Source organism: Microbacterium sp. F2E, assembly GCF_020905435.1.
Classification (GTDB): domain Bacteria; phylum Actinomycetota; class Actinomycetes; order Actinomycetales; family Microbacteriaceae; genus Microbacterium; species Microbacterium lacticum.
The window spans coordinates 1-57,124 of record NZ_JAJJIB010000014.1 but is presented as its reverse complement, the minus strand read 5'-3'; the positions used below and the strand labels follow the sequence as shown (position 1 = coordinate 57,124).

Genomic DNA, 57,124 nt, shown 5'->3' with positions numbered 1-57,124 from the left:
GACCTCGCGCAGCTCGAAGCCGCGGCGCGGCCCGCCGGCCTCGCCGTCGTAGTCGGCGACCAGCGCGTCAACGGCCTGGCGCACCGCGGGCACGGGTGAGCCGACCGCCGCAGCGAGCGCGACGAGGCTCTGCGGCTCGTCGACGACGAGCAGGATCGCCTCGATCCGCCGGGCGATGTCGACCGGCTCCTGCGAGCGCGCGGGCGCGTCGTCGGTCACCGCGGAGTCTGCGGTGAGGGAGGGGTCAGTGGTCATAGTCGGCTCCCAACGTGGCGAGGTTCTCTTCGGACCAGCGTTCCGCGGTCCAGCGCAGGGTCAGTTCGCCGAGCGGCTCGAGCTGCTCGAACGAGAGGGCGGCGTGCCGGTAGAGCTCCAGCACCGCGAGGAAGCGCGCGACGACGACGCCGGTCTGCGTCGTGCCGGCGACGAGCTCCCGAAAGCTCAGCGTGCCCGCCGCCCGCAGCAGCGTGACGACCACGGCGGCCTGCTCGCGGATCGACACGAGCGGCGCGTGCAGGTGGTCGAGCCCGACGTGCGGGATCTCCTTCGGGGTGAAGGCCATCAGCGCGATCGCGGCGAAGTCGTCCTTCGAGAGCGTCCAGACGAGCTCGGGCACGGCGTTCCGGTACTTCTCGTCGAGGCGCACCGCCCGCACGTGCCGCCGGTCCTCACGGCGCAGGTTCCGCTCGAACCACGCCGACACCTCCTTGAACGCCCGGTACAGCAGCAGGCGGGCGAAGAGCAGGTCGCGCGCCTCGAGGAGGGCGACCGATTCGGCATCCACGAGCTCCCCCTGCGGCAGCAGCCCCGCGACCTTCATGTCGAGCAGCGTCGCCGCGACGACGAGGAACTCGGATGCCTGTTCGAGCTCCTCCTCGGCATCGAGACCCTTCAGATACGAGATGAACTCGTCGGTGACCTTCGACAGCGAGATCTCGGTGATGTCGAGCTCGTGCTTGCCGAGGAGCGTCAGCAGCAGGTCGAACGGGCCGTCGAACCCGGCGAGCGACACGCGGAAGCCCGGCTCGGGCGAGGATGCCTCGGGCGCGGATGCCTCCGGTGCCCGGTCCCGCGACGGCGAAGCGTCGTCAGGCGACGGCGCCACGGGCGACCAGCTCCCGCGCGAGCCGCAGGTATGCCTGGGCCGCCGCGTGCTCGGGCGCGAACTGGGTGATGGGCACGCCCGACACCGAGGCATCCGGGAACTTCACCGTGCGGCCGATGACGGTTTCGAGCACGTCGTCGCCGAATGCTTCGACGACCCGCTCGAGCACCTCTCGCGAGTGCAGCGTGCGCGGGTCGTACATCGTGGCGAGCACGCCGTCGAGCTCGATCGCGGGGTTCAGGCGGTCGCGCACCTTGTCGATCGTCTCGATGAGCAGCGCGACGCCGCGCAGGGCGAAGAACTCGCACTCGAGCGGGATGAGCACGCCGTGGCTCGCGGTCAGGGCGTTGACGGTGAGGAGGCCCAGCGAGGGCTGGCAGTCGACGAGGATCACGTCGTACTCGCCCGACACCTTGCGGAGCACGCGCGAGAGGATCGTCTCGCGGGCGACCTCGTTGACGAGGTGCACCTCGGCGGCCGACAGGTCGATGTTCGCGGGCAGCACGTCGAGGCCCGGGGTCGAGGTCTGCACGATCACCTCGTGCGGATCGCGCTTAGTGTCGAGCAGCAGGTCGTAGATCGTCGGCACGTCGTGGGTGGTGATGCCGAGGCCGGCCGAGAGCGCGCCCTGGGGGTCGAAGTCAACCGCGAGCACGCGTCGGCCGTACTGGGCGAGCGAGGCGGCGAGGTTGATGGTCGTCGTGGTCTTGCCCACGCCGCCCTTCTGGTTGCAGAGCGAGATGATGCGGGCGGGGCCGTGCGAGCTCAGCGCGGGCGGGGTCGGGAACCCGTGGTAGGGGCGACCGGTCGGCCCCATCGGAACATCCTCCGCCCGGGCCGTCTTCGTCCCCCGCGTCTTCTCCGCCACCGACACTCCTGCTTTCTGCCGTCCTTCCCAGGACCCGCCCTGCGATTCTCGCACAGGCGCCCGTGTCACCGAGCGAGGCGGGGCCGGAAGGGGGCAGGTCAGAGGCTGCCGAGCACGTCGAGGCGCAGCTGCGCGGTGACGGCGATGAGGAGGTAGTCGGCGAGCACGATGAGCGGCAGCCACGACAGGATCGCGGCGCCGACCCGCTGTCGCCTGCTCCCGGCGCGCGAGGTGCCCTGAGCGCTCCCGGCGCCCGAGCCACCCCAGACCCCCGCGCGGAGCGTCCAGCCCAGCACGGTGAACAGCAGCGGGATCGTCACGAGCCAGATGATCATGCACCACGGGCACAGCGACGAGTACTCGAAGACGCTGCGGTAGGCGAAGAAGTGGACGAGGAGGAACGCGCCGGCGACGAACACCGTGTAGGTGCGCCAGTACCAGGCGCGCAGGCCCTCGGTCGCGGCGAGCGCCGACGCGCCGGCGAAGATCGGTCCGGTGAACAGCACCATGCCGATCACCGAGTTGCTGAAGCCCAGCAGGTTGCCGCCGGGCGAGAGCAGGTTCGGCCCGCAGGTGACCACGGGGCTGATGCTGCACGAGATGAGCGGTGTATCGCCGCGCAGCTGCGCGATGTACTCGTGGTACAGCAGGAACGAGACGATGCCCCCGGCGACCCCCGCCACGATCCACCAGATCGCCATCGCGCGGGAGGGTCGGTACAGGGCAGCCGCGGGGCCTTCGCTCATGGCGCTCATCCTGCTCCGCCGTGGGGCCGGCGATGCGGCATCCGCGCCGTGAATAAGCCGCGCTCAGCCGCGCTCAACGGGCGCGGGGGTGCGAGGTGAGGTACACGTCGCGGAGGGCGTCGACGGTGACGTGCGTGTAGATCTGCGTCGTCGCGACCGACGCGTGCCCGAGGAGCTCCTGCACGACGCGCACGTCGGCGCCGCCCTGCAGCAGATGCGTCGCGAACGAGTGCCGGAAGGTGTGCGGCGACACGTGCGCGCTCAGCTGTGCCCGTTCCGCTGCGGCCTGGATGACGAGCCACGCGCCCTGGCGAGAGAGGGGGGCGCCCCGTGCGCCGAGGAAGAGCCGGGCGCTCGCGCGGCCGCGCCGGGAAAGCTCGGGGCGGGCACGGGCGAGGTAGGCGTCGACCGCGGCGCGCGCGTACGAGCCCACGGGCACGATGCGCTCCTTGGCGCCCTTGCCGCGCACGCGCAGCACGTCGCCGTGCGCGAGGTCGTCGACGTCGAGCTGTATCACCTCCGACACGCGCGCCCCGGTCGCGTACAGCAGCTCGAGCAGCGCGCGGTCGCGCAGACGCACGATGTCGGTGTCGACGGCGTCGCCCGGCGCGGGGCCCGCGGCATCGAGGAGCGCCTCGATCTGCTCGATCGAGAGCGCCTTCGGCAGTCGCTGGGGCGCCTTCGGGGGCCGCAGCCGATCGCTGGGGTCGGTCTGCGCGAGCCCTTCGCGCACGAGGAAGCGGTGGAGGCCCCGCACCGACGATTGCAGACGGGCGAGCGAGGTCGCCGCGGGCGGCGGCTCGGCCGAGGCGCGCGCGGCGGCGAACTCGGCGACGAGCGCCGCCGTGACCTCGTCGACGTCGTCGATGCCGCGCTCCTGCAGCCAGGTGCGGTACCCGGCCAAGTCGCGCCGGTAGGCGGCGACGGTGTGCTCGGAGAGGCCGCGCTCGATCGTGATGTGCCGGAGGTAGGCGTCGACGGCGCGGTCAGGTCGCATGAGGGGCGCGACCCGCCGTCAGCTGCGGCGCAGAAGCTCTGCGGCGGCGAGGATTCCGGCGACGAGGATGCCGTTGCGCATACGCCCCGACATGACGGCCTCGACCGCATCGTCGAGCGGCACCCACTCGACGCGGATGTCGGCTTCTTCCGCCTCGCGGGCGAACGTCGCCGAGGCGGGGCGCAGCCCGCGCGCGAGGAAGATGTGCACAACCTCGTCGTTGCCGCCGGGCGTCGTGAACACCGACAAGAGCGGTTCGATGCGTTCCGCGTCGAGGTCGGCCTCTTCGGCGAGCTCGCGCCGCGCCGCGTCGATCGGGGGCTCGCCGGCGATGTCGAGGAGCCCCGCCGGAATCTCCCAGTCGCGGTGGCCGATCGGATGCCGGTACTGCTGGATCAGCAGCACGCGCTCCCGGTCGTCGATCGCGACCACGGCGGCGGCACCCGGGTGGTCGACGTACTGGCGCACGATCTCGTCGTCGCCGTACACGAAGGTGTCGCTGCGAACGTCCCACACCCGGCCCTCGTAGACGAGCTCGCTCGCCGTGACGGTGACCTCGACGGGTTCGTCGCGGAGCGCCGAGGCATCCACGTCAGTCATTCTCGACCTCGTCCTCGAACAGCTCGCTCGCGCGGTGGCGGTCGAGAGCCGCGGCGATGAGGCCGCGGAAGAGCGGGTTCGCCTCGGTCGGGCGGGAGCGGAGCTCGGGGTGGGCCTGCGTCGCGATGTAGTACGGGTGCACATCGCGGGGCAGCTCGACGTACTCGACCAGGCCGTGGTCGGGCGAGAGACCCGAGAACCACAGGCCCGCATCGGCGATCTGGTCGCGGTAGCGGTTATTGACCTCGTAGCGGTGGCGGTGACGCTCGCTCGCGCGGTGCGCGCCGTAGACCTCGGCGGCGAGCGAGCCCTCCGCGAGCTCGGCCTCGTACAGGCCCAGGCGCATCGTGCCGCCCATGTCGCCGTGGTCGATGATGTCGACCTGCTCGGCCATCGTCGCGATCACGGGGTGCGCGGTGTCGGGGTCGAACTCGCTCGAGGAGGCATCCGCGATGCCGGCGACGTTGCGCGCGTACTCGATCACCATGCACTGGAGCCCCAGGCAGATGCCGAGCGTCGGCAGACCCTGTTCGCGCGCGAACCGCAGCGCGCCGAGCTTGCCCTCGATGCCACGGATGCCGAAGCCGCCGGGCACGACGATGCCGTCGAGCGGCGCGAGCGCCTTCTCCGCGCCCTCGGGCGTCTCGCAGAGGTCGGACGCGATCCAGCGCACCGTGACCTTCGTCTCCTGCGCGAAGCCGCCGGCCTTCAGCGCCTCGGTGACCGACAGGTAGGCGTCGGGCAGGTCGATGTACTTGCCGACGAGGCCGATCGTGACCTCGTGCTTCGGGTTGTGCACGGCGCCGAGCACCTTGCTCCAGCGCGTCCAGTCGACGTCGTCGGCCTTCTGGTCGAGGCCGAGCGCGTCGACGATGTACGCGTCGAGGCCCTGCTCGTTGAGCATCGAGGGGATGTCGTAGATCGACGGCACGTCGACGGCGTTGACCACGGCATCCTCGTCGACGTCGCACATCAGCGCGATCTTGCGCTTGTTCGACTCGGTGACGGGGCGGTCGCTGCGGAGCACCAGCGCGTCGGGCTGGATGCCGATCTGACGCAGCGCCTGCACGGAGTGCTGCGTGGGCTTGGTCTTCTGCTCCCCCGACGCGCCCATGAACGGCACGAGCGAGACGTGCACGAAGAAGACGTTCTTCCGGCCCAGCTCGTGACGGATCTGCCGGGCCGACTCGAGGAACGGCTGCGACTCGATGTCGCCGACGGTGCCGCCGATCTCGGTGATGATGACGTCGGGCTTCGGCGATTCGCCCGCCTGCAGGCGCATGCGGCGTTTGATCTCGTCGGTGATGTGCGGGATCACCTGCACGGTGTCGCCGAGGTATTCGCCGCGCCGCTCGCGCGCGATGACCTGCGAGTAGATCTGACCGGTCGTGACGTTGGCGGCCTGGCTGAGCTCGATGTCGAGGAAGCGCTCGTAGTGCCCGATGTCGAGGTCGGTCTCGGCGCCGTCATCGGTGACGAAGACCTCGCCGTGCTGGAACGGGTTCATCGTGCCCGGGTCGACGTTCAGGTAGGGGTCGAGCTTCTGCATCACGACGCGCAGGCCGCGCGCGGTGAGCAGATTGCCGAGCGAAGCGGCCGTCAAGCCCTTCCCCAACGACGAGACGACACCGCCTGTCACGAAGATGTGCTTGGTGGTGCCGTCTGAAGTCGTGCCCGCGTCTGAAGTAGTGTCCGTCACGGGCTTTCATCCTATCAGGCCTCCGCGCCGCCCAGGCTGAGCAGCTCCCGCGCGTGTTCGAGCGCGGCGGGCGAATCGGGCAGGCCCGACAGCAGCCGCGCCATCTCGGCTTCGCGCTCCGCACCCGCGAGCGCCCGGACGCTGGATGCCGTGACGCTGCCGTCGCTCGCCTTGACGACGCTCAGGTGGTTGCCGGCGAATGCCGCGACCTGCGCGAGGTGGGTGACGACGATCACCTGGCTCGCCTGCGCGAGCGATGCCAGGCGCCGCCCGACCTCGATCGCGGCGGCCCCGCCGATGCCGGCGTCGATCTCGTCGAAGACGAAGGTCGGCACGCCGCCGGTGCCGGCGATGACGACCTCGATCGCGAGCATCACGCGGCTGAGCTCTCCGCCCGACGCGCTCTTGGCGACCGGCCGCGGCTCCGCCCCCGGGTGCGGGGCGAGCAGGATCGAGACCTCGTCGCGCCCGGCGACGCCCGGCGTGCCGGGGGCGACGGCCACGACCACGCGCGCGTCGGGCAGGGCGAGGGCGTGGAGCTCGGTGGTCACGGCGTCGGAGAGCCGCTCGGCCGCGGCGGTGCGCGCCGCGGTGAGCGCGGCGGCGCTCTCGTCGAGCGTCGCCTCCGCTGCGGCGACTTCGGCGGCCAGGCGCTCGACGCGGTCGCCGTCGTCGTCGAGCTCGGCGAGGCGCAGGCCGCCCTCGGTGCGGAGCGCCAGCGCGTCGGCGAGGGTGCCGTGCGCACGCACGATCGCGGCGATCGCGGCGCGGCGCTCTTCGACCGCGGCGAGCTCGTGCGGGCCGGTCTCGTCGAGGTCGGCGAGGTAGCCGCTCAAGTCGGTGGCGAGATCGGATGCCCGGTAGCCGAGCTCCTCGAGCGTCGCGGCGTGCGCGGCCAGCGCCGGGTCGCTCGAGGCGAGTCGCTCGAGCGCGCGGCGCGCCTCGGCGAGGAGGGTGACGACGTCGGGGGCGTCGTCCTCACCCGAGAGCGCCTCGTGCGCGGCGGTCGCGGCGAGGCGCAGCTCTTCGGCGTTGGCGAGACGCTCGGCGCGCTGCGCGAGCTCGACGTCCTCGCCCGGCTGCGGGTCGACCTGCTCGAGCTCGGCGAGCGCGGCGCGCAGGTCGTCGGCCTCGCGGGCGCGCTCGTCGCGGTGGGTCGTCAGCTCGTCGAGCTCGGTGCGCAACGCCCGCGCCGCGTCGAAGTCGGCGCGGTAGCGGGCCAGGGCGGGCTCGATGCTCTCCGCGCCGAAGCGGTCGAGCGCGTCGCGCTGGGCGGCGCCCGAGCGCAGCCGCAGCTGGTCGGACTGGCCGTGCACGACGACGAGGTGCTCGGCGAGGTCGGCCAGCACCCCGGCGGGGGCGGTGCGGCCGCCGACGCTCGCGCGGCTGCGGCCCTCGGCGGTCACGGTGCGCGCGAGGTACAGCTCGGCTCGGCCTGCCCCGATCGGCTCGACCTCTCCCCCGGCGTCGGCGACGCGGTCGGCGACGGCGCCGCTCTCCGGCACGATCCACACGCCTTCGACGGCGGCCCGGTCGGCGCCCGATCGAACGGTGCCCGCGTCGGAGCGCGCGCCCATCAGCAGGCCGAGTCCGGTGACGACCATCGTCTTGCCTGCGCCGGTCTCGCCGGTGATCGCGGTGAACCCCGGCCCCATCGGCAGGGTCGCGTCGGCGATGACCCCGAGGTCACGGAGGGTGATCTGCTCGATCATGCAGAGCCGGTTTCGGCGACGGCCGGCGCGGCGGCCTCAGTGCCGGTCGGCGTGGTCGAGGCCGGGCCGCGCCACCCCGCCACGGGCAGCTGGAACTTACGCACGAGCCGGTCGGTGAACGGGGCCGGGTGCAGCCGCGCGAGCCGCACGGGTTTGGGCGAACGCTGCGCGGTGACGCGGGCGCCGGGCGGCAGGTCGTGCGAGCGGCGCCCGTCGCACCAGAGGATGCCGGTGCCGTCTGTGCGCGCGAGCACTTCGATCGCGACGGTCGCCTCGGGCCCGACGACGAGCGGCCGCGCGAAGAGGGCGTGCGCGGACAGCGGCACCACGGCGATCGCCTCGACGGTTGGCCAGATCACCGGGCCGCCGGCGGAGAAGTTGTAGGCGGTCGATCCGGTGGGCGTCGAGATCACGACGCCGTCGCATCCGAAGCTCGACAGCGGTCGGCTGTCGATCTCGAGGATGACCTCCATCATCCGCTCACGCGCCGCCTTCTCGACGGTGGCCTCGTTGAGCGCCCACGTCTCGTAGATGCGGGCGCCACTGGCATCCGTCACGTCGACCGCCAGCGTCATGCGCTCTTCCACGTCATAGTCGCGGTCGATCACGCGGCGCATCGCGTCGTCGATGACGTCGGCCTCGATCTCCGCGAGAAAGCCGACGTGCCCCATGTTGATGCCGAGGATCGGCGCGGTGCCGCTGCGCACGAGCTCCGCGGCGCGCAGGATGGTGCCGTCGCCGCCGAGCACGATCGCGAGCTCGAGGTCGTCGACCGTGACGTCGACCCCGAGCGTCTGCAGGTGACCGACGCCGGCGAGGGCGTCGCGCAGTTCGTCGTCGCCGTCGGGCAGCACCGGACGGGCCCCGGCCGCCTGGAGCGCCGCGATCACCCGGCGAGCGGCGCGCACGGTGTCTTCGCGGCGCGCGTGGGCGACCACGAGGATCTCGCGCGGCCGTTCGGTCGTGCCGGTCATTTCGCTCCCGCCAGTCGGTTCACGGTCTCCAGATATTCTGTCGGATTGCCCGCCGCCTCCGGGCCGGGCACGGGGCGCAGGTGCACGAGATACTCGTGGTTGCCGTGCGTGCCGGCGATCGGCGAGGCGATGACGCCGAACGTGCCGAGCCCCGCGTCCCACGCCGCCCAGAGCACGCCGGCGACCGCGTCGGCGCGCGCGGCGGCGTCGGCGACGAGTCCCTCCCGCACGCCCGTGCGGCCGACCTCGAACTGGGGCTTCACGAGCAGCACGAGATCGGCGCCCTGCGCGGCGACCGCGGCCGCGGCGGGCAGCACGTGGGTGAGGGAGATGAACGAGAGATCCCCCGTGATGAGCTCCGGCGCCGTCGGTGCGTCGGCCGCCGCGGCGAGGCTGTCGGGGGTCATGTACCGCACGTTGAATCCCTCGACGGCCGTGACGCCGGGGTCGCCGGCGATGAGCGGGTCGAGCTGGCCGTGCCCGACGTCGACGGCGTACACCCGCGCCGCGCCGCGTTCGCGGAGCACCTGCGTGAAACCGCCCGTCGAGGCGCCCATATCGAGGCAGACGCGACCCGCCACGGGAACCTCGAACGCATCGAGCGCGGCGAGGAGCTTATGCGCCGCGCGGCTGACGTAATGGTCGGATGCCGCGACGGTGATCTCCTGCGTGTCCGAGACCTTCGTCGAGGGCTTGACGACCGGCGCGCCGTCGACCGAGACGAGACCGGCTTCGATCAGCTGCGCCGCCTGCGTGCGCGATCGGGCGAGGCCGCGCGCCGCGACGGCGGCGTCCAGGCGGGCCGTCACGCGGTTTCCCGCGGACCCGACTCGAGGCGCCGCGCGAGGTCGTCGTGGAGCGAGGCGTACGCGTTCGCGCGCTCGGCGAGCGGCTGCTGCTCGATCACCTCGAGCGCGGACAGCAGATCGTCGCGGCGAGCGTCGGCGTCAGCGGCATCCATCGACATGCCCTCCACGATACGCGCCCACCGCCCGCGTGACCGTGCGACCACACCGGGGATCTCACCGGCCGCCGTGCCGCGCCGTGACGCTTCGCGCAGCGCCGTGCAGCGCCGGTCAGGGCCGGTGGAACGGGTCGGCGTAGAGCTGCTCGGGCACGCGGAAGCCGTAGATCGCGCGGCCGGTGGCCCAGATGGCGGCGGCGCCGGCGCGCACGAGGTCGATGGGGCGATCGCCGGCGCGCACGATATGCACGTCGGGGCCGTCGATCCGCACCGATGCGGTGCCGACCGTCGTCACGTCGCCCTGCACGACCGTCTCGGGGTACGGCTCGTGCAGCTCGCGCAGGTCGCCGAGGATGAACGTCGGCCGCGACGTGGTCGGAGCGGCGAGCACGTGCTTCGGCCGGTCGACACCGGTGAGAACGAGCGCCGAGGGGATGCCGGCGGCCTGAGCCCCGGCGATGTCGGTGTCGAGTCGGTCGCCGATGAACAGCGGATGCCTCGCCCCGAAGCGTGCCACCGCCTCATCGAAGATGGGCCGCTCGGGCTTGCCGGCGACGACGGCGAGACGTCCCACCGCGGTGTGCACGGCGGAGACGAGGGTTCCGTTTCCCGGGGCGATCCCCCGCGCCTGCGGGATCGTCCAGTCGGTGTTCGTGGCGATCCAGGGGATCCCGCCCTCCTCTTCGGGGAGGGCGAGAGCGTAGGAGGCTTCGGCGAGCTGCAGCCAGCCGACGTCCTGCGCGAAGCCCTGCACGACGGCGGCGGGGACGTCGTCAGCGCTCCGCGTGACGCGATATCCCGCCTTCTCGAGCTCATAGACGAGGCCGTCACCGCCGACGACGAGCACCGTGGCACCGGGTTCCACGCGCTCGCGCAGGAGCCGCATCGCGGCCTGCGGGCTCGTGACGACGTCGTCGGGCTGGGTCGCCGTGAGGCCGAGTTCGCGGAGGTGCTCGGCGACGGCACTGTCGCGCCGCGAAGCGTTGTTGGTGATGTACCCGAGTCGGCGAGTGTCGGCCGCCCGGGTGAGGCTTTCCACGGCGTAGGGCAGCGGGCGGGGGCCTGCGTACACCACGCCGTCGAGGTCGGCGAGGACCGCGTCCACCCCGTCGAGGGGCGTCCGTTCGGCGCGACGCGAGAACAGGCTCATCAGCGCGTGGACTCGGCGTCGGGAGCGTCGCCCGCGGCATCGTCGGTGCCGGCCTCGGCGAGGATCTCGTCGACCTCGTCCTGAACGGAGGCGGGCGCGGGTTCCGGTGCGATCTCGGTCGCGAGCTCCGGCGCCGACTCCGCATCCGACTCGGACTCAGCGGCGGCGGGCGCCACAGCATCCTCGCCGTCGGGGTCGAGATCGTCGATCTCGTCGTCGTCGAGCTCGACTTCATCGATCTCCTCGATGAGGAGCGTCTCGCTGTCGGCGTCGCGGGCGCCGATCACGTCCTCGGCGATCTCGGCGCGGCGCTGCCACTGGGCCGCCTCGTCCAGACGTCCGAGCTCTTCGAGCACGGCGGCACGGGCGGCGAACAGGCCCGGGCTCCATGAGAAGGCGCGGTCGGGGTCGAGTTCGGGGATGTCGAGCTCTTGCAGCGCACGCTCGTTCTCGCCGAGGTCGAGCCGCGCGCCCGACATCGCGATCGCAAGCTCGACGCGCACCTCGACGGGGAGCGCCGTCCGGTCGACGGCGCGGCCGACCTCGAGCGCGCGGTCGGGGCGCCCGACGCCACGCTCGCTGTCGACGAGGAGGGCGATCTGGTCGTCGCGCCCCGAGATGCGACGGAAGGTGCGCAGCTCGCGCACGGCGAGGGCGAAGTCGCCGATCGCGTACGCGGTGATCGCGACGGTCTCCCGGACCACGGCGATGCGCCCGGCGCTGCGTGAGGCAGCGAGGGCGTGCTGATGGGCGAGCTGCGGATCGTCGTCGATGAGACGCGCCGCCATCGCGAGATGGCGGGCCACCTGCTCGGCGTTCTCCTTGCTCAGCGTCTTCAGTTCGTTTCGTGCTGCGGATGCCAGGTCTTGCGGGGTGACGTCGGCCGGCAGCACCGGCCCGGGCTCGGTCGAGCGACGGTCCGAACCCTGCGGCGGCCGGGACGTCCGGCGGTCGCCGTCGCGCTTCGGGAACGGCTTCCGCTCCCCGTCGCGCGGGGCATACGGCGCACGCTCCCCATCACGCTTGGGATACGGCTTACGCTCCCCGTCGCGCGGGGCGTACGGCTTCCGCTCACCGTCGCGCGGGGCGTACGGCTTCCGCTCACCATCACGCGAGGCGTACGGCTTCCGCTCACCGTCGCGCGACGTGCGGGGCGTGCGCGAGCCGCCCTGTGCGGGCCGACCTGCCGAGGGTCGACGCGGATCTTCTCGACGCGGTCGCTCTGCATCAGCCATGGCGGCATCCCTTCTCATCGTCTCAACGAAAAGCGTGTCAACGAGAAAAGGCCACCCAACTCTGGGTGGCCTTTTCACGAAAGAAGTCCGGCGGTGTCCTACTCTCCCACAGGGTCGCCCCTGCAGTACCATCGGCGCTGTGAGGCTTAGCTTCCGGGTTCGGAATGTAACCGGGCGTTTCCCTCACGCTATGGCCGCCGAAACACTATTGATGTTTCAGTCTGCATAACAATAGTCATTGTCATGCGGTTCTCGACCGTACATCGAGAACCACTCAGTGGACGCAAGCACCTAAAACGGTGTGTTATCAAGTCATCGGCTTATTAGTACCGGTCAGCTTCACGCGTTACCGCGCTTCCACATCCGGCCTATCAACCCAGTAGTCTGGCTGGGAGCCTCTCGCCCGAAGGCATGGAAATCTCATCTTGAGGCCGGCTTCCCGCTTAGATGCTTTCAGCGGTTATCCATCCCGAACGTAGCTAACCAGCGGTGCTCTTGGCAGAACAACTGGCACACCAGAGGTTCGTCCAACCCGGTCCTCTCGTACTAGGGTCAGATCCTCTCAAATTTCCTACGCGCGCAGCGGATAGGGACCGAACTGTCTCACGACGTTCTAAACCCAGCTCGCGTACCGCTTTAATGGGCGAACAGCCCAACCCTTGGGACCTACTCCAGCCCCAGGATGCGACGAGCCGACATCGAGGTGCCAAACCATGCCGTCGATATGGACTCTTGGGCAAGATCAGCCTGTTATCCCCGAGGTACCTTTTATCCGTTGAGCGACAGCGCTTCCACAAGCCACTGCCGGATCACTAGTCCCGACTTTCGTCCCTGCTCGACCTGTCAGTCTCACAGTCAAGCTCCCTTGTGCACTTACACTCGACACCTGATTGCCAACCAGGTTGAGGGAACCTTTGGGCGCCTCCGTTACTTTTTAGGAGGCAACCGCCCCAGTTAAACTACCCACCAGGCACTGTCCCTGAACCGGATTACGGTTCGAAGTTAGATATCCAGAGTGACCAGAGTGGTATTTCAACAACGACTCCACGGTAACTGGCGTCACCGCTTCAAAGTCTCCCACCTATCCTACACAAGCCACACCGAACACCAATACCAAGCTGTAGTAAAGGTCACGGGGTCTTTCCGTCCTGCTGCGCGTAACGAGCATCTTTACTCGTAGTGCAATTTCGCCGAGTTCGTGGTTGAGACAGTTGGGAAGTCGTTACGCCATTCGTGCAGGTCGGAACTTACCCGACAAGGAATTTCGCTACCTTAGGATGGTTATAGTTACCACCGCCGTTTACTGGGGCTTAAATTCTCAGCTTCGCCTTGCGGCTAACCGGTCCTCTTAACCTTCCAGCACCGGGCAGGCGTCAGTCCGTATACATCGTCTTGCGACTTGGCACGGACCTGTGTTTTTAATAAACAGTCGCTACCCACTAGTCTCTGCGGCCTCCAAACGCTTTCGGAGCAAGTCCTAATACGCCGAAGGCCCCCCTTCTCCCGAAGTTACGGGGGCATTTTGCCGAGTTCCTTAACCACGATTCTCTCGATCTCCTTGGTATTCTCTACCTGACCACCTGAGTCGGTTTGGGGTACGGGCGGCTAGAACCTCGCGTCGATGCTTTTCTTGGCAGCATAGGATCACCCACTTTTTATCCGCATCGTGTCTCAGCCTATGTGAGAGACGGATTTGCCTATCTCTCGGCCTACGCACTTGCCCCGGGACAACCATCGCCCGGGTTGGGCTACCTTCCTGCGTCACACCTGTTAATACGCTAACCGCACCAGAATGGGGTCGTGCGCTAGGCCCAACGCTTCACCCCGAAGGGATCCGTCAGTGGGATTCAGACACTTAGCACTACTGGATTAGCTTGGGCGGTTCTTCGCCGGTACGGGAATATCAACCCGTTGTCCATCGACTACGCCTGTCGGCCTCGCCTTAGGTCCCGACTTACCCAGGGAAGATTAGCTTGACCCTGGAACCCTTGGTCTTTCGGAGGACATGTTTCTCACATGTCTTTCGCTACTCATGCCTGCATTCTCACTCGTGTAGCCTCCACGGCTGGTTCACACCGCCGCTTCGCTGGCCACACGACGCTCTCCTACCCATCAACACGGCTGGACCACGAAGGCCTACCAATAATGTCAATGCCACAACTTCGGTGGCGTGCTTGAGCCCCGTTACATTGTCGGCGCGGAATCACTTGACCAGTGAGCTATTACGCACTCTTTCAAGGGTGGCTGCTTCTAAGCCAACCTCCTGGTTGTCAAGGCAACTCCACATCCTTTCCCACTTAGCACGCGCTTTGGGACCTTAGTTGGTGGTCTGGGTTGTTTCCCTCTCGACTATGAAGCTTATCCCCCACAGTCTCACTGCTGCGCTCTCACTTACCGGCATTCGGAGTTTGGCTGACGTCAGTAACCTTGTAGGGCCCATCGGCCATCCAGTAGCTCTACCTCCGGCAAGAAACACGCAACGCTGCACCTAAATGCATTTCGGAGAGAACCAGCTATCACGAAGTTTGATTGGCCTTTCACCCCTATCCACAGCTCATCCCCTCAGTTTTCAACCTAAGTGGGTTCGGTCCTCCACGACGTCTTACCGTCGCTTCAACCTGGCCATGGATAGATCACTTCGCTTCGGGTCTAGGACACGCGACTGAATCGCCCTATTCAGACTCGCTTTCGCTACGGCTACCCCTCACGGGTTAACCTCGCCACGTATCGCTAACTCGCAGGCTCATTCTTCAAAAGGCACGCTGTCACAGCTGCTAGGGCTGCTCCAACGGTTTGTAAGCAAACGGTTTCAGGTACTATTTCACTCCCCTCCCGGGGTACTTTTCACCTTTCCCTCACGGTACTTGTCCGCTATCGGTCATCTGGGAGTATTTAGGCTTATCAGGTGGTCCTGACAGATTCACACGGGATTTCTCGGGCCCCGTGCTACTTGGGATACTCTTCGCGCCAAGGGAGGCATTTCGACTACGGGGTTGGCACCCTCTATGACCTGGCTTTCAATCCAGTTCGTCTATACCTTCTTGTAACGCCGGCTGCTCGGCAGAGCAGCCTGAAAAGTCCCACAACCCCGAATACGCAACTCCTGCCGGATATCACACGTACTCGGTTTAGCCTGTTCCGGTTTCGCTCGCCACTACTAACGGAATCGCGGTTGCTTTCTCTTCCTGTGGGTACTGAGATGTTTCACTTCCCCACGTTCCCTCTACCCGCCCTATATATTCAGGCGGGAGTCACCGGGTCGGCACGCCGCCCAGCGGGGTTTCCCCATTCGGAGACCCTCGGATCAAAGTGTGCTTATCCACTCCCCGAGGCTTATCGCAGATTGCTACGTCCTTCTTCGGCTCCAGATGCCAAGGCATCCACCGTTTGCTCTTAAAGACTTGAAATCACATGAGTTTGAATCGTCAATTGAAATTGACTAATGATCTTTAAGATCATCTTCACGAGATGATTAATCATCTCGAAGATGCTCGCGTCCACTGTGTAGTTCTCAAAGTACGGGCGGTACCTTCTCCGCAACCGGCGCTGCCGACATTAGAAAAGGTCCTGAGGTTGGTCGCCGCCCGAAGGCGACATCCGGTCCCTCAGGACCCAACAGCGTGCATGTGCCGGCTTGCTCGACTCGAACGTTCCAGACCCGAAGGTCGTACTTGCTCGAGGTTCGCTCCTCGGCACCTCGTCAAATGTTCCACCCATGAGCTCCCTGCAGAGACATTCGCTCTGATCAGGGTTCTGGAAGTCCGAAGACTTCAGATGCTCCTTAGAAAGGAGGTGATCCAGCCGCACCTTCCGGTACGGCTACCTTGTTACGACTTAGTCCTAATTACCGATCCCACCTTCGACGGCTCCCTCCACAAGGGTTGGGCCACCGGCTTCAGGTGTTACCGACTTTCATGACTTGACGGGCGGTGTGTACAAGACCCGGGAACGTATTCACCGCAGCGTTGCTGATCTGCGATTACTAGCGACTCCGACTTCATGAGGTCGAGTTGCAGACCTCAATCCGAACTGGGACCGGCTTTTTGGGATTCGCTCCACCTTGCGGTATTGCAGCCCTTTGTACCGGCCATTGTAGCATGCGTGAAGCCCAAGACATAAGGGGCATGATGATTTGACGTCATCCCCACCTTCCTCCGAGTTGACCCCGGCAGTATCCCATGAGTTCCCACCATTACGTGCTGGCAACATAGAACGAGGGTTGCGCTCGTTGCGGGACTTAACCCAACATCTCACGACACGAGCTGACGACAACCATGCACCACCTGTTTACGAGTGTCCAAAGAGTTGACCATTTCTGGCCCGTTCTCGTATATGTCAAGCCTTGGTAAGGTTCTTCGCGTTGCATCGAATTAATCCGCATGCTCCGCCGCTTGTGCGGGTCCCCGTCAATTCCTTTGAGTTTTAGCCTTGCGGCCGTACTCCCCAGGCGGGGAACTTAATGCGTTAGCTGCGTCACGGAATCCGTGGAATGGACCCCACAACTAGTTCCCAACGTTTACGGGGTGGACTACCAGGGTATCTAAGCCTGTTTGCTCCCCACCCTTTCGCTCCTCAGCGTCAGTTACGGCCCAGAGATCTGCCTTCGCCATCGGTGTTCCTCCTGATATCTGCGCATTCCACCGCTACACCAGGAATTCCAATCTCCTCTACCGCACTCTAGTCTGCCCGTACCCACTGCAGGCCCGAGGTTGAGCCTCGGGGTTTCACAGCAGACGCGACAAACCGCCTACGAGCTCTTTACGCCCAATAATTCCGGATAACGCTTGCGCCCTACGTATTACCGCGGCTGCTGGCACGTAGTTAGCCGGCGCTTTTTCTGCAGGTACCGTCACTTTCGCTTCTTCCCTGCTAAAAGAGGTTTACAACCCGAAGGCCGTCGTCCCTCACGCGGCGTTGCTGCATCAGGCTTTCGCCCATTGTGCAATATTCCCCACTGCTGCCTCCCGTAGGAGTCTGGGCCGTGTCTCAGTCCCAGTGTGGCCGGTCACCCTCTCAGGCCGGCTACCCGTCGACGCCTTGGTGAGCCGTTACCTCACCAACAAGCTGATAGGCCGCGAGCTCATCCCTGACCGAAGTTCTTTCCAGCTGCTGAAGATGCCTTCGCAGCTCGTATCCAGTATTAGACGCCGTTTCCAGCGCTTATCCCAGAGTCAGGGGCAGATTGCTCACGTGTTACTCACCCGTTCGCCACTGATCCAGCAGAGCAAGCTCCGCCTTCACCGTTCGACTTGCATGTGTTAAGCACGCCGCCAGCGTTCATCCTGAGCCAGGATCAAACTCTCCGTAAAGAAATGTTGCTGCGATCAACCGGAAATTGACTGACCGAGCGAGTTTGATCTGACCAAAGGGATGTCATTGCTGACTATCCGTTGCCGGCACCGGAGTGCCGGACTTTGATCCAAAGGAATCTCATTCAACCGAAGTTGAATCGAGGTTATTTGGCATTTGACAAGTGCACGCTGTTGAGTTCTCAAGGATCGGATGCTCCTGCCATTCGGCCTCTCGGCCTCCCCTGCAGGGCAACTTCTCTATCTTACACTTCCTGTTTCGCTTGTCAAGTCGGCGTTTCTGACCGGAGTCAGACGCGATGACGCGCATCACACGAAGCTAGATCGTTTGCTCAGCGTTTCGGCTTCAAGCCAGCCCGCCGTGCAACTTCTCTATCTTATCCCCTCTCGCTCTGCTTGTCAAGTCGGCTGTCTGTGACTGATTTAGCGTCTCCAGCAGCACTCTTCGACAGCTTCGAGGAGTGGGATCCCATCCTAGACCAGAAGGCCTTGTTCTCTCTGCTGAGAGGTTTGGGTTGGGGTGGTTCTCCGCTTGAGGGGGCGACGCCTTCCGGCCTTCTCGCTCTTCCCTGTGGGGCGAACAAGTAATAAGTTACATGGTTTCTGGGGATCGGGCAAGTGCAGGCCGCATCCCGGGCGTGTCGTGCGCACTGAGCGGGGCCGGTCGCGAGAGGTAGTGCCTGGTCGGCGGCCCAATCCTGGTGGTCTGCGGGACGACCCGCACCCGGCCGGCGAGACGACCGCTCCCGGCGCTCACCCCGCGCAGGCGCTCGATCACGGTGCGGGCACCTCCTGGCGGCGGCGATGGATCTACTCGATCGTCGAGAGCGCGACGGCGGATCGTGGCTGGCAGACACGTAGCGCGAACGACGACGGCCCCCGCTCGAGGAGCGGGGGCCGTCGTGGTGTGGGTGTCGGCTGCTTACTGCGCGGCCTTCACGATGTCGAGGAGCGTCGGGTTGTTGGCGTAGGCCTCGGCCGCGTTCTCCTTCGTGACGATCACCGGGGGCAGCAGGTACGCCGGGACGACCTTCACGCCGTTGTCGTACTGCTCACCGGCCATGATCGACTTGACCGACTCGACCTCCGAGTCCTGACCGGTCACGGTGAACGTCGAGATGTCCTTGCCTGCCCAGGTGCTCGGTGATCAGGCGCGCGCCGTGCACCTGGTCTTCGGCGATCTCGGCGATGCCGCGCTCGGACGAATGCAGCCCGAGGTACGGCACGTCGACATCGAGCTCGGCAAGCACATCGAACACCCGCACCTGCGGCGCGTGCACGATGAGGCCCTCGACCGACTGCCGGCGCAGGTGCTCCACCGCGGCGCGGATCGTCTCGGGGCGCGTGTCGCTGATGTAGGCGGAGGTGACCCAGTAGCCGCGCTCGCGGGCGGCGACCTCGAGCGCCGCGAGGCTCGAGGTCGGCCCGTACTCGCCGCGCGAGCCGAGCACCACGCCGAGCGTGCGCGACCAGCTCGTGACGAGCGCCCGCGCCGCCTGGTTCGGACGGTAGCGGAGTTCGGCCATGGCATCCAGGACCCGTTGCTTGGTCGCCGGGCGTATCGACGGATGCCCGTTGAGCACCCGCGAGACGGTCTGATACGAGACGTCGGCGGCCCGCGCGACATCGCGGATGCTCGCGGTGCGCGTGCGCTCCTCGCCTGCCGTCACGGTGCCCTCGCCTTCGATGTGCACGTTCACATTACCGCCGGCGCGGGCGTCACGCGCGGGCGCGCCGACGGCGGCGCATCACGGCGACGACCGCGCACAGCGCGAGGGTCGCGACGCCCCAGACGGCGGACGCGGGCGGCAGCACGCGGTACGCGAGGTGCTGCGCCGTCCACTCCGCGCTCAGCGGGCCGTACGCCGCGAGCCCGAGGGCCCACGCAGCGATGAGCACGACCGGCAGCGACACCCACCACGCACGACGCACCCACGAGGGCAGCACCCGCTCGACGGATGCCTCGCGCCGCCGCGCGAGCCACCACACGCCGTAGCCGGCGAGGATCACGAGCGCGATGACGCTCGATCCGTGCTGCACCCACTTGTAGCCCGGCAGCGGACCCCAGTCATCCGCGAGGGCGGGGATCAGCCGCACGCCCCAGCGGCCCTCGTGCGTGAACGCGTCCCACGCGATGTGCGAAAGCACCCCGAGGACGAGCGAGACGATCATCAGGAGCGCGGCGACGGCGATCGGCGAGCGCGCACGGTCGCCGCCGATCGTCCGCCAGACGGCGGCGCCGGTGGCATCCCACTCCGGCGGCAGGCGGCGCGCCAGCGCGTCCGGCGAGAGCTCGCGCCCCGCGGGGCGCAGGAGCGCGTACCAGAGGGCGAGGAGTCCCGCCGCGAGCACCGTCGACAGCAGCACGTTCGTGTGCGTCGCCTGATAGCTGAGCGGCGTGCCGCGCAGGAACAGCGGCAGGTCGGGGGTCATCGCCCCGACGGCGATGGCGGCAGGCAGCAGCGGCGTGCGCACGAACGGCAGCGCCACGACGGCGTGGCTCGGGGTGAAGGGCACGGGCGCAGGTCAGACGACGAACAGGCCCGCGAGGGTCTTCTTCCCGCGGCGGAGCACCGAGACCCCGCCGGGCAGCGATCCAGTCACGACCGCATCCTCGTCCTCGACCTTCGCCCCGTCGAGCGAGACGCCGCCCTGGGCGATCGCGCGACGCGCCTCGGACAGACTCGCGACGAGACCCGTGTCGACGAGCGCCTGGACGACGGAGCTGCCCGCGGCGACCTCGGCGTTCGGCAGCTCGTCCAGGGCGCTGCGGAGCGTCGCGGCGTCGAGGGCGGACAGGTCTCCCTGACCGAAGAGCGCGTCGGATGCCGCGATGACGGCCTCCGCCGCCTCCGCGCCGTGCACGAACGTCGTCACCTCGCGCGCGAGGCGCTTCTGCGCAGCACGGCGGAACGGCTCGGCCTCGACCAGCGCCTCGTACTCCTCGATCTCGGCGCGGGTGAGGAACGTGAAGATCTTCAGGCGCTCGATCACGTCGGCGTCGGCGGTCGACAGCCAGAACTGGTACATCCGGTACGGGCTGCACATCGTGGCATCCAGCCAGATCGCATTGCCCTCGCTCTTGCCGAACTTCGTGCCGTCGCTGTTGGTGATCAGCGGCGTACCGATCGCGTGCACCGACCGACCCTCGACGCGGTGGATCAGGTCGGTGCCGCTCGTGAGGTTTCCCCACTGGTCGGACCCGCCGGTCTGCAGCACACAGTCGTACTGGCGGTAGAGCTCGAGGTAGTCCATGCCCTGCAGGATCTGGTAGCTGAACTCGGTGTAGCTGATGCCGGCCTCGGAGTTCAGGCGCGCCGCGACGGCGTCCTTCTTCAGCATCGTGCCGACGCGGTAGTGCTTGCCGATCTCGCGCAGGAAGTCGATCGCCGACAGCGGCGCCGTCCAGTCGAGGTTGTTGACCATGCGGGCGGCGTTCTCGCCCTGGAAGCTCAGGAACCGCTCCACCTGGGAGCGGAGGTACCCGACCCACTCGGCGACGGTGTCCTTCGTGTTGAGCGTGCGCTCGGCGGTCGGACGCGGATCGCCGATGAGGCCCGTCGACCCGCCGACGAGTCCGAGCGGGCGGTGTCCGGCCAGCTGCAGTCGGCGCATCGTGAGCAGCTGCACGAGGTTGCCCAGGTGCAGGCTCGGCGCCGTCGGGTCGAAGCCGCAGTAATACGTGATCGGCTCACCGGCGAGGAGCTCGCGGAGCGACTCCTGATCGGTGGACACGTGCACGAGGCCACGCCAGACGATCTCGTCCCAGACGTTGTCGAACGTGGGGTCGTTGGCGGGCGTCAGTGCGCGCACGGGCGCGTTCACGACGGTTTCAGACACGCGCCCAGGCTACCAGCGCCGGTTCGGGCGACCTGACTGTCGCGTGTGCCCTGGGTCGAGTCCCGGGTCGTGCCCCCGCTCGTGTCCCCGGGCCGGTGTCGGGCGGCCGTGCCAGACTGGCCGCGTGGATGCCGCCGCCGCCGACCTGCTCGTCACGACCGTCGTGGCGATCTTCCTCTTCCTGGCGCTGTGCGCCGCCCTCGTGCTCGTCACCGTCTCGGTGCGCCGCCCGCGCGGCGCCGCGCTGCTCGTGGCGAGCGGCATCGTGGTCCTGTGCCTCGTGCTGGTCGCCGTGCTGCCGTGGCACGTGCCGGCACTGTACGGTGCGGTGCTCGCCCTCCTCGCGGTCGCGCTGGCCACGTTCGGGGGAAACCCCGTCGCGCGGTGGGTGCTCGCCGTCGCCGACGGCGGTCGCAGCGCCGAGGGCCCGCGCGGAGGCATCCTCGTCGAGCTCATGGGCGAACCGCCCGCTCCGCCGCGCCAGGAGGAGATCCTGCGCGGCGGCACCACGATCGGCTACCTCGAGCGGCTCGCCGCGGCGCTCGGCATCGTCGCGGGTTTCCCCGCGGTGATCGCGGTGCTCGTCGCGCTGAAGGGCATCGGCCGATTCACCGAGCTCGCGACCCCCGCCGCGCGTGAGCGGTTCATCGTGGGCACGCTCGCGAGCCTGCTGTGGGCGTGCGCGGTCTCGGCGATCGTGCCGTTGGCGCTGCGCTGACCGGTCAGAGCGCCTCCTGCAGTTGCCGCGCGCCCTCGACGAGCGCGCCGACCCCCGCGGCGGCGAGCGCCTGCGACACCGCCGACTGGGTGATGCCCTCGGCGCGCGCGAGCTCTTTCTGCGTCTGCCCAAGCAGGCGCCCGTACGCCAGTCGGCGCGTGCGCTCGCTCATCGCGCTCACCAGTTGGTCGCGGGCGAGCAGGTAGGCGTTGGAGAGCCGAAGGGATGCCTCGTCCTCCCCCTCGGCCGCGACGACCCAGGTGCGTGCGCCGGGGATCGTCCGCGCCTGCAGCGCGTGCACCGTCTCGACCGCCTCGCGGGCCGCCCACCATGCGGGGCCTTCGGCCAGATCACCGGCCCGCGACGGCACGACACCCGAGGCGCCGACGCCGAGTCCGTAACGGCACTCCACGCCGTCGGGCAGCGCGAGGCGCACGAGCAGGAGCGAGAGCATCGCGGCCGCGAGCGTGGGGTAGCTCCCCTGCAGCTCGTCGCCCACGACGGGCAGGAGCGGCCGGATCGCGAGCGGCGCATCGCGCTCGACCCGCTCGATCACGGCGTCGATCGCGCGCTGCGCGGCCGCACGATCGTCGAGCGTGCGCGAGCCGACGATGTCGGCGATGACCGCCACCTCGGTGGCGGGCGCTTCCGTCACTGTCGTGTTCGTCGCTTCTTCTCGCGCCTGCATACAGATAAGACTAGGGCTCATTTTTCGGCAAGAGAAGCTAATAGCTGATATTCGCTGGATATAAGCTCGCGGGCGCCGGGACGCAGCATCGTGGTGTCACCCCGTGGCGCCGCCCCGCGAGGCTCAGAGACCGAGCGCGTGCGCGGCGGTCTGGGCGCGCGCCGTCAGCTCCGCGCGCTGCTCGGTGACGCGGACCCCCGCCGTGCCGCCCGCGCCGGTGCGGCTCGCGACCGATCCCTCGATCGAGAGCACCTCGCGGACGGCGGGCGTCAGCAGCGGCGACACCGACGCCAGCAGCGCGTCGTCGGCATCCTCCAGACCGATCCCCCGCTCCTCGCAGGCCCGCACGAGCGATCCGGACACCTCGTGCGCGTCGCGGAACGGCACGCCCTGCTTCACGAGCCACTCGGCGACGTCGGTCGCGAGGGAGAAGCCGGCCGGCGCGAGCTCCGCCAGCCGCACGGTGTCGAAGCGGAGCGTCGCCACCATGCCCGCGAATGCCGGCAGCACGACCTCGAGGGTCGCGATCGAGTCGAAGACGGGCTCCTTGTCCTCCTGCAGATCGCGGTTGTAGGCGAGCGGCAGCGCCTTCAGCGTCGCGAGCAGACCCGACAGGTTGCCGATGAGCCGGCCGGCCTTGCCGCGCGCGAGCTCGGCGATGTCGGGGTTCTTCTTCTGCGGCATGATGCTCGACCCCGTCGAGTACCCGTCGTCGAGCGTGACGAAGCCGAACTCTCGCGTGTTCCAGATGATGATGTCCTCGGCGAAGCGGGACAGGTCGACCCCGATCATCGCCGCGATGAACGCGAACTCGGCCACGACGTCGCGCGCGCTCGTGCCGTCGAGGGAGTTCTCCGCCGGGCGTGCAAGACCCAGCCGGTCGGCGACGAGCTGCGGGTCGAGGCCCAGCGTGGCGCCGGCGAGAGCCCCGCCGCCGTAGGGCGAGACGGACGCGCGCACCGACCAGTCGCGCAGGCGCTCGAGGTCGCGCACCAGCGGCCACGCGTGCGCCTGCAGGTGGTGGGCGAGCAGGATGGGCTGCGCGTGCTGCAGGTGGGTGCGCCCGGGCATGATGGCCTCCGGGTGCGCCTCGGCCTGTGCGACGATCGCGTCGATCAGGCGAAGGACGTCGCGCGCGATGACGCGCGCGTGGTCGAGCAGGTAGAGGCGCACGAGCGTGGCGATCTGATCGTTGCGGCTGCGCCCGGCGCGGAGCTTTCCGCCGAGCTCGGCGCCGACCTCGGCGATCAGCGCCGCCTCGAGCGCGCCGTGCACGTCTTCATCGGAGTCGGCGGCGACGAGCGACCCGTCGGCGACGGCCGCCGCCAGCGCGTCGAGGCCGGCGTGCATCCGCTCCTCCTCGTCCGCCGTGAGATACCCCGCCGCCCCGAGGGCGGCGGCGTGGGCGTGCGAGCCGGCGAGGTCGTACGGGACGAGCACCCAGTCGAAGTGCGTCGACCGGCTGAGCGCAGCGAGCTCGGGCGAGGGACCGGACGCGAATCGCGCACCCCACAGCGCACCCTCGTTGGTCCCGTGGGATGCGCCGTGCGGCGCGGCGGGCTCGGGTGAAGCGGAGGGTGCGGTCGAGTCGGTCACCCGCACAGCCTACCTAGGCATCCGTGGGTCATCTCGTCCGGCACCGGCCGCCCGAGGCGCCGCGATCCGTCGCCATCGCACCGGGGTGACGACAGGTTCCAGCACCTCGGCGCGCGCGCCGCCGCGCCGTCAGCGGGGTACGAGCAGCCGAGTGAGCGTCGCGACGATCCGCTCGAGCGGGCCGCGACCCCACAGCAGCGCCCACGCCGTGCAGGCGAGGATCGTGCCGAGGGCGAAGGGCCAGAACGGGTCGAGCGCACGGAAGCCGCCGAGGTCGCCCGTGTCGCCGAGCACCGCCGCCGCCCAGAGAGCCCACACGCAGAGCTGCCCGACGTACGCCGTCAACGGCATCGACCCGACCGCGCGCAGCGGCAGCAGCACCGCGGAGATGGGCGTGCGGCACACGAGCACGCACGCGCCGAGGGTCGCCAGCGCTCCCCCGCCCGACCCGATGACCTCCCAGAGTCCGCCCGAGTGCGCGGCATCCGTCAGCACCGTCTGCAGGTAGCCGCCGAGCGGGCCGCCCTCGGGCGCCGCGGCCAGGGCACGGGTGGTGACCGACGCGCCGATCCCGGCGACCACGACGGCGGCGAGGCCGCCGAGGAGCAGACCCAGATCCGTCCGGACCGATCGAAGGTCGCTGCGCCCGGCCGCCATGCCCGCGAGGAGGAACGCGGCCCAGAGCGGGAACGGATAGTGCCAGCCGACGAGTGCGGCGAGATCCGACCCCGACTCGCCCTGCCAGATCGGCAGCGCGTCGAGCACGGGCTGCACCCACGGCATGACGACGGCGAGCGCGGCCGCCGTGATCCAGAGGGTCGGCGTGCGCAGCGTCAGCAGCGTCGCCCCGAACAGGAACAGCAGCGCGTAGGCCGGGAGGATCACGTACACCGGCACGCCCGTCGCGATCAGCGCCGCGCCCAGCAGCCAGATGAGCATCGCGCGCACCAGGAGCCGGCGCCGGGTGAGCGAGAGCGCAGGGCCGGTCTGGGGGCGCGTGCCTCCTGAGCCGGGCTCCGCGCTCAGGAGCGCGATCGATACGCCCGCGAGCGTCGCGAAGAGGATCGACGACCGCCCGTTCGCGATGTCGATCCAGGTCTCCGGGCGGGTCGGGTCGAAGCTCTCGATCGTGAGCAGGTGCGCGGCGAGCATGCCGAGCACCGCGAGCCCGCGCGCGAGGTCGACCCCCTGCACGCGCGCGGGCGCGTTCAGGGCGGCGACCCCGACCGGTCTCACTGCTGGCGCAGCAACCAGACGAGCAACGCCTTCTGCGCGTGCAGCCGGTTCTCGGCCTCGTCCCAGACCACCGACTGCGGACCGTCGATGACCTCGGCATCCACTTCGTATCCGCGATCGGCGGGCAGGCAGTGGATGAAGATGGCGTCGGATGCCGCGTGGCCCATCGTCTCGGTCGTCACCTTGTACGGGCCGAGGTCGCGCAGGCGTGCCGACTTCTCCTCCTCCTTGCCCATCGACACCCACGTGTCGGTGACCATGACGTCGGCGCCGGCGGCGGCCTCGTCGGGATCGGTGTAGAGCGTGACCGAGCCGCCGGTCGTGGCGGCGATGCGCTCGGCGTCGGCGACGACGTCGGCGCGCGGCGCGTAGGCCTCGGGCGACGCGACCCGCACGTGCATGCCGGCGGTGACCCCGGCGAGCACGTACGAGTGGCCCATGTTGGACGTGCCGTCACCGAAGAACGTGAGGGTGAGGCCCTTCAGCTCCCCCTTGTGCTCCCGGATCGTGAGGAGGTCGGCGAGCAGCTGGCACGGGTGGAAGTCGTCGCTCAGCGCGTTGATCACGGGCACGGTCGTGCCGCGCGCCATCTCCTCGAGCCCCGCCTGCGCGTAGGTGCGCCACACGATCGCCGCGACCTGGCGCTCGAGCACCCGCGCCGTGTCGGACGGGGTCTCCTTGCCGCCGAGCTGGCTGTTGGCCGTCGAGATGATGAGCGGCGACCCGCCGAGGTCGGCGATGCCGACGGCGAACGACACCCGGGTGCGGGTCGAGCTCTTGTCGAAGATCACCGCGACGGTCTGCGGGCCTTCGAGGGGCTTCAGCTTCCAGCGGTCCTTCTTCAGCGAGACCGCGAGATCGAGGATCTCGGCCTGCTCGGCCGGGCTCAGGTCGTCGTCGCGGAGCAGGTGGCGGGTCATGCGGAAACCTCCGAGGGGTGGGTGTCATCGAGCAGCAGAGCGTCGCCGACGGTCGCGAGCGCGCGGGCGAACAGGGTGGCGAACTCGTCGACCTCGACATCGCCGATGACGAGCGGCGGCGCGAGGCGGATGGTCAGGTCGTTGGCGGCGTTCACGATCAGTCCGTGCTCCTGCGACGCCGCGACGACCGCGCCGGCGACCGGATGCCGGAGCGCCACACCGATGAGCAGGCCCTGACCGCGCGTGCCCTCGACGAGCGGCGAGTCGATCGCCGCGATCGCCGCGCGGATGCGCTCGCCCTGCGCTGTGGCGTTCTCGAGCAGGTCGGCGCGCTCGATCTCGCCGAGCACCGCGGATGCCACGGCCGTGCCGAGCGCGTTGCCGCCGAACGTCGAGCCGTGGGTGCCCGGGTAGAAGAGCTCCCCCGCCGCGCCGAACGTGATGAGGGCGCCGATCGGGAAGCCGCTGCCGATGCCCTTGGCGACCGTGATCGCGTCGGGGGTGATGCCCGCGTGCTGGAACGCGAACCACGCCCCGGTGCGGCCGGCGCCGGTCTGGATCTCGTCGACGATCAGCAGAGCGCCGTGGCGCGCCGTGATCTCGCGCGCCGCCTCGAGGTAGCCCTCGGGAAGCGGCATGACCCCCGCCTCGCCCTTGATGGGCTCGACGAACAGTGCCGCGACACGGTCATCCATCGCCTCTTCGAGCGCCTCGATCGTCGAGTCGAGGAACTCGACGCCCGGCGTCATCGGCAGGAAGGGCTCCTGCATCGACGGTTTGCCGGTGAGGGCGAGGGTGCCCATCGTGCGCCCGTGGAACGCGTTCTTCAGCGCGAGGATCCGCGGGCGCGGCGCCTGTCCCTCCGACCCGCGACCGTGCAGCCGGGCGAGCTTGAACGCGGCCTCGTTGGCCTCGGCGCCGGAGTTGCCGAAGTACACGCGCCCCTCGGATCCCGTGCCGGCGAGGCGCTTGAGCTGGGCCGCCAGGGCGAGCTGCGGCGGTGTCGCGAAGTAGTTCGACACGTGTGCGAGGGTCGCCGCCTGGCGCGAGACCGCCTCGACGAACACCGGATGCGCGTGCCCGAGCGAGACCACCGCGATGCCCGCGAGGAAGTCGAGGTAGCGCCGTCCGGCGCCGTCCCACAGGTAGGCGCCCTCGCCGCGCACGAAGAGGGCGAGCCGATCGCCGACGTTGCGGGTCAGGTCGCGCGACGCGTCGTCCTGCCACGGCGCCGCCGGATTCTCCTGTGCGCTCTGCGCGTGTGCGCTGGTCACTGCGCCACCACCTCTGTTCCGATTCCCTGTTCTGTGAAGACCTCCACCAGCACCGAGTGCGGCTGGCGTCCGTCGATGATCGCGGCCGTGTCGACGCCGCCGTCCACGGCATCCAGACACGCCTGCATCTTCGGGATCATGCCCGATTCGAGCCGCGGCAGCATCGCGCGAAGCTCCGCCGCCGTCAGGTGCGAGACGAGCGAGTCGCGGTTCGGCCAGTCGGCGTAGAGGCCCGCGACGTCGGTGAGCACGACGAGCTTCGCCGCGCCGAGCGCGACGGCGAGCGCGGACGCCGCGGCGTCGGCGTTGACGTTGAGCGACTGCCCCGGATTGTCGTGGTCGGGGGCGATGGAGGACACCACCGGGATGCGCCCCGCCGCGAGCTGATCGAGGACCGGCTGCGGGTCGACCGCCACCACGTCGCCGACGGCGCCGAGGTCGTGCTCGGTGCCGTCGATGACGACGCCCCGGCGACGCCCACGGAAGAGCCCCGCGTCCTCGCCGGAGAGGCCCGTCGCGAACGGCCCATAGGCGTTGATCCGGGCGACCAGCTGCGGGTTCACCTGCCCGGTCAGCACCATGCGCACGACGCTCATCGCCTCGGTCGAGGTGACGCGGTAGCCGCCCTTGAACTCGCTCGGGATCGACAGCCGGTCGAGCATCTGCGAGATCTGCGGTCCCCCGCCGTGCACGACGACGGGCTTGACCCCGACGAAGCGCAGGTAGGCGATGTCCTGCGCGAAGGCATCCTGCAGCTCCTCGGACACCATCGCGTTGCCGCCGTACTTGATGACGATGATCTGGTCGCGGAATCGCTGCAGCCAGGGCAGCGACTCGATGAGCACGGCTGCCTTCTCGGCGGCCTGCTCGGGCGTCGTGTGCTGGATCTTCTCCGGCGTGGCCTCGCTCGTGTTCTCGCTCATGAGCTGTACGCGCTGTTCTCGTGGACGTAGTCGTGCGTCAGGTCGTTCGTGAGGATCGTCGCGGAGGCCTCCCCCGCCTGGAGGTCGATGAGCACGTCGGTCGCGCGGGGCGTCAGGTCGACCTCCTCGCGGGGACGGTCGGGCGCTCCCGCACTGCACAGGCGCACGCCGTTGAAGCTCACGTCGACCGCGTAGGGGTCGAAGGATGCCTGGGTGGTGCCGATCGCGGCGAGCACGCGCCCCCAGTTGGGGTCGTTGCCGAAGATCGCCGTTTTGAAGAGGTTGTTGCGGGCGACGGAGCGGCCCACCTCGACCGCATCGGCCTCGGAGACGGCGCCGACGACGCGGATCGTGATGTCGTGGCTCGCGCCCTCGGCGTCGCGCTGCAGCTGAGCGGCCAGGTCGAGGCAGACCTCGGTGAGCGCCGCGCCGAAGGCGGCGGGGTCGGGGGTGATCCCGGATGCCCCGCTGACCAGGAGTGTCACCTGGTCGTTCGTCGACATGCAGCCGTCGGAGTCGAGCCGGTCGAAACTCACGCGCGTCGCCGCGCGCAGGTGCGCGTCGGCCTCGGCGGCGTCGAGCACGGCGTCGGTCGTGAGGACGACGAGCATGGTCGCGAGGCTCGGCGCGAGCATGCCGGCGCCCTTCGCCATCGCGCCGATCGTCCAGCCGTCGCCGGTGTGCGTGCTCGTCTTGGGCACGGTGTCGGTCGTCATGATCGCGCGCGCGGCGCTCTCGCCGCCGTCCGCGGAGAGCTGCGAGATCGCGTCTTCGGTGCCCGTGAGCACCTTGGCGCGGAACGTCTCGTCGCCCGTCCCGATGAGCCCGGTGGAGCAGACGAGCACGTCGCCGGGGCTGATGCCCAGCAGCTCCGCGGCCTTCTCGGCGGTCTGGTGCGTCGTCTGGAAGCCGAAGCTGCCCGTAAAGCAGTTCGCGCCGCCGGAGTTCAGCACGATCGCCTCGACCACGCCGTCGGCGATCGCCTGCTGCGACCACAGGATCGGGTTCGCCTTCGCGCGGTTGCTCGTGAAGACGGCGGCCCCGACGGCGAGCGGGCCGCGGTTGACGACGACGGCGACGTCGGGCTTGCCGGTGGACTTGAGGCCCACGGCGACCCCCGCCGCCTCGAACCCTGCGGGCGCGGTCACTCCCTGCGCAGACGTGGCGGTCACGGGGCGACTCCGTTCACGGTCAGGCCCCGGTCCTCGGGGAGGCCGAGGGCGATGTTCATCGACTGGATGGCGGCACCCGCGGTGCCCTTCACGAGGTTGTCGACCGCGGCGACCACGACGACGCGGTTCGCGGAGCGGTCGATCGCGAGGCCGAGAAGGGCCGTGTTCGCGCCGAGCACGTCGGCGGTGCGCGGGAACTGCCCCTCGGGCAGCAGCTGCACGAAGCTCTCGTCGCCGTAGGCCGACTGCCAGCCATCCCGGATCTGCGCGTCGGTCACGCCCGCCGCGATCGGCGCCGACGAGGTGGCGAGGATGCCCCGCGCCATCGGCACGATCACCGGCGTGAACGAGATCCGCACGTCGGGCGTCACCCCCGCCGACGCGCCGGCCGCGGCCAGCGCCTGCTGGATCTCGGGGATATGGCGATGGGTGCCGCCGACGGCATACGGGTTCGCCGAGCCGAGGATCTCGGCGGCGAGGAGGTTCGTCTTGAGGCTCTTGCCGGCCCCCGACGGGCCGACGGCGAGCACGCTCACGATGTCGGACGGGTCGATGACGCCCGCGGCGACGCCGGGCGCGAGGCTCAGCGACACCGTCGAGGCGTTGCAGCCGGGCGCCGCGATCCGGCTGGCCCCGGCGAGCGCGGCGCGGCCGCCGGGGAGCTCGGGGACGCCGTAGACCCACGGGTCGTGGAAGTCGCCGCCGTAGAACTGCGCCCAGGCATCCGCCGACCTCAGCCGGTGATCGGCGCCGGCGTCGATGACGAGCGGCGTGCCGGCGAGCGCGTCGGTGTACTGCCCCGACTGGCCGTGCGGCAGCGCGAGGAAGACGATGTCGTGCCCGGCGAGCACGTCGGGGGTGGTCGGCTGGAGCGTGAGATGCGCGAGCGAGCGCAGATGCGGCTGGTGCACGGCGAGCGGGTCGCCGGCGTTGCTGTGCGCGGTGACGGTGGTGATCTCGATGTCGGGATGGGCGGCGAGCAGGCGCAGGATCTCGCCACCCGCATAGCCGGAGGCGCCGGAGACGGCGACCGAATAGGTCATTTCTCAACCTTATTGTCTGTGGGATCGGGGCCGGAGACGGCGACTCCCACTGCTCGACCCGGCGACGGGGAGCATGCGGGGTCGCCTACAGTCGGCGGCCGCGGAGCTCGAGACGTCGGGGCGCGCGGAACACCGTCGAGACGGTGAGCGGGTCGGCCACGAGCATGCCGCGACCCTACCGCCCGCGCCCGCAGGGCCGCAAATCCGTGTCGGGAGCCTCGGGGTGGGTCGGGACGGTCCGGCCGTCGCGGCGGCGTTCGGGCGGACTTCTGCACTCGGGAGGACCGCGGGCCCCGATTCACCCTCCCGCGTGCAGATCTCCTCCCGAACGCAGGGCCGCGATGAGGGCGAGTTCGTCCTCGCGCGTGATTCCGGCGCTCCGTGCCCGGTCGAGCCCGCGCGCCCGCTCGTCTTCGAGAGTCCGCACGAGCGTCTCCCGCAGTGGACGCAGGGCACCGCCCAGCATCCGGTAGACGGCGTTCGAGCGCGTCGCGAAGCCCGGCATCTCGTCGGGTAGCCACAGCGGGAGGGAGCGCGGTCCCATCCAGTGCTGCACGCCCTGCGCGACGAGCCAGTCGGGGGCGGCCGGGACGACCTCGGCGGTGTGTCCGGATGCCTCGCGTGCGGCCGCGAGCACCGCGGGAAGCGGCGACGGATCCCCGACCGCGTTGACCGTGCCGCTGAAGCCTGCGGCGCCGAGGGCGGCGACGAACGCTGCCAGATCGTCGACGTCGATGACCTGCACGCGCACGACTGGTGCGTCCGGCACGAGCACGGCACCGCCCTCGGCGAGCGCGAAGCGCGACACCCAATACCCGAAGCGATCGGTGGGGTCGCCGGGCCCCCCGATGAGACCCGGCCGGACGATCGCCGCGCGGTGCGGCAAGGCGGCGCGCACGGCCGCCTCGCATGCCGCCTTCGCCCGGGCGTAGTCGCCGTCGTCGCCGAGCGCGGCGGGTTCGACGAGCGATGCCCCCTCGTCGGCGCCCTCCTCGTTGTTCGCGGCGTACACCGAGACGCTCGAGACGTACGTGAGGTGCCGCGTGTCGCCGGCGAGCGCTGCAGCCGCGGCGGCGACGTGGGTGCTCCGTGACGAGACCTCGACGACCTCGTCCCAGTCCCGACCCCGCACGGCGTCGTACGCCTCCGGTTCATCCCGGTCGGCGACGACGAGCCGGGCGCCGTATGGAACCGGCCGGGTGCCGCGCGCGAGGCACGTGACGGATGCCCCGGCATCCATCCACCGCTCGGCGATGCGGCCGCTGAGCCAGCCGGTTCCGCCGAGGATCAGCACGTCGGTCATGATGACCCTCAGCCGACCGGGAACGCCTTGATGCGCTGCAGCAGGTCGGGCGCCGTGCGCTCGAGGGTGCGCCCGCCGATCAGCACGCCCGCGACGGTGACGACGGCGCCGCCGAGAACTCCCACGGCGAGGGCGGCGACGCCGACGGCGGGGTCGCCGCCGACCATGCCCATGATCCCGACGATGAGCGCGGGCGCAGCGAGGAGGCCGCAGGCGCCGAGCACCACGAAGACGAGGAGCCCGCTGACGAAGGTCTGTCCGGGCACCGTCTTGAACGGGCTGTCGCCCGGCGCGGCGACCGGAGTGACGATGAGCGCCGACGAGACCGCCGTCACCCCGTATCCGGCCAGCAGCAGACCGAGGGCTGCGCCGAGGATCGCGGGGAGGGTCGACGCGTGACCGCCGATCATCGCCGTGATCACCGCGATCGCGATCGTGAGCGGAACGCCGACGCAGGCGGCGCCGAGAATGCGGCCCCACCGGTCCTGCCGCCCGCGGATGCCGCTCGAGAGCACCGAGGCGAACGCCGTGCCGTCGTAGGAGATGTCGCTGTACCCGGCGATGCACAGCACGAACGCGACGAAGATCGGCGACGCCGCGAACATGAACCCGTCGACGCCGCCGGTGAAGGCGAAGAGGATCGGGAACAGCGGCGCCACGATCAGCTGCCGCAGGTAGCGCGGGTCGCGCAGCCAGCCGGTCAGCGAGCGCGCCCACGTCGCGCCGACGCCGCCCGTGGGCATGACGCCGAACAGGCCCAGTCGCCCGGGCCGCACCGAGCGCGTCGTCTGCCGCGGCGGCGACACCGTGGCGCGGGTGAGCGCCGCGTGCCACGCCGCCCACAGCACGGCGACGGTCGCGGCGGCGATCACGAACTTCAGCGCCGCCGTGACGTACGACCCCGCGGCGACGTCGCCCGGCACGGCCGACGCGGCGCCGAAGGGCGTCCACCCGAGCACGTCGGACGCGTGGCCGAACTGTGCGCCGACGTCGCCCACGTTGGAGAGTGCGGCGACGGCGCCGGTGGCGAGCGGCCCCGCGAAGATGACCGCCACGAGCACGATCGTGCCGACGAGCTCGCGTCCGCGACGGTTGCCGCCGAGCCCGGTGCTGAGGGCGGATGCCAGGCGGCTCGCGATCACGCAGGTGAGCACCGCGAGGGCGATGCAGGGCACGGCCACCAGCGTGGCGAGCGGCGAGCGCACCCAGAGGAGGAGCGTCGCCAGCGCCGCGATCGACGTCGCGATGCCGGGGATGCCGGTGAGCCCGGTCGCGGTGAGGATCGTCATCACCTGACGGGTCGTCAGCGGGAAGGTCGCGAGTTTCGTGGCATCCACCGTCGTGTCGACGCCTGCGATCAGGAGCGGGCCGACGATCCAGCCGAGGAGGAGGGCCGAGCCGCCGAGGATCGCGACGGCGCGCACCGGGGCGAGATCGTCGAGGCGGGAGAGGCCGATCAGCACCGAGACGACGAGTGCGAGGATGCCGAGGGCCCAGATGATGCCGAAGCAGAACCCGACCAGCTGCCAGGGCCGCCGCGCGAGCGTGTTGCCGAGGATGCGGTAGCGGAGCCTCAGGACTGTCGCAACCACGCGGGCCCCTCGCTCGTGTGCCGTCCGCCGACGAGCTCGACGAAACGGTCCTGCAACGACTGCGCGCCGCGCACCTCGTCGACCGTGCCCGCCGAGAGCACCCGGCCGGCGGCGATCACCGCGACGTGGTCGCACATGCGCTGCACGAGGTCCATCGAGTGGCTCGAGACGATCACGGTGCCGCCCGTCGCGGTGTACGAGCGCAGCACGTCTTCGATGTTCGCCGCCGAGACGGGGTCGACCGACTCGAACGGCTCGTCGAGCACGAGCAGGCGCGGCGCGTGCACGAGCGCGCACGCGAGGGCGACCTTCTTCGTCATGCCGGCCGAATAGTCGGCGACGATGACACCCGCCGCCTCGCGGAGGTCCATCAGGTCGAGCAGGTCGGCCACGCGCGGCGCGATCTGCTCGCGCGGCACCGAGAACATCATCGCCGTGTAAGTGATGAGCTGCTCGCCGGTGAGACGGTCGAACAGCCGCACCCCGTCGGCGAGGTTGCCGATCATCGCCTTCGCCGCGACCGGGTCGGCCCAGACGTCGACGCCGTGCACCCACGCCGTGCCCGCGTCGGGACGCAGCAGCCCCGTCGCCATCGACAGCGTCGTGGTCTTTCCGGCGCCGTTCGGCCCGACGAGGCCGTAGAACGAGGTGGGTGGCACCACCAGGTCGATGCCGGCGACGGCGAGCTTGTCGTCGAAGCGCTTGACGAGGCCCGACAGCTGCAGGGCGGGGACGGCGGATGTCTCGATCATCCCCACCGAGCCTAGTCAGCGCACCCCGGGAACGGCAGTGGGGCGGAACCCCCGCCCCACTGCCGACCGGCGAGCCCGCTACTCGCGCACGGTCGCGCCGAACCGCGCGGCGGCCACGGCGACGCCGGCGAGCTTCGCCTCGGTCGCCTCGGCGGCGGTCAGCGTGCGGTCGTCGGCCCGGAAGCGCAACGCGAACGTGAGGCTCTTCTGCCCCGCCTCGAGGCCCTGCCCGCGATAGTCGTCGACGAGCCGCACCGATTCGAGCAGCTCTCCGGCACCCTCGACGAGCGCAGCGCGCACGTCACCGGCCACGACGTCGTCGCCCACGACGAGCGACACGTCCTGCGTGGCGGCGGGGAATCCCGACAGCGACGCCTCGACCTCCGGCGTCCCGGCGAGCGACAGGACGCCGTCGAGATCGAGCTCGACCACGTACACCCGGCCCGGCAGGTCCGCCGCCGCCGACACGGCGGGCAGCAGCTCGCCGACGTAGCCGACCTCGACGCCCGCCGCCGACAGCACGCCCGTGCGGCCGGGGTGGAGCGCCGCGCGCTCCCCCTGCGCCACCTCGATGCGCACGCCCGCCGCCGCGCCGATCGCCTCGACGGCCGACAGCGCGTCGGCGAGGTCGGCGGCGACGGGCGCGTGTCCGGGGCGCTTGGGCGCGGCGTTCCCCGTCAGCAGCACCGCGACGTGACGCGGCTGCGGCGGGATCGCGGAGGTCAGGGCCGCCAGGGTCTCGTCGTTCGGGCGTTCGCCGAGCGGCGGCACCTCGTCGGTGCCGTAGGCCACCCCCGGCTCGGGGGTGAAGACGAGCCCGGTCTCGAACAGGGCGAGGTCGGTGAACCCGCGGGAGTGGTTGCGGTGCGCGACCTGCAGGAGCCCCGGCACGAGCGAGCGGCGCAGGTACGGCGCCTGACCGTCGAGTGGGTTGGCGAGCTTCACCTGCTCGACGTGCTCGCCCGACGCCGACCCGTGCAGGTCGTTCGCCTCCGAGGTCGTGAACGGGAACGACGGCGTCTCGACGAACCCGGCGGCGGCGAGCGCGTTCGCGACACGGCGACGCCCCTTCTGCAGCGGCGTGAGGCCGCGCCCGGCGCTGACGCCGTGCGGGGTCGGCAGCACCGACGGGATGCGGTCGAGCCCGTGGATGCGCGCCACCTCTTCGGCGAGCGTCCACCGGTCGGTGAGGTCGGGGCGCCATGACGGCGGGATGACTTCCCAGCCCGCGTCCGCGTCCGGAAGCGCCGTGACCTCGCAGCCGATCGTCTCGAGCGCGCCGGTGATCTCGGCATCCGTGTAGTCGACGCCGATCAGGGCCGGCACGAACGCGCGCGGCAGCTCGATCGACGGCACGAACACCTCGCCGTACAGCGCTCCGCCGAGCTCCGCGTCGAGCGTGCCGCCGGCGAGCTCGACCATCAGGTCGGCCACTCGGCGGGCCGCGACGAACGGGATCAGCGGGTCGACGCCGCGCTCGAACCGGCGCGACGCCTCCGAGGGCAGCTTGTGACGCCGCGCGGTGCGCGCGATCGACACGGTGTCGAAGATCGCCGCTTCGATGAGCACGTTCCGCGTGGCATCCGTCATCTCCGTCGTGCCGCCGCCCATCACACCGGCGAGACCGATCGGGCCCGACTGGTCGGTGATGAGCAGGTCTTCGGTCGAGAGCGCGCGCTCCTTGCCGTCGAGGGTCGTGAGCTTCTCGCCCGCGCCGGCGCGGCGCACCGTGATGCCGCCCTGGAGGCGGTCGAGGTCGTAGCCGTGGATCGGGTTGCCGAGCTCGAGCATCACGTAGTTGGTGATGTCGATGAGGATGCCGAGGGAGCGGATGCCCGCAAGCGTGAGCCGTGCGACCATCCACGGCGGGGTCGGACGCGCCGGGTCGACGCCGCGGACGACGCGCACGACGAACTCGCTCGCGCCGACGCGGCCGCGGATCGGGCTCTGGTCGTCGACGGCGAGCGGGAAGCCGCTGCCGGGCTGCACGTCATCCCACTCGTGCGCGGCCGGGTCGCGGAACTCCGCTCCCGTCGCGTGCGCGTATTCGCGGGCGATGCCACGGATCGACAGTGCATAGCCGCGGTCGGGCGTGACGTTCACGTCGACCGCGACGTCGTCGAGGCCGAGCAGGGCGATCGCGTCCGTCCCCGGCGCGGGGTCGAGACCGAGTTCGCCGAGGCGCAGGATGCCGGAGTGCTCGTCGCCGAGTCCGAGCTCGCGCGCCGAGGCGATCATGCCGTCCGAGACATGTCCGTAGGTCTTCCGGGCCGAGATCGGGAACGGGCCGGGCAGCACGGCGCCGGGGAGCGAGACGACGACCTTGTCGCCGACGAAGAAGTTCGAGGCGCCGCACACGATGCCGCGCGGCTCCGCCTCGCCGACGTCCACCTGGCACCAGCGGATCGTCTTGCCGTTCTTCTGCGGCTCCTCGTCGAACGAGAGCACCTGGCCGACGACGACGGGGCCGGTCACCTCGAAGGAGAGCGCCTCCTCCTCTTCGAAACCCATCGAGACGAGCGCCGCGAAGATGTCGTCCGTCGTGGCATCCGCCGGGACGTCGACGTACTCACGCAGCCAGGAGAGAGGGACGCGCATCAGACCACCATTCCGAACTGCTCACTGAAGCGCACATCGCCCTCGGCCATGTCGCGCATGTCCTGCACGTCGGAGCGGAACATCAGCGCCCGCTCGACTCCCATCCCGAACGCGAAGCCCGAGTAGACCTCGGGGTCGATCCCGGCCGCGCGCAGCACGTTGGGGTTCACCATGCCGCAGCCGCCCCACTCGATCCAGCGGGCGCCGCCCTTGAACGTCGGATGCCACAGGTCGAGCTCGGCCGACGGCTCGGTGAACGGGAAGTAGTTGGTGCGGAAGCGGGTCTTCGCCTCGGGTCCGAACAGCTGGCGCGCGACGTGGTCGAGCGTGCCCTTGAGGTTCGCCATCGAGATGCCCTTGTCGACGACGAGTCCCTCGAACTGCACGAAGGCGGGCAGGTGCGTCGCGTCGAACTCGTCGGTGCGGTAGACCCGTCCCGGGCACAGCACGTAGATCGGCACCTCGCGCTCGAGCATCGACCGCACCTGCACGGGGCTCGTGTGGGTGCGCAGCACCAGGTGACGCTCGACCGGGTCGACGAAGAACGTGTCCTGCATCTGACGTGCCGGGTGGTCGACGTCGAAGTTCAGGGCGTCGAAGTTGAACCACTCGTGCTCGAGCTCGGGACCTTCGGCGATCTCCCAGCCCATGCCGACGAACAGGTCGGCGATCTCCTCCTGCAGCAGCGAGACGGGATGCCGCGCACCCACCCGCGCCCGCGGCGCGACGGCCGTGATGTCGATCCGCTCTGCCTCGAGCTGGGCGGCGGCCTCGGCCTCGGCGAGCGCCTCCTCGCGCGCGGCCAGCGCCTGTCCGACGCGTCCGCGCGCCTGCCCCACGAGCTTGCCGAGGGCGGCCTTCTGATCGTTCGGCACGTTGCGCAGCTGCGCGTTCAGCCGGGCGAGGGCGGATGCCTCGCCGGTGTGCGCCGCGCGGGCGGCTTTCAGCTCTGCGGTGCTCGTCGCTGCGGCGATCGCCGCGAGGGCGTCGTCGGCGGCAGCATCCACCGATTCCTGGGTGATCGTGGGCTCGTCAGACACAAGAGCCGAGTCTACCGGCGGGCCCGGTGCCGCACGCTCGCCGACCGGCGGCGGCTCGGCTCCCGCTCGGCGCTGCTCAGTGCGGCCGGCGCCCGAATCCGCCGCCCTCGGCGCCGGATCCCCCGTCGGGCACGTTCTGCAGTCCGATGAGCTGCGTGTCGGTGACGTCGCCGACCGGGTGGTGCATCGGGTCGACGGGTGTCAGCGCGCTGTCCTGCCGCTTCAGGCGCCTCTCGAGCAGGCGGGCGATGTACGACAGCGCGAGGCACAGGGCGACGTAGATCGAGCCGCCGACGATCGCCGCGGGGATGAGGGGCGAGCCGTACACGGCGTTCGAGCCGAGCAGCTTCACGAGGTAGAGCAGCTCGTGGTAAGTGATGATGAAGCCGAGCGCGGTGTCCTTCAGCGTCACGACGAGCTGCGCGACGATGACCGGCATCATCGCCCGGATCGCCTGCGGCAGCAGGACGAACGCCATGACGCCCGACTTGCGGAGCCCGATCGCGTATCCCGCCTCGCTCTGACCGCGCGGCAGCGACTCGACGCCGGCGCGGATCACCTCGGCGAGCACCGAGCCGTTGTAGGCGATGAGGGCGATGACGACCGCCCAGTACGGCTCCATCTTGATGCCGACGACGGGCAGCCCGTAGTAGAGCAGCATCATGAAGATCAGCACCGGGATGGCGCGGAGGATCTCGATGATCCAGCCGACCGGCACCCGGACCCAGGCGTGGTCGGAGAGTCGTCCGAGCGCGAGCAGGAAGCCGAGCACGAGGGCGCCCACCGCGGCCGCGGCGAACGCGGCGAGCGTGTTCAGGGTGGCCTCGCCGAAGAGGGCCCAGATCGAGGAGTAGGTGAACAGCTCCCACTTCTTGGCGGTGAACTGCCCCGTCACCGCGAATCGCCAGATCACCCAGGCGATGCCGGCGAGCACCAGGAGCGCCGTGATCACGGCGAGGATGCGGTTGCGCGCGATCGCCTTCGGCCCGGGCACGTCGTACAGCACGGAACTCATCGCGCGACCCTCCATTTGTTCTCGAAGACCCGTTGCAGCCACGCCAGCAGCAGCACCAGCACGATGAAGATGAGCATCACCCACAGGAGCACGACCAGCTGGTTCTCGCCCTGCTCACTGAGCCACGATCGGATCGACCCGAGGTTCAGCACGGAGAACCCGGCGGCGACGGTCGTGTTCTTCAGCAGCGCGATGAACACGCTCATCATCGGCGGGATCACCGAACGCGTGGCCTGGGGCAGCACGACGAGCGTCATGACCTGGGTGAACGTGAGACCGAGCGCCCGCGCCGCCTCGGCCTGCCCGACGGGAACGGTGTTGATGCCCGAACGGAGCGTCTCGGCGACGTAGGTCGCGGTGTAGACGCCGAGCGCGATCGTCGGCAGCACGATGGGGTCGATGCGTTCGCGCAGCAGGATCGGCACGCAGAACGCGAAGAAGAACATCACCAGCGTCAGCGGGGTGTTGCGGATCCAGTTGACGTAGACGGTGCCCACGGCGCGCGCCACGGGCACCGGCGACACGCGCATCGCCCCGACGATGAGGCCGAGCACGAGGGCGATGAGCCCCCCGCCGAAGAACAGGATGAGCGTCCCCTGGAGTGCCTGGCCCCAGAGATCCAGGTGATCGGTGATGACTCCCATGCCCTGTTCTTCCTGCGTCGTCGTGCGCGCGTGTCGCGTTGGATGTGAGACCGGATGCCGGGGGCGCGGCTCCTCGATCGCGCCCCCGGCACGAGATCAGCCGACCGGGTCGACCTTCGGCTGCGTGGCCTTGACGCCCGAGGCGCCGAGGTTCTTGTCGAAGATCGCCTGCCAGATGTCGCCGCCGTCGGTGAACATCGTGTTGATGAACTCCTGCAGAGCGGTATCGCCCTTGGCGATGCCGACGCCGTAGCGCTCCTCGCTGAACACGTCGCCGACGACCTTCAGCTCATCGGGGGCCTGCGCGGCGTAGCCGATGAGGATCGCCTCGTCAGTCGTGACCGCGTCGACCTGGCCGTTCTTCAGGTCTTCGACACAGATGGAGTAGGTGTCGTACTCCTTGGTCTGCGCGGGGGTCTCGTCCTTGATCCGCTGGATCGAGGTCGAGCCGGTCGCCGAGCAGACGATGTCCTCAGCGGTGAGCGAGTCCTTGCCGGTGATCTTGTCGTTGCCGGCGGCGACCAGCAGGCCCTGACCGGTGACGAAGTACGGGCCGGCGAAGGAGATCTGCTCCTTGCGCTTGTCGGTGATCGAGTAGGTGCCGACGTAGTAGTCGATGTCGCCGTTCACGATGGCCTGCTCGCGGTTGGCCGACGGGATCGCGGTGAACTCGATCTTGTCCTCGTCGTAGCCGAGCGACGCGGCGATCCAGCGGGCGACGTCCACGTCGAAGCCGGTGCGCTCTCGCGTGGTCGGGTCGAGGTAGCCGAGGCCGGGCTGGTCCTCCTTGACCCCGACCTTCACGACGCCGGCGCTCTTGATGCGGTCGAACGTCGGGCTGCCGTCGATCGTGACGTCGGTCGCGACCGTCCACGGGTTGCCGGCCGCCGAGCTCTCGCCGGCGTCGCCGGTCGAGGTCTCCTCGGCGCCCGGCGTGCCGCTGTTGCAGGCCGTCAGGGCGAGGGCGGCGATGGCGATGCCGGCGAAGGCGCCGACGATTCTGGTGGTGCGCATGTGATCCTCCTGGTTGCGTGTCGTCATTTCGGGGGGCCGCGCCGGTGCAGGGCGCGGGGTCAGTGGGTGATGAGCTTCGAGAGGAAGTCCTTCGCCCGGTCGCTCTTCGGGTTCGTGAAGAACTCGTCGGGGGCGGACTCTTCGACGATCTGTCCGTCGGCCATGAACACGACGCGATCGGCGGCCTTGCGGGCGAAGCCCATCTCGTGAGTGACGACGATCATCGTCATCCCGTCCTGCGCGAGACCGACCATGACGTCGAGCACCTCGTTGATCATCTCGGGGTCGAGGGCGCTCGTCGGCTCGTCGAACAGCATGACCTTGGGCTTCATGGCGAGGGCACGGGCGATCGCGACGCGCTGCTGCTGCCCGCCGGAGAGCTGCGCGGGCAGTTTGGATGCCTGCTGCGCCACCCCGACACGCTCGAGGAGCACCTTGGCCTCCGCCTCGGCATCCGCTTTCTTGAGCTTTTTGACCTTCATCGGTCCGAGGGTCACGTTCTCGAGGATCGTGAGGTGCGAAAAGAGGTTGAACGACTGGAAGACCATGCCGACGTCGGCACGCAGAGCCGCGAGGGCCTTGCCCTCCTCCGGCAGCTCCTTGCCGTCGATCGTGATCGATCCGCTCGTGATCGTCTCGAGCCGGTTGATCGTGCGACACAGCGTCGACTTGCCGGACCCCGAGGGACCGATCACCACGACGACCTCGCCGCGGTTGACCGTGAGGTTGATGTCTTTCAGCGCATGGAAGTCGCCGTAATGCTTCTCGACGTCAGTCACGACGACGAGCGGGTCGCCGCGTCGCACGGTGATGTTCGAGGTCGCGGGAGCGGGATCCGGGGTCGCCATGGGGTCAGCCTAGGCAGAGGTCCCCCGCAGAACCCAAGTTATGCAGAGGATCTTGACCGAGTCGTGACCCGGCCGAAACACACGGCGTCAGTCGGAGGCGCGCTGCGCGAAGGCCGTCTCGTACAGGCATACGCTCGCCGCCGTCGCCAGATTGAGCGATTCGGCGCGCCCGTAGATGGGCAGCCGCAGGGCGAAGTCGGCCTGGGCGAGGGCCTCGTCCTCGAGTCCGCGCGCTTCATTCCCGAACAGCCATGCAGTGGGCTCGGCCAACATCGACCGCCGCGCGAGGAAGTCGTCGCCGCCTACATCGGCGGCGATCACGCGCATACCCGCGCTGTGCGCGCGCTCGACCACCGGGGCGAGTTCGACGCCGACGACGACCGGCACGTGGAACAGCGATCCGGTCGTGGCGCGCACGACCTTCGGGTTGTACGGGTCGACCGTGCGACCGGTGAGCACGACCGCGTCGGCGCCGGCGGCATCGGCGGCGCGGATGATCGTGCCGAGGTTGCCGGGGTCGCGCACCTCCTCGCAGATCGCGATCAGGCGCGGCTCCGCGGCGAAGACGTCCTTCAGCGACGACGGCGATTGGCGCGCGACGGCGACGATGCCCTGCGGCGTGACGGTGTCGGCCATGGCATCCAGCGCCGCCTCGGTCGTGTACTCGACCTCGAGCCCCGCCTCGCGCACCGCGTCGCGCACGTCGGGGTGCCGCTCCATCGCGGTCGGCGTCGCGTACACCTCGACGACCGTGTCGGGCCGGTAGGCGAGCGCCTCGCGCGCCGCCTGCGGGCCCTCGAGTAGGAACAGCCCGGTCTCCTGACGGGCGCTGCGCTTCGTCAGTTTCGCGACCGCGCGCACGCGGGGAGAACGGGGGTTATCGAGCACGGTCTCATCCTAGAGAACGCGAAAGGGTGCCCTCCCGAAGGAGGACACCCTTTTCTGCGGGTTGCGCGGGACGCTCAGGCCTTGGGGGCGTTCACGTCGGCGGGCAGCGCGCTCTTGGCGGTCGCGACGAGCGACGCGAACGTCTTCGGCTCGTTCACCGCGAGCTCGGCGAGCATGCGACGGTCGACCTGCACACCGGCGAGGCCGAGACCCTGGATGAAGCGGTTGTACGTGATGCCGTTCTGGCGGGCAGCGGCGTTGATGCGCTGGATCCACAGGCGACGGAAGTCGCCCTTGCGCTTGCGACGGTCGCGGTACGCGTAGACGAGCGAGTGGGTGACCTGCTCCTTCGCCTTGCGGTACAGGCGCGAACGCTGTCCGCGGTAACCGGAGGCGCGCTCGAGGATGACGCGACGCTTCTTGTGGGCGTTGACGGCCCGCTTGACTCTAGCCATTTCTTGTTCTTCCTAACGTGCGACGCGGCTCAGAGGCCGAGGAGCTTCTTGGCGACCTTGGCGTCACCGGGGGCCAGGACCTGCTCCTGGTCGAGGCGACGGGTGCGACGGGTCGACTTGCCCTCCAGGTTGTGGCGGAGGTTCGCCTGCTGCTTCATGATCTTTCCGCTCCCGGTGACCTTGAAGCGCTTCTTGGCACCCGAGTGGGTCTTCTGCTTCGGCATATCTCTATCCTTCGTTGTGGTTCCCGGCGAGCGGGAGTCTGTGGGCCGCGTTACTCCGCGGCGGCGGACGGTGCGGGGTCGGCGGCGGGCGCCGCTGCGTCGTCGGAGACCGGAGAGCCGGAGCGCGCCTGGCGTGCCGCCTCCTTCTTGGCATCGCGCTGCGCGTTCTGCTCGGTCTTGACCTCGGACTTGTTCTTGTGGGGTGCGACCACCATGACCATGTTGCGGCCGTCGATCGTGGGGTTGGACTCCACGGTGCCGTACTCGGCGACGTCTTCGGCGAACTTGCGCAGCAGACGCACGCCCTGCTCGGGACGCGACTGCTCGCGACCGCGGAAGAGGATCATCGCCTTGACCTTGTCGCCGGCCTGCAGGAAGCCTTCGGCGCGCTTGAGCTTGGTCGTGTAGTCGTGCGCTTCGATCTTCAGGCGGAAGCGGACCTCTTTGAGCACGGTGTTCGCCTGGTTGCGACGGGCCTCTTTGGCCTTCTGCGCCGTCTCGTACTTGAACTTGCCGTAGTCCATGATCTTCACCACGGGGGGCTTCGAGTTCGGGGCGACCTCGACCAGGTCGAGATCTGCTTCCTGCGCGAGGCGGAGGGCCACCTCGATGCGGACGACGCCGACCTGCTCACCCGCGGGGCCGACGAGGCGGACCTCGGGGACGCGGATGCGGTCATTCGTGCGGGGATCGCTGATGCGGAACTCCTCTGTCGTACGGGTGGATGCCACCGCGTGACGGAAGTCTCGCGGGCGGAAGAGTCTCACGCCCACCCGGCGCGACGCGAACGACGGCGGGAAGTTCTGCACCCTGGCCCGGTGAGGGGCTCCACTCGCGTGGCTACCCGGTGCCGATGTCGCTGGCGGGCCGGGCGGAGTGCGGGACCCGGTAGCCTGGAGCGGCAAGCGCGGGTGGGATGTGATCCACTTTCGATCCGGAGCAGAACACTCCGGTGCGCGCTCAGTTTAGCAGAAAGCGAACCGTGACGACCAACGCCCCCTCCCCCGACCATTCCCACGACGCGGACAGCGAGCGGCTCGCCCGCTGGGAGGAGCAGGAGCGGGCCGCCGCGGCGGCCTCGCGCGACATCGCCGATGTCCCCGCCGTCGAGGTCATCACGACCGCCGCCGTGCACCTGATGAGCGCCGCCGCGGTCAAGACCGGCCTCGCCGATGACCCCGAGACGCAGACCGACCTCGACGAGGCGCGCAAGCTCATCAACGCCCTCGCCGGGCTCATCACCGCCGGCGCCCCCGAGATCAGCGACATGCACGCACGGTCGCTGCGTGACGGCCTGCGCTCGGTGCAGCTCGCGTTCCGCGAGGCATCCGTCATCCCCGACCCGATCGGCAAGGGCCCGGGCGAGAAGTGGACCGGCCCGGTCACCTGACCCCAGCCGCGGAGACTCAGCCGGGAAGGCTCAGCCGCGGAGGAGCTTGACCGTCAGCGAGTCGACGAGCACGGCGACGCGGTCGTCGGTCGCCCAGCGCGCGGCGAGCCGCTGCAGGATCGCATCGAGCGCGGGCTTCTCGAGACCGTCGACCAGGTGCAGCCCGACGATCAGCTCGGGGCCGCGCAGGCGCCCGGTGGGATCGCCGTCGGCGACCGTGAGATCGATGACGCCCATCTCGCTCGCGACGCTCTGCTGCAAGCCCGCGTAGACCTCGGGCGAGCGGAACGCCGGCTCCCAGGGCTGACCCTGGCCGATCGCCCACACAGCGGGGCGGCGGAGGACGAACTCGGTGTCCGAGCCCGGGTCGATCACGATGAGGTCGCTGTCGTCGGCCGCTGCCGACAGCGCGGTGCGCACACCCTCCACGGGCACGGGGCGCGCCTTCGCATCCCACCGCGCAAGAGAGGCGACCGAGGTGAACACCGGCAGCACGCGGCGGCCGTCGGGGGCGGCGACCGTGACGATCGACAGCTCCTGCGTCTTGTCGACGGTGTGCCCCGACGGCGCGATGCCGACGTCGCCGGCCTCGGCGACGAGCGGGATCAGCAGGCGCGCGTCGCGGTAGGCGTCGACGATCGCAACGGCGTCGCCCGATCCCGCGTGGAACGCTTCGAGGGCGGCGAGCAGCGCGGCATCCGCCGACCCGTCGTCACCCGCGTGCGGATTGGACTCGAAGCTGCGCCCCTCCCACGGGACGCCGGCGCTGTCAGCCTGCGACATCCAGCGCCTCGGCCAGCGTGAACGCCCCCGCGTAGAGGGCCTTGCCCACGATGGCGCCCTCGACCCCGAGCGGCACGAGTTCGCGCAGCGCCGCGATGTCGTCGAGGGTCGAGATGCCACCGGAGGCGACGACGGGGCGCGTGGTGCGCGCCGTGACGGCGCGCAGGAGATCGAGGTTCGGGCCCTGCAGGGTGCCGTCCTTCGTGACGTCGGTGACGACGTAGCGGCTGCAGCCGGCGTCCTCGAGGCGCTCGAGCACGTCCCACAGGTCGCCGCCCTCGCGCGTCCAGCCGCGCGCGGCGAGCGTCGTGCCGCGAACGTCGAGTCCGACCGCGATCGCCTCGCCGTACCGCCCGATCACGTCGGCGGCCCACTCGGGGTTCTCGAGCGCGGCGGTGCCGAGGTTGATGCGCGTCGCGCCGGATTCGAGCGCGGCCTCGAGGGTGGCGTCGTCGCGGATGCCTCCGGACAGCTCCACCTGCACGCCGCGCAGCTGCTTGATGACACGGCGGATGACGGCGGTGTTGTGGCCTCGGCCGAACGCGGCGTCGAGGTCGACGAGGTGGATCCACTGCGCGCCGTCGCGTGCCCAGGCGGCGGCCGCGTCGACGGGGTCGCCGTAGCTCGTCTCGGAGCCGGCCTCGCCCTGCGTGAGGCGGACGGCCTTGCCGCCGGCGACATCCACGGCCGGCAGCAGGATCAGTTCGGGGGTCGACGCGAAATCGTTCATGGCTCCAGATGCGTGGGACAGGCGCCGGGACTGCTCGCGGGGCGAGGCGGGGCGCACAGAGAGACTACCCGGCTTGCGGGAGCGATGAGATCCAGTTGCGGAGCAGGCGGATGCCGGCGGCGCCGCTCTTCTCCGGGTGGAACTGGGTCGCCGAGAGCGGTCCGTTCTCCACGGCGGCGAGGAACGGGGTGCCGTAGTCGCACCAGGTGAGCACCGGCTCACGGAAGGGCCGCATCGGCTCCATCGACCAGTGCTGGGCGCCGTAGGAGTGCACCAAATAGAACCGCTCCTCCTCGATGCCCTCGAAAAGCACCGAGTCCGCGCCCGCCCGGACGGTGTTCCATCCCATGTGGGGCAGCACCGGGGCATCCAGCTCGGTCACCGCGCCCGGCCACTCGCCGAGGCCCTCGGCGTCGACGCCGCGCTCGACGCCGTGCTCGAACAGCACCTGCATGCCCACGCAGATGCCGAGCACCGGGAGGCCGCCCGCCAGGCGGCGGCCGATCAGCTCGTCGCCGCGGATCGCGCGGAGGGCCTCGATGACGGCGCTGAAGGCTCCCACGCCCGGCACGACGAGCCCCGCCGCATCGCGGATCAAACCGCGATCGGCCGTGAGGCGCGCGTCGGCGCCGGCGGCGGCGAGGGCCTTGACAGCGGAGTGGATGTTGCCGGAGCCGTAGTCGAGAACCGCGACGACGGGCGCCGTCACAGAGCCCCCTTGGTGCTCGGCACGCCGACGACGAGCGGATCGAGCGCCTTGGCCTGGCGGAACGCGCGCGCGAACGCCTTGTACTCGGCCTCGGCGATGTGGTGCGGGTCGCGGCCGCCGAGGACCGTCACATGCACGGTCAGCCCGGCGTTGAAGGCGAGCGCCTCGAACGTGTGCCGCACGAGCGAGCCGGTGAAGTGACCGCCGATCAGGTGGTACTCGAAGCCCGCCGGCTCGCCGGAGTGCACGAGGTACGGCCGGCCGCTGATGTCGACGACGGCCTGGGCGAGCGCCTCGTCGAGCGGCACCAGGGCGTCGCCGTAGCGCGAGATGCCGGCCTTGTCGCCGAGCGCCTCGCGGATGGCCTGCCCCACCACGATCGAGACGTCCTCGACGGTGTGGTGCGCGTCGATGTCGGTGTCGCCGGAGGCGCGCACCGTGAGGTCGGTCAGCGAGTGCTTCGCGAACGCCGTCAGCAGATGGTCGAAGAACGGCACCGTCGTGTCGATGTGGCTCTGGCCGGTGCCGTCGAGGTCGAGCTCGAGCTCGACCGTCGACTCACTCGTCGCGCGGCGGAGTGAGGCCGTGCGGTGCGTGGGGGCGGTCATGGCACCGAGTCTAGCGAGGCGGCTCGGTCGCCCGTCGCGGGTGCCGTCGGCCGACCTTGGGTGGGATGGGCGCGAGCGAGCCGGGCGGGGCGGGCGCGGTCAGACGCGGGCGCCGCCGGGGCCGAGCGAAGCGAGGGCATCGAGGAACGCCGTCGACTCCGCCTCGGTGCCGGCCGTCACCCGGAGGCTCCGCGGCAATCCGACGTCGCGGATGAGCACACCGCGGTCGTAGAGGCCCTGCCAGGTGGCCGCGGGGTCGTCGACGCCGCCGAAGAGCACGAAGTTGGTCCAGCTCTCGAACGGCTGGTAGCCGAGCGCGTCCAGGGTCGCTGAGATGCGATCGCGCTGCGCGACGATCTCGTCGACCATGGCGAGCATCGCGGGGGCGTGCCGCAGCGCGGCGCCGGCCGCCGCCTGGGTCAGCGCACTCAGGTGGTAGGGCAGTCGCACGAGGCGGAGGGCGTCGATGATCGCGGCATCGGCGGCGAGATAGCCGACGCGGGCGCCGGCGAACGCGAACGCCTTGCTCATCGTCCGCGAGACGACCAGTCGCTCGCGACCCGGGAGGAGGGTGAGGGCGGAGCGCGACTCGCGCGGCGCGAACTCCTGGTAGGCCTCGTCGACGATCACGATGCCGTTCGCCGCGTCGTAGACCGCCTCGATGACGTCGAGGCCGAGCGGCGTGCCCGTCGGGTTGTTCGGTGCGCACAGGAACACCACGTCGGGATCGGCCGTCTCGATCTGGGCGGCGGCGTCTGCGGCGCCGAGCGTGTAGTCGACGCCGCGCGTGCCCGCCTGATAGGTCGCCCCCGTCGCCCGGGTGAGCAGCGGGTACATCGAGTAGGTCGGCGCGAAGCCGAACGCCGTGCGTCCCGGCCCGGCGAAGGCCTGCAGCAGGTGCTGCAGCACTTCGTTCGAGCCGTTGGCCGCCCAGATCTGGTCGGCCGACAGCCCGTGACCGAGGTACTTGGCGAAGCCCTCCCGCAGCGCGGTGAACTCGCGGTCGGGGTACCGGTTCACGTCACGCAGCGCCCGCGCGACGCTGTCGAGGACGTCGTCGGCGACGTCTTCGGGCACCGGGTGCGTGTTCTCGTTGACGTTCAAAGCGACCGGCAGCGCCGCCTGCGGCGCGCCGTAGGGCGTCAGCCCGCGCAGATCGGCTCGGAGGGGAAGATCGTCCAGACTCGCACTCACAGCCCCCATCGTACGGCGACCGGCCGACTCACTGCCCCGCGGAGTACTCCGCCGGCAGGGCGAGCGTCTGGCCCACAGCCAACGCACCCGACGGCAGCGCGTTCAGTCGCACGATCGCGTCGACGACGTCGCGCGGGTCGGCACCCGGGGCCGCCTCCTCGGCGATCGACCACAGGGTGTCGCCGGGCATGACGGTGACCTCGGCGAAGGTGCCCGCCGGCGCGCTGCCCTCACCCGAGGCGAGGGCCCCACCGCCGGAGACGATCGCGACGCTCAGCGCGATGACGGCCGGGATCGAGGCGAGGAACGCGAGCACGCGGCGGCCGCGGACCGTGAGGCGCAGCCGCGTGGCGGGTGCGCCGCCGACGGCGGGAAGTGAAGTGCCGGTGCTGAAGTCGATGGCGGTCATGGTTCCTCCTCAAGGCGATGCCTCGGACGCTCCCGGGTGGGGGATGTTCGCATCCGGCGCTCGGCCGGGAGCACCGGATGCGAAGTTCTCTTCCGAAGCTATCTTCGATATAGTTCGATTGTCAAGGGGCATCCGGATCGGAATCGGATCGAACGCGACACGCGGATGCCTGCCGGCCGAGCCCGCCCTCACCGGATACGGTTTCGATAACGACAGACCATCACCCACCTCCGACATTCGAAGAAGAGAGCCCGTCGGGGCGATCACGTTCCACCCATCACAAGGAGTGCGTTCATGGAGAAGCCGCAGACGCGTCGGCGTAAGAATCTCAGCGAGAAGCAGCTGGCGATCCTCGAGGTCATCCAGCGCTCGATCGCGCAGTACGGCTACCCGCCGAGCATGCGCGAGATCGGCGATGCGGTGGGCCTCAAGTCGCTCTCGAGCGTGACGCACCAGCTGGGTCAGCTCGAGCTCAGCGGCTATCTGCGCCGCGACGCCGGCAAGACGCGCGCGATGGAGGTGCTGATCGATCTGCCGGGCGTCTCGACGGAGAACCCCGCCGACACCGCACCCGCCGTGGGCGACGCCGCCCTCGTGCCGCTCGTCGGGCGCATCGCCGCCGGCGTGCCGATCACCGCCGATCAGCACGTCGAGGAGGTCTTCCCCCTCCCCCGTCAACTCGTCGGCAAGGGCGACCTGTTCATGCTCAAGGTGAGCGGCGAGTCGATGATCGACGCCGCGATCTGCGACGGCGACTGGGTGGTCGTCCGCTCGCAGGCGACCGCCGACAACGGCGACATCGTCGCGGCGATGCTCGACGGCGAGGCGACCGTCAAGACGTTCCGCCAGCGCGACGGGCACACCTGGCTGCTGCCGCGCAACAGCGCGTTCGAACCGATCCTGGGCGATGACGCCACGGTGCTCGGCAAGGTCGTCGCGATCCTGCGCGCGGTCTGAACTCCCGCGCGGCGGGCGTCAGGCGAGCTCGTCGCGCACGATGCCCGCGCCGGCGCTCAGCGCGCTCAGCTTCTCCGCCGCGACCGCCCGTGGGAACGGCGCCATGCCGCAGTTGGTGCTCGGGATGAGTTTGTCGGCATCGACGAAGGCCAGCGCACGGCGGAGCGTGTCGGCGACCTCCTCGGGCGTCTCGACGACCTCGCTGGCCACGTCGATCGCCCCCAGCATGACTTTCTTGCCGCGAACGAGCTCGATGAGCTCCATCGGCACGTGCGAGTGCTGGCATTCGAGCGACACGATATCGATCGACGAGCGCTGCAACAGCGGGAACGACTCCTCGTACTGTCGCCACTGCGACCCGAGGCTCGCCTTCCATTCGTTGTTCGCCGTGATGCCGTAGCCGTAGCAGATGTGCACCGCGGTCTGCGCGCGCAGACCCTCCGCGGCGCGCTCGAGGGCCGCGACCCCCCAGTCCTTCACCTCGTCGAAGAACACGTTGAACGACGGCTCGTCGAACTGGATGACATCGACACCGGCATCCTCGAGCGCTCTCGCCTCTTCGTTCAGGATCGTCGCGAACTCCCAGGCGAGCTTCTCGCGGCTCTTGTAGTGCGCGTCGTAGAGCGTGTCGACCATCGTCATCGGGCCGGGGAGCGCCCACTTGATCGGGCGGTCGGTGATCTCGCGGAGGAACCTCGCGTCGTCGACGAACACCGGCCGCTCGCGGCGCACCTCGCCGACGACGGTGGGCACGCTCGCGTCGTAGCGGTCGCGGATGCGCACGGTCTCCCGCCGATCGAAGTCGACTCCGCTCAGGTGCTCGATGAACGTCGTGACGAAGTGCTGCCGGGTCTGCTCCCCGTCGCTGACGATGTCGATGCCGCGGCGGGTCTGCTCCTGCACGGCGATGCGGAGGGCATCGCGCTTGCCCTCGATCAAGGCATCCCCCTCGAGCGCCCACGGCGACCACAGCACCTCGGGCTGCGCGAGCCACGAGGGCTTCGGGAGGCTCCCGACGATCGTGGTGGGCAGGAGTGTGTGCACGGCGCCCGGCACGGCGCCGCCGCTCGGGGCGGCCGTGGCCGGGCTCGTGACGGCGCTCACGCGAGCGCCCCCGCGCCCGCCGTCGCCGCCCACTGTTCCAGCACCTCGCGGTGCGGCTCGATGAAGTGCTCCTGGGTGTACCGGCCCTGGGTCAGCGCGAGCCGGCTGCGCTCGTCACGGTCGTAGTCGATCTGCGTGCGCGAGAAGTCCTGCGCGTCGAGGCTCGGCCGGTACACCTCCGGCGCGGCCGAGTTGGCGTTGTAGATCTCGGGACGATAGATCTTCTGGAACGCCTCCATCGTGCTGATCGTGCCCGCCAGCTGCAGGTCGCTGTAGTCGGCGAGGAGGTCGCCGCGGAAGTAGAACGCGAGCGGGGCGACCGCGCCCCGGGGCATGAAGTAGCGGGCCTCGAGCCCCATCTTGCCGAAGTACACGTCGGTCAGCGACGAGGCATCCTGCCGGTATTCGACGCCGAGCACCGGATGCTGGGTCTCCGTGCGCCGGTAGGTCTTGCTCGTCGAGACGCTGATGCAGATCACCGGCGGCTGGGCGAAGCGCTCGCGGTAGACGGGCGAGGCGAGGAAGTCGTCGAACAGCTTGCCGTGCAGGTCGCCGAAGTCCTCCGGCACGGCGGGCGCGCCGCCCGCAGCCTGCTCCCCCGCGCGTGCCGCCGCGGCGGGAAGCAGCACGCTGAAGTCGTAGTCGCGCACGTACGACGAGAAGTTGTTGCCGACGATGCCCTGGGTGCGAAGCCCAGTGAGCCGGTCGAGGAGGTGGATGTCGAGGACTTCGAGCAACGGGAAGCTCTGATCGGCGCCCGCCCCGGCGTCGAGCGCGTCGAACTGGAGCTGCACCGAGACGATGTCGAGTTCGACGCCGTAGCGATCGCCGGTCGGGTTGTCCGCGCGTACGAGATCGTTGAACCGCCGCTCGATCATCGTCAGCGTGTTGCGGAGGTTCTGCTCGCGGTGCTCACCCCGGGCGAGGTTGGCGAAGTTGGTCGTGAGACGGGAGCTCTCCGCGGGCGTGTAGTGCTCGTCGAAGCGGGTCGTCGAGATGCGATAGGAGAAGTCGTCCGCCATGGCTGGCCAATCCGGTGAGAGGGTGAGGTTCCCTTCATGGTGAGGCGTGGGCGGAGATATCGGGTAACTCACGCTGACTATGCATACATATAGTCTTCCCCTATGCCCCAGCGAACGAGCGGCCTGAACCTTCAGCACCTGCGCTACTTCATCGAGGTCGCCGCGGAGGGATCGATCTCGGCCGCCGCCGACGTGCTGTACGTCGCCCAGCCGACCATGTCGGCCGCGATGAAGGAACTCGAGACCCGGGTCGGCCGCGCCCTCCTGACCCGCTCCGCGCGCGGGGTGAGCCTTACCGCCGAGGGCGCCGAGTTCCTCGGGTACGCGCGTCAGGTGGTCGAGCAGGTGGAGCTGCTCGAGCAGCGCTACCTGGGGCGGCCTCCCGCGCGGCGCCTGCTCGGCGTCTCGGCGCAGCACTATTCGTTCGCCGTCGACGCGTTCGTGCGGATGGTGCGCGCGAGCGACGCCGCGCAATACGAGTTCGCCCTGCGCGAGACGCGCACGTGGGACATCATCGACGACGTCCGCACCCTCCGCAGCGAACTCGGCATCCTCTATCGCAACGACTTCAACCGCAAAGTCATCGATCGGCTGCTGCGCGACAACGGCCTGGCGTTCCATCCGCTGTTCGTCGCCGCGCCGCACATCTTCGTCTCCCGTCGGAACCCGCTTGCACGGCGGCGGAGCGTCACCCTCGCCGACCTCGAAGGACTCCCCCGTCTCACGTTCGATCAGGGCGCGAACAACGCGTTCTACTTCGCCGAGGAGATCCTGTCGACCTCCTCGAGCGCGCAGGAGATCCGGGTCTCCGACCGTGCGACGATCTTCAACCTCATGATCGGCCTCGACGGGTACACGATCTCGACGGGCATCGTCAGCGACGAGCTCGACCCCGAGATCGTCGCGATCCCGCTCGAGGTCGACGAGCGCATCGAGATCGGCTGGATCGGCCACTCCGCGATCCCGCTCACCGAGCAGGCGCAGCGCTACCTGGCCGAGGTGCGCACCGTCGTCGCGGGGTTCGGAGTCACGCTGCTCGGATGAGCGCGCCCCGGCTGTGCCGCGCGGATGAGGCGGGTGGCCGTGGTGCGCGGCGGTTGTGCGCGGCCGTGTCGCGCGAGTCCACCGCGTAGCGTGAGGGCATGGTCGAGACACTCCCCTACGGCTCCTGGCCCTCCCCGTTCACCGCCGCCTGGGCATCCGGCGCGTCGCCGCGCATCGACGGCGCGGCATTCGTGGGCGATGAGATCTGGTGGGGTCAGTCGGTTCCCGAAGAGGCGGGCCGTACGACGGTGCGACGCCGGCCGGATGCCCGTGACGTGCGTGTCGGCGACGATGCCAGCGGCGGCGATGTCGCCGATGTGCTGCCTGCGCCGTGGAACGCCCGCTCGCGGGTGCATGAGTACGGCGGCGGGTCGTGGGCCGCGGGCGACGACGGCAGCCTGTACTTCGTCGAGAAGACCGACCAGCGCGTGTGGGCACTCCGCCCCGGCGCCGACCCGGTTCCGCTCACGCCCGCTGACGGCGCGACTTCCTACGGCGGGCTGCGGTTCACCCGCGGCCGCCTGCTCGCGGTGCGCGAGTGGCGGGGCGAGGGCGTCGTCCGTAGAGGGATCGTCGAGATCGCGCTGGAGCGCGAGGCATCCGTTCGACAGCTCGTCGGCGACAGCGACTTCGTCGCCCAGCCCGACCTCTCCCCCGACGGCACGCACCTGGCCTGGGTCGCGTGGGACCACCCGAACATGCCGTGGGACCGCACCGAGGTGCGCGTCGGACGCATCGACGACGGCCGGGTCCGGTCGTGGGCGGCGGTGACCGCGGGCGAGACCGCAGCGCTCGAGCCGACGTGGCGGAGCGACACCGACCTCGTCTACCTCGACGAGCCGACCGGACGGTGGAACCTGTGGCATCGCGTGCACACCGGCGAAGGTTTCGGGCCCGCGGAGCCGATCGCGCCCACCGACGCAGACACGGGCGGTGCGCTCTGGTCGCTCGGCGCCCGGTGGTACGGCGTGCTCGACGACGGACGCATCGTCGCGGTGCGGACGAACGGGGCGGACGAGCTCGTCGCCATCGGCGCGGACGGCGAGTCGTCGCGGATCGACCTCCCCGCCACGAGCGAGCTGAACGTCGAGGCCGTCTCGGGCGGGCGCGCGCTCGTCTCGGGCAAGGCGCCGGGAACGAGCGGTCTGTGGCTCGTCGATGCCGAGGCTCGCACGGCGCGGCAGGTCGTGGGGACGCCCGGTGAGATCGACGAACAATGGATGCCGGCAACGCGCGCGATGACGACGGCCGGGCCGCACGGCGAGGTGCACGCGTTCGTGCATCCTCCGACGAATCCGGGCGCGGTCGCTCCCGCCGGCGAGCGCGCGCCGTACGTCGTGATGGTGCACGGCGGGCCCACCGGCCACGAGGGCGGCGTCGCCGACGCGAAGACGGTGTACCTCACGAGCCGCGGGATCGGCGTCGTGCAGGTGAACTACGGCGGGTCGACCGGGTACGGACGCGCCTACCGCGAGCGCCTGCGCGGCCAGTGGGGCGTGGTCGACGTCGACGACGTGGTGGCCGCCGCGGCGGGGCTCGCGGGCACTGCGGGCGAGGGTGGCGCCGGGGATGGCGGCGTTGGGGATGCTGGGGGCGCGGACGGCGGTGCCGGGGGCGTCGGCCTCGCCGACCCCGACCGCATCGCGATCAAGGGCGGATCGGCGGGCGGCTGGACGGTGCTCGCCGCGCTCGCCCGCACCGACGCGTTCGCCGCGGGCATCAGCCGCTACGGCGTCGCCGATGCGCGGGCGCTGGCGACCGACACGCACGACTTCGAGTCGCGCTACCTCGACGGGATGATCGGCCCGCTGCCCGAGGCCGACGAGCTCTACCGCGAGCGGTCGCCGCTCACGCACGTGGACGGGTTCACGGCGCCGGTGCTGCTGCTGCAGGGCAGCGAGGACCGGGTGGTGCCGCCGGCGCAGTCGGAGGTGATCCGCGACGCGCTGGCCGAACGGGGCATCCCGCACGCGTACCGGCTCTACGAGGGCGAGGGCCACGGCTTCCGCCGGGGCGACACGATCGTCGACGCGACCGAGGCCGAGCTCGCCTTCCTCGGCGCGGTGTTCGGCTTCACCCCGCCCGACGTCCCGCCCCTCACGCTGGACTGAACCCGCGCCCGGCATCCGCCCCGCGAGAACGCGCAATAGCACCGCCAAACGTCCCCGAGACGTGCAATCGTGCGTTCTCGACGCGGGTCGCCGGCGCGAGCGCAGCGCCGCACCCACGCGCCGGGCGCGGCGTTCGACTCGCGAGAACGCGCGATAGCACCTCAAAACGTCCCGCAACGGTGCTATCGAGCGTTCTCGCGGCCCCCGCGGCCCGGCGCCCGGCGCGGCGCGCTAGACGGCGTAGGCCGCGAGGCGGCCGCCGAGAATCGCGGGCACGTGCGCGTGCAGGAACGTGCCGTCGGGGCCGTGCTCCTGGCTCAGGATGATGCCGTGCTCGTGCACCGCCGAGACCAGGTCGCCCCGGTCGTACGGCACCACCGCGCGCACCTCGACCGCCGGCAGCGGCAACGTGCGCTCGATCGTCTCGCGCAGTTCGTCGATCCCCTCGCCGGTGCGCGACGACACGAACAGCGCCTGCGGCGCGAGGCCGCGGAGCACCAGACGCGTGTCGTCGTCGACGAGGTCGGCCTTGTTGAACACGACGATCTCGGGCAGGTCGCGCGCACCCACGTCGCCGATCACATCGCGCACCGTCTGCAGCTGGGCGGCTGGATCGGGGTGCGAAGCATCCACGACGTGCACGATCACGTCGGCGTCGCCGACCTCTTCGAGCGTCGATCGGAACGCCTCGACGAGCTGGTGCGGCAGGTTCCGCACGAACCCGACGGTGTCGGTGAGCGTGTACACCCGGCCGTCGGCAGTCTCGGCGCGGCGTACCGACGTGTCGAGCGTCGCGAACAGCGCGTTCTCGACGAGCACCCCCGCCCGCGTCAGCCGGTTCAGCAGACTCGACTTGCCGGCGTTCGTGTACCCGGCGATCGCGACTGCCGGGATCGTGTTGCGCTTGCGCTCGGCGCGCTTGGCCTCACGGGCAGGCGCGAAGTCGCGCAGCTGACGACGCAGCTGCGCCATCTTCGTGCGGATGCGCCGCCGGTCGAGCTCGATCTTCGTCTCACCGGGACCGCGCGAACCCATTCCCGCACCGCCCGCGCCGACCTGGCCACCGGCCTGCCGGCTCATCGACTCGCCCCAGCCGCGCAGGCGCGGGAGGAGGTATTCGAGCTGAGCGAGCTCGACCTGGGCCTTGCCCTCGCGGCTCTTGGCGTGCTGGCTGAAGATGTCGAGGATGACCGTGGTCCGGTCGATCACCTTCACCTTCACGACGTCTTCGAGCGCGCGCCGCTGGCTGGGCGCGAGCTCCGTGTCGGCGATCACGGTGTCGGCGCCGACCGCCGCGACGAGATCGCGCAGTTCGGCGGCCTTGCCACGGCCGACATAGGTGGCCGGGTCGGGGTGCGGGCGGCGCTGCAGCACGCCGTCGCGCACGACGGCGCCGGCGGTCTCGGCGAGCGCGGCGAGCTCACGCAGCGAGTTCTCGCCGTCGTCCTGCGACCCCTGCGGGTAGACGCCGACGAGCACGACGTTCTCGAGCCGCAGCTGGCGGTACTCGACCTCGGTGACGTCTTCGAGTTCGGTGGACAGCCCCGGCACGCGGCGGAGCGCCGCGCGCTCCTCGCGATCCCACTGGTCGCCGTCGGTGTCGCCGTAGGCGACCGTCGAGGCATCCTGCAGCGCCTGCGCGGCGCCGAACACGTGGATGCCGGAGCGCGTCTCCGCGCGCGCGAGCACCCGGTCGACGGGGTCGATCGGCAGGCGCTCGGTGTCGGAGTCGAGCAGCGCACCCTCGTCGGTGCCGCTGATGTCGCTCGTGTCGCTCGTGCCGGTGGTGTGTGTCATTCGATCCTTTTCGTGATGAGCCTTGCAGTCTAGTGTCGTACGCCAGTAATTCGTTGTCTATCTCTTAGAATGGGGTATGGCACGAGTTGGGCGTCCGAAAGCTGATCTGGTCCTGAGTGACGAG

General features: G+C 69.9%; 51 protein-coding genes, 3 rRNA genes and 1 pseudogene (1 of these 55 cut by a window edge). 5 read left to right on the top strand and 50 right to left on the bottom strand.

What is annotated here, in order from left to right; all coding sequences use genetic code 11:
* The 20 genes and pseudogenes from scpB to tyrS form a co-directional block, all read right to left on the bottom strand.
* Positions 1–255, bottom strand: the start of a protein-coding gene (gene scpB / locus LOK55_RS11045; protein WP_229935404.1) for an SMC-Scp complex subunit ScpB. The gene continues 372 nt to the left of window position 1, outside the view; the window shows 255 of its 627 coding nt (coding positions 1–255); its start codon is at positions 253–255; the stop codon falls past the left edge of the window.
* Positions 245–1,105 carry a ScpA family protein gene (locus LOK55_RS11040; protein ID WP_196324610.1) on the bottom strand — a complete coding sequence of 287 codons (861 nt, stop codon included), beginning with the start codon at positions 1,103–1,105 and terminating at the stop codon, positions 245–247. Before LOK55_RS11040 ends, scpB begins: the two co-directional genes overlap by 11 nt.
* Positions 1,089–1,922, bottom strand: a complete 834-nt coding sequence (locus LOK55_RS11035; protein ID WP_229935403.1) for a ParA family protein — start codon at positions 1,920–1,922, stop codon at positions 1,089–1,091. The genes LOK55_RS11040 and LOK55_RS11035 overlap by 17 nt, the downstream gene beginning before the upstream one ends.
* Positions 1,923–2,071: 149 nt before the next feature.
* Positions 2,072–2,719: a vitamin K epoxide reductase family protein gene (locus tag LOK55_RS11030; protein ID WP_229935402.1), complete on the bottom strand. Its 648-nt coding sequence runs from the start codon at positions 2,717–2,719 to the stop codon at positions 2,072–2,074.
* A gap of 73 nt (positions 2,720–2,792) precedes the next feature.
* On the bottom strand, positions 2,793–3,716 hold the full coding sequence (xerD, locus tag LOK55_RS11025) for a site-specific tyrosine recombinase XerD (RefSeq protein ID WP_229935401.1): 924 nt from the start codon (positions 3,714–3,716) through the stop codon (positions 2,793–2,795).
* 18 nt (positions 3,717–3,734) lie between these two features.
* Positions 3,735–4,316, bottom strand: coding sequence for an NUDIX hydrolase (locus tag LOK55_RS11020; RefSeq protein ID WP_196324614.1), 582 nt, complete (start codon positions 4,314–4,316; stop codon positions 3,735–3,737).
* The gene (locus LOK55_RS11015) at positions 4,309–6,015 is read right to left on the bottom strand and encodes a CTP synthase (RefSeq protein ID WP_229935400.1); all 1,707 of its coding nucleotides are present in this window, start codon (positions 6,013–6,015) and stop codon (positions 4,309–4,311) included. The genes LOK55_RS11020 and LOK55_RS11015 overlap by 8 nt, the downstream gene beginning before the upstream one ends.
* 14 nt (positions 6,016–6,029) lie before the next feature.
* Positions 6,030–7,727 (bottom strand): DNA repair protein RecN, encoded by a 1,698-nt coding sequence (recN, locus tag LOK55_RS11010; protein ID WP_229935399.1) that lies wholly within the window; start codon positions 7,725–7,727, stop codon positions 6,030–6,032.
* Positions 7,724–8,701, bottom strand: a complete 978-nt coding sequence (locus LOK55_RS11005; protein WP_229935398.1) for an NAD kinase — start codon at positions 8,699–8,701, stop codon at positions 7,724–7,726. The genes recN and LOK55_RS11005 overlap by 4 nt, the downstream gene beginning before the upstream one ends.
* Complete coding sequence (locus LOK55_RS11000) at positions 8,698–9,510, bottom strand: TlyA family RNA methyltransferase (protein ID WP_229935397.1); 813 nt, start codon at positions 9,508–9,510, stop codon at positions 8,698–8,700. The genes LOK55_RS11005 and LOK55_RS11000 overlap by 4 nt, the downstream gene beginning before the upstream one ends.
* The gene (locus LOK55_RS10995) at positions 9,507–9,668 is read right to left on the bottom strand and encodes a hypothetical protein (RefSeq protein WP_170214257.1); all 162 of its coding nucleotides are present in this window, start codon (positions 9,666–9,668) and stop codon (positions 9,507–9,509) included. Before LOK55_RS10995 ends, LOK55_RS11000 begins: the two co-directional genes overlap by 4 nt.
* Positions 9,669–9,777: 109 nt before the next feature.
* Entirely contained in the window at positions 9,778–10,815 is a 1,038-nt protein-coding gene (locus LOK55_RS10990) for an HAD-IIA family hydrolase (protein ID WP_229935396.1), read from the bottom strand.
* A complete protein-coding gene (locus LOK55_RS10985) occupies positions 10,815–12,050 on the bottom strand; it encodes a hypothetical protein (protein ID WP_229935395.1) in 1,236 nt (411 codons plus the stop codon). The genes LOK55_RS10990 and LOK55_RS10985 overlap by 1 nt, the downstream gene beginning before the upstream one ends.
* 85 nt (positions 12,051–12,135) lie before the next feature.
* Positions 12,136–12,252: ribosomal RNA gene (rrf, locus tag LOK55_RS10980) — 5S ribosomal RNA — on the bottom strand.
* A 101-nt stretch (positions 12,253–12,353) separates the two neighbouring features.
* Positions 12,354–15,457: ribosomal RNA gene (locus LOK55_RS10975) — 23S ribosomal RNA — on the bottom strand.
* Positions 15,458–15,835: 378 nt separating this feature from the next.
* Positions 15,836–17,359 (bottom strand): 16S ribosomal RNA (locus tag LOK55_RS10970).
* The 16S, 23S and 5S rRNA genes sit together here, the layout of an rRNA operon.
* 922 nt (positions 17,360–18,281) lie before the next feature.
* A pseudogene (locus LOK55_RS10965) lies at positions 18,282–18,491 on the bottom strand (sugar ABC transporter substrate-binding protein); the annotation flags it as partial.
* On the bottom strand, positions 18,412–19,029 hold the full coding sequence (locus LOK55_RS10960) for a LacI family DNA-binding transcriptional regulator (protein ID WP_308066663.1): 618 nt from the start codon (positions 19,027–19,029) through the stop codon (positions 18,412–18,414). The gene LOK55_RS10960 and the pseudogene LOK55_RS10965, both read right to left, overlap by 80 nt.
* Before the next feature lie 49 nt (positions 19,030–19,078).
* Positions 19,079–19,876 carry a DUF4184 family protein gene (locus LOK55_RS10955; RefSeq protein ID WP_229935394.1) on the bottom strand — a complete coding sequence of 266 codons (798 nt, stop codon included), beginning with the start codon at positions 19,874–19,876 and terminating at the stop codon, positions 19,079–19,081.
* A 9-nt stretch (positions 19,877–19,885) separates the two neighbouring features.
* Complete coding sequence (gene tyrS, locus LOK55_RS10950) at positions 19,886–21,199, bottom strand: tyrosine--tRNA ligase (protein WP_229935393.1); 1,314 nt, start codon at positions 21,197–21,199, stop codon at positions 19,886–19,888.
* A 124-nt stretch (positions 21,200–21,323) separates the two neighbouring features.
* On the opposite strand from tyrS, the gene LOK55_RS10945 reads away from it, so the two are divergent.
* The gene (locus LOK55_RS10945) at positions 21,324–21,917 is read left to right on the top strand and encodes a hypothetical protein (protein ID WP_229935392.1); all 594 of its coding nucleotides are present in this window, start codon (positions 21,324–21,326) and stop codon (positions 21,915–21,917) included.
* A gap of 4 nt (positions 21,918–21,921) precedes the next feature.
* On the opposite strand, the gene LOK55_RS10940 is transcribed toward LOK55_RS10945, so the two are convergent.
* The 21 genes from LOK55_RS10940 to infC form a co-directional block, all read right to left on the bottom strand.
* The gene (locus LOK55_RS10940; protein ID WP_229935391.1) at positions 21,922–22,605 is read right to left on the bottom strand and encodes a SatD family protein; all 684 of its coding nucleotides are present in this window, start codon (positions 22,603–22,605) and stop codon (positions 21,922–21,924) included.
* 123 nt (positions 22,606–22,728) lie between these two features.
* Positions 22,729–24,201, bottom strand: coding sequence for an argininosuccinate lyase (gene argH / locus LOK55_RS10935; RefSeq protein WP_374107653.1), 1,473 nt, complete (start codon positions 24,199–24,201; stop codon positions 22,729–22,731).
* A 129-nt stretch (positions 24,202–24,330) separates the two neighbouring features.
* The gene (locus tag LOK55_RS10930; protein WP_229935390.1) at positions 24,331–25,437 is read right to left on the bottom strand and encodes a heparan-alpha-glucosaminide N-acetyltransferase domain-containing protein; all 1,107 of its coding nucleotides are present in this window, start codon (positions 25,435–25,437) and stop codon (positions 24,331–24,333) included.
* Positions 25,434–26,357: an ornithine carbamoyltransferase gene (gene argF, locus LOK55_RS10925; RefSeq protein ID WP_141380245.1), complete on the bottom strand. Its 924-nt coding sequence runs from the start codon at positions 26,355–26,357 to the stop codon at positions 25,434–25,436. Before argF ends, LOK55_RS10930 begins: the two co-directional genes overlap by 4 nt.
* Complete coding sequence (locus tag LOK55_RS10920; protein ID WP_229935389.1) at positions 26,354–27,631, bottom strand: acetylornithine transaminase; 1,278 nt, start codon at positions 27,629–27,631, stop codon at positions 26,354–26,356. Before LOK55_RS10920 ends, argF begins: the two co-directional genes overlap by 4 nt.
* On the bottom strand, positions 27,628–28,554 hold the full coding sequence (gene argB / locus LOK55_RS10915) for an acetylglutamate kinase (RefSeq protein WP_229935388.1): 927 nt from the start codon (positions 28,552–28,554) through the stop codon (positions 27,628–27,630). Before argB ends, LOK55_RS10920 begins: the two co-directional genes overlap by 4 nt.
* Positions 28,551–29,726: a bifunctional glutamate N-acetyltransferase/amino-acid acetyltransferase ArgJ gene (argJ, locus tag LOK55_RS10910; protein ID WP_229935387.1), complete on the bottom strand. Its 1,176-nt coding sequence runs from the start codon at positions 29,724–29,726 to the stop codon at positions 28,551–28,553. The genes argB and argJ overlap by 4 nt, the downstream gene beginning before the upstream one ends.
* Positions 29,723–30,769 carry an N-acetyl-gamma-glutamyl-phosphate reductase gene (gene argC, locus LOK55_RS10905; protein WP_229935386.1) on the bottom strand — a complete coding sequence of 349 codons (1,047 nt, stop codon included), beginning with the start codon at positions 30,767–30,769 and terminating at the stop codon, positions 29,723–29,725. Before argC ends, argJ begins: the two co-directional genes overlap by 4 nt.
* 298 nt (positions 30,770–31,067) lie before the next feature.
* Positions 31,068–32,072 (bottom strand): NAD-dependent epimerase/dehydratase family protein, encoded by a 1,005-nt coding sequence (locus LOK55_RS10900; protein ID WP_229935385.1) that lies wholly within the window; start codon positions 32,070–32,072, stop codon positions 31,068–31,070.
* Between the two features lie 8 nt (positions 32,073–32,080).
* Positions 32,081–33,664, bottom strand: coding sequence for a hypothetical protein (locus tag LOK55_RS10895; RefSeq protein ID WP_229935384.1), 1,584 nt, complete (start codon positions 33,662–33,664; stop codon positions 32,081–32,083).
* A complete protein-coding gene (locus LOK55_RS10890; protein WP_229935383.1) occupies positions 33,646–34,416 on the bottom strand; it encodes an ABC transporter ATP-binding protein in 771 nt (256 codons plus the stop codon). Before LOK55_RS10890 ends, LOK55_RS10895 begins: the two co-directional genes overlap by 19 nt.
* A 78-nt stretch (positions 34,417–34,494) precedes the next feature.
* Positions 34,495–37,014: a phenylalanine--tRNA ligase subunit beta gene (gene pheT / locus LOK55_RS10885; protein WP_229935382.1), complete on the bottom strand. Its 2,520-nt coding sequence runs from the start codon at positions 37,012–37,014 to the stop codon at positions 34,495–34,497.
* Entirely contained in the window at positions 37,014–38,054 is a 1,041-nt protein-coding gene (gene pheS, locus LOK55_RS10880; RefSeq protein ID WP_196323335.1) for a phenylalanine--tRNA ligase subunit alpha, read from the bottom strand. The genes pheT and pheS overlap by 1 nt, the downstream gene beginning before the upstream one ends.
* Before the next feature lie 76 nt (positions 38,055–38,130).
* Positions 38,131–39,069 (bottom strand): amino acid ABC transporter permease, encoded by a 939-nt coding sequence (locus LOK55_RS10875; protein WP_229935381.1) that lies wholly within the window; start codon positions 39,067–39,069, stop codon positions 38,131–38,133.
* On the bottom strand, positions 39,066–39,713 hold the full coding sequence (locus LOK55_RS10870; protein WP_196323337.1) for an amino acid ABC transporter permease: 648 nt from the start codon (positions 39,711–39,713) through the stop codon (positions 39,066–39,068). The genes LOK55_RS10875 and LOK55_RS10870 overlap by 4 nt, the downstream gene beginning before the upstream one ends.
* Positions 39,714–39,809: 96 nt before the next feature.
* Positions 39,810–40,727, bottom strand: coding sequence for a glutamate ABC transporter substrate-binding protein (locus LOK55_RS10865; RefSeq protein WP_229935380.1), 918 nt, complete (start codon positions 40,725–40,727; stop codon positions 39,810–39,812).
* A 59-nt stretch (positions 40,728–40,786) separates the two neighbouring features.
* Positions 40,787–41,575 carry an amino acid ABC transporter ATP-binding protein gene (locus tag LOK55_RS10860; RefSeq protein WP_229935379.1) on the bottom strand — a complete coding sequence of 263 codons (789 nt, stop codon included), beginning with the start codon at positions 41,573–41,575 and terminating at the stop codon, positions 40,787–40,789.
* A gap of 87 nt (positions 41,576–41,662) precedes the next feature.
* Positions 41,663–42,463, bottom strand: a complete 801-nt coding sequence (locus LOK55_RS10855) for an RNA methyltransferase (RefSeq protein ID WP_229935378.1) — start codon at positions 42,461–42,463, stop codon at positions 41,663–41,665.
* Between the two features lie 74 nt (positions 42,464–42,537).
* Positions 42,538–42,918 (bottom strand): 50S ribosomal protein L20, encoded by a 381-nt coding sequence (gene rplT / locus LOK55_RS10850; protein ID WP_141380258.1) that lies wholly within the window; start codon positions 42,916–42,918, stop codon positions 42,538–42,540.
* Positions 42,919–42,947: 29 nt separating this feature from the next.
* A complete protein-coding gene (rpmI, locus tag LOK55_RS10845) occupies positions 42,948–43,142 on the bottom strand; it encodes a 50S ribosomal protein L35 (protein ID WP_141380259.1) in 195 nt (64 codons plus the stop codon).
* Between the two features lie 50 nt (positions 43,143–43,192).
* Entirely contained in the window at positions 43,193–43,873 is a 681-nt protein-coding gene (gene infC, locus LOK55_RS10840) for a translation initiation factor IF-3 (RefSeq protein ID WP_196323341.1), read from the bottom strand.
* A 251-nt stretch (positions 43,874–44,124) separates the two neighbouring features.
* Here infC and LOK55_RS10835 point away from each other — a divergent pair, with 251 nt between their 5' ends.
* Positions 44,125–44,532, top strand: coding sequence for a DUF1844 domain-containing protein (locus LOK55_RS10835; RefSeq protein WP_141380261.1), 408 nt, complete (start codon positions 44,125–44,127; stop codon positions 44,530–44,532).
* Between the two features lie 30 nt (positions 44,533–44,562).
* Here LOK55_RS10835 and LOK55_RS10830 read toward each other — a convergent pair whose 3' ends face one another.
* The 6 genes from LOK55_RS10830 to LOK55_RS10805 form a co-directional block, all read right to left on the bottom strand.
* On the bottom strand, positions 44,563–45,315 hold the full coding sequence (locus tag LOK55_RS10830) for an SseB family protein (RefSeq protein ID WP_141380262.1): 753 nt from the start codon (positions 45,313–45,315) through the stop codon (positions 44,563–44,565).
* A complete protein-coding gene (gene priA, locus LOK55_RS10825) occupies positions 45,302–46,045 on the bottom strand; it encodes a bifunctional 1-(5-phosphoribosyl)-5-((5-phosphoribosylamino)methylideneamino)imidazole-4-carboxamide isomerase/phosphoribosylanthranilate isomerase PriA (RefSeq protein WP_229935377.1) in 744 nt (247 codons plus the stop codon). Before priA ends, LOK55_RS10830 begins: the two co-directional genes overlap by 14 nt.
* 64 nt (positions 46,046–46,109) lie before the next feature.
* Positions 46,110–46,754 carry an imidazole glycerol phosphate synthase subunit HisH gene (gene hisH, locus LOK55_RS10820; protein WP_229935376.1) on the bottom strand — a complete coding sequence of 215 codons (645 nt, stop codon included), beginning with the start codon at positions 46,752–46,754 and terminating at the stop codon, positions 46,110–46,112.
* Positions 46,751–47,362, bottom strand: a complete 612-nt coding sequence (hisB, locus tag LOK55_RS10815) for an imidazoleglycerol-phosphate dehydratase HisB (RefSeq protein WP_229935375.1) — start codon at positions 47,360–47,362, stop codon at positions 46,751–46,753. The genes hisH and hisB overlap by 4 nt, the downstream gene beginning before the upstream one ends.
* 99 nt (positions 47,363–47,461) lie before the next feature.
* Positions 47,462–48,565: a histidinol-phosphate transaminase gene (locus LOK55_RS10810; protein WP_268252526.1), complete on the bottom strand. Its 1,104-nt coding sequence runs from the start codon at positions 48,563–48,565 to the stop codon at positions 47,462–47,464.
* 19 nt (positions 48,566–48,584) lie between these two features.
* Positions 48,585–48,965, bottom strand: a complete 381-nt coding sequence (locus tag LOK55_RS10805; protein ID WP_141380267.1) for a LysM peptidoglycan-binding domain-containing protein — start codon at positions 48,963–48,965, stop codon at positions 48,585–48,587.
* Between the two features lie 294 nt (positions 48,966–49,259).
* On the opposite strand from LOK55_RS10805, the gene lexA reads away from it, so the two are divergent.
* On the top strand, positions 49,260–49,922 hold the full coding sequence (gene lexA / locus LOK55_RS10800) for a transcriptional repressor LexA (protein ID WP_141380268.1): 663 nt from the start codon (positions 49,260–49,262) through the stop codon (positions 49,920–49,922).
* Positions 49,923–49,940: 18 nt separating this feature from the next.
* On the opposite strand, the gene LOK55_RS10795 is transcribed toward lexA, so the two are convergent.
* Positions 49,941–50,966 (bottom strand): methionine synthase, encoded by a 1,026-nt coding sequence (locus tag LOK55_RS10795; protein ID WP_229935415.1) that lies wholly within the window; start codon positions 50,964–50,966, stop codon positions 49,941–49,943.
* Positions 50,967–51,022: 56 nt separating this feature from the next.
* The gene (locus LOK55_RS10790) at positions 51,023–52,048 is read right to left on the bottom strand and encodes a putative oxygenase MesX (RefSeq protein WP_229935373.1); all 1,026 of its coding nucleotides are present in this window, start codon (positions 52,046–52,048) and stop codon (positions 51,023–51,025) included.
* Between the two features lie 102 nt (positions 52,049–52,150).
* Between LOK55_RS10790 and LOK55_RS10785 the strand changes: the two genes are divergently transcribed.
* On the top strand, positions 52,151–53,092 hold the full coding sequence (locus tag LOK55_RS10785) for a LysR family transcriptional regulator (protein ID WP_196323349.1): 942 nt from the start codon (positions 52,151–52,153) through the stop codon (positions 53,090–53,092).
* A 98-nt stretch (positions 53,093–53,190) separates the two neighbouring features.
* Entirely contained in the window at positions 53,191–55,203 is a 2,013-nt protein-coding gene (locus LOK55_RS10780; RefSeq protein ID WP_229935372.1) for a prolyl oligopeptidase family serine peptidase, read from the top strand.
* A gap of 231 nt (positions 55,204–55,434) precedes the next feature.
* Here LOK55_RS10780 and hflX read toward each other — a convergent pair whose 3' ends face one another.
* Positions 55,435–57,000 (bottom strand): GTPase HflX, encoded by a 1,566-nt coding sequence (gene hflX, locus LOK55_RS10775; protein ID WP_141379901.1) that lies wholly within the window; start codon positions 56,998–57,000, stop codon positions 55,435–55,437.
* Between the last annotated feature and the right edge of the window lie 124 nt (positions 57,001–57,124).

What these genes read in the sequence shown, in the direction of transcription:
- LOK55_RS11035 (WP_229935403.1), bottom strand. Translation starts at nt 1,922, where the DNA reads ATGGGGCCGACCGGTCGCCCCTACCACGGGTTCCCGACCCCGCCCGCG.
- LOK55_RS11030 (WP_229935402.1), bottom strand. Translation starts at nt 2,719, where the DNA reads ATGAGCGAAGGCCCCGCGGCTGCCCTGTACCGACCCTCCCGCGCGATG.
- xerD (WP_229935401.1), bottom strand. Translation starts at nt 3,716, where the DNA reads ATGCGACCTGACCGCGCCGTCGACGCCTACCTCCGGCACATCACGATC.
- LOK55_RS11020 (WP_196324614.1), bottom strand. Translation starts at nt 4,316, where the DNA reads ATGACTGACGTGGATGCCTCGGCGCTCCGCGACGAACCCGTCGAGGTC.
- recN (WP_229935399.1), bottom strand. Translation starts at nt 7,727, where the DNA reads ATGATCGAGCAGATCACCCTCCGTGACCTCGGGGTCATCGCCGACGCG.
- LOK55_RS11005 (WP_229935398.1), bottom strand. Translation starts at nt 8,701, where the DNA reads ATGACCGGCACGACCGAACGGCCGCGCGAGATCCTCGTGGTCGCCCAC.
- LOK55_RS10995 (WP_170214257.1), bottom strand. Translation starts at nt 9,668, where the DNA reads ATGTCGATGGATGCCGCTGACGCCGACGCTCGCCGCGACGATCTGCTG.
- LOK55_RS10990 (WP_229935396.1), bottom strand. Translation starts at nt 10,815, where the DNA reads ATGAGCCTGTTCTCGCGTCGCGCCGAACGGACGCCCCTCGACGGGGTG.
- LOK55_RS10985 (WP_229935395.1), bottom strand. Translation starts at nt 12,050, where the DNA reads ATGGCTGATGCAGAGCGACCGCGTCGAGAAGATCCGCGTCGACCCTCG.
- LOK55_RS10940 (WP_229935391.1), bottom strand. Translation starts at nt 22,605, where the DNA reads ATGCAGGCGCGAGAAGAAGCGACGAACACGACAGTGACGGAAGCGCCC.
- argF (WP_141380245.1), bottom strand. Translation starts at nt 26,357, where the DNA reads ATGACCCGCCACCTGCTCCGCGACGACGACCTGAGCCCGGCCGAGCAG.
- argB (WP_229935388.1), bottom strand. Translation starts at nt 28,554, where the DNA reads ATGAGCGAGAACACGAGCGAGGCCACGCCGGAGAAGATCCAGCACACG.
- argC (WP_229935386.1), bottom strand. Translation starts at nt 30,769, where the DNA reads ATGACCTATTCGGTCGCCGTCTCCGGCGCCTCCGGCTATGCGGGTGGC.
- LOK55_RS10900 (WP_229935385.1), bottom strand. Translation starts at nt 32,072, where the DNA reads ATGACCGACGTGCTGATCCTCGGCGGAACCGGCTGGCTCAGCGGCCGC.
- LOK55_RS10890 (WP_229935383.1), bottom strand. Translation starts at nt 34,416, where the DNA reads ATGATCGAGACATCCGCCGTCCCCGCCCTGCAGCTGTCGGGCCTCGTC.
- pheT (WP_229935382.1), bottom strand. Translation starts at nt 37,014, where the DNA reads ATGCGCGTCCCTCTCTCCTGGCTGCGTGAGTACGTCGACGTCCCGGCG.
- LOK55_RS10875 (WP_229935381.1), bottom strand. Translation starts at nt 39,069, where the DNA reads ATGAGTTCCGTGCTGTACGACGTGCCCGGGCCGAAGGCGATCGCGCGC.
- LOK55_RS10870 (WP_196323337.1), bottom strand. Translation starts at nt 39,713, where the DNA reads ATGGGAGTCATCACCGATCACCTGGATCTCTGGGGCCAGGCACTCCAG.
- LOK55_RS10865 (WP_229935380.1), bottom strand. Translation starts at nt 40,727, where the DNA reads ATGCGCACCACCAGAATCGTCGGCGCCTTCGCCGGCATCGCCATCGCC.
- LOK55_RS10860 (WP_229935379.1), bottom strand. Translation starts at nt 41,575, where the DNA reads ATGGCGACCCCGGATCCCGCTCCCGCGACCTCGAACATCACCGTGCGA.
- rplT (WP_141380258.1), bottom strand. Translation starts at nt 42,918, where the DNA reads ATGGCTAGAGTCAAGCGGGCCGTCAACGCCCACAAGAAGCGTCGCGTC.
- rpmI (WP_141380259.1), bottom strand. Translation starts at nt 43,142, where the DNA reads ATGCCGAAGCAGAAGACCCACTCGGGTGCCAAGAAGCGCTTCAAGGTC.
- LOK55_RS10830 (WP_141380262.1), bottom strand. Translation starts at nt 45,315, where the DNA reads ATGTCGCAGGCTGACAGCGCCGGCGTCCCGTGGGAGGGGCGCAGCTTC.
- priA (WP_229935377.1), bottom strand. Translation starts at nt 46,045, where the DNA reads ATGAACGATTTCGCGTCGACCCCCGAACTGATCCTGCTGCCGGCCGTG.
- hisB (WP_229935375.1), bottom strand. Translation starts at nt 47,362, where the DNA reads ATGACCGCCCCCACGCACCGCACGGCCTCACTCCGCCGCGCGACGAGT.
- LOK55_RS10810 (WP_268252526.1), bottom strand. Translation starts at nt 48,565, where the DNA reads ATGGGGGCTGTGAGTGCGAGTCTGGACGATCTTCCCCTCCGAGCCGAT.
- LOK55_RS10805 (WP_141380267.1), bottom strand. Translation starts at nt 48,965, where the DNA reads ATGACCGCCATCGACTTCAGCACCGGCACTTCACTTCCCGCCGTCGGC.
- lexA (WP_141380268.1), top strand. Translation starts at nt 49,260, where the DNA reads ATGGAGAAGCCGCAGACGCGTCGGCGTAAGAATCTCAGCGAGAAGCAG.
- LOK55_RS10790 (WP_229935373.1), bottom strand. Translation starts at nt 52,048, where the DNA reads ATGGCGGACGACTTCTCCTATCGCATCTCGACGACCCGCTTCGACGAG.
- LOK55_RS10785 (WP_196323349.1), top strand. Translation starts at nt 52,151, where the DNA reads ATGCCCCAGCGAACGAGCGGCCTGAACCTTCAGCACCTGCGCTACTTC.
- LOK55_RS10780 (WP_229935372.1), top strand. Translation starts at nt 53,191, where the DNA reads ATGGTCGAGACACTCCCCTACGGCTCCTGGCCCTCCCCGTTCACCGCC.
- hflX (WP_141379901.1), bottom strand. Translation starts at nt 57,000, where the DNA reads ATGACACACACCACCGGCACGAGCGACACGAGCGACATCAGCGGCACC.